The organism is Sphingopyxis macrogoltabida, assembly GCF_001307295.1.
Taxonomy (GTDB): Bacteria; Pseudomonadota; Alphaproteobacteria; order Sphingomonadales; family Sphingomonadaceae; genus Sphingopyxis; species Sphingopyxis macrogoltabida_B.
In genome coordinates this window covers 2,381,148-2,437,887 of the sequence record NZ_CP012700.1, presented here as the reverse complement: position 1 = coordinate 2,437,887, position 56,740 = coordinate 2,381,148, and the positions used below count along the sequence as shown (strand labels likewise).

Annotated in this window: 53 protein-coding genes, 1 pseudogene and 1 riboswitch (2 of these 55 only partly in view); of the genes and pseudogenes, 29 read left to right on the top strand and 25 right to left on the bottom strand. The window is 65.6% G+C overall.

All coding sequences use genetic code 11. The features are described from left to right. The 5 genes from AN936_RS11500 to AN936_RS11480 all read left to right on the top strand — a co-directional run. Positions 1 to 92, top strand: the end of a protein-coding gene (locus AN936_RS11500) for a cytochrome c-type biogenesis protein (protein ID WP_054588277.1). It extends 322 nt beyond the left edge of the window; only the last 92 of its 414 coding nucleotides appear in the window; its start codon lies off the left edge, out of view; its stop codon occupies positions 90 to 92. Beyond that, entirely contained in the window at positions 89 to 739 is a 651-nt protein-coding gene (locus AN936_RS11495; protein WP_054588276.1) for a tetratricopeptide repeat protein, read from the top strand. The genes AN936_RS11500 and AN936_RS11495 overlap by 4 nt, the downstream gene beginning before the upstream one ends. Positions 740 to 783: 44 nt before the next feature. Then, on the top strand, positions 784 to 2,745 hold the full coding sequence (locus AN936_RS11490) for a potassium transporter Kup (RefSeq protein ID WP_054588275.1): 1,962 nt from the start codon (positions 784 to 786) through the stop codon (positions 2,743 to 2,745). 212 nt (positions 2,746 to 2,957) lie between these two features. Continuing rightward, positions 2,958 to 3,707, top strand: a complete 750-nt coding sequence (locus AN936_RS25065; RefSeq protein WP_158500080.1) for a hypothetical protein — start codon at positions 2,958 to 2,960, stop codon at positions 3,705 to 3,707. Continuing rightward, positions 3,632 to 4,183: an AHH domain-containing protein gene (locus AN936_RS11480; protein ID WP_420496807.1), complete on the top strand. Its 552-nt coding sequence runs from the start codon at positions 3,632 to 3,634 to the stop codon at positions 4,181 to 4,183. Before AN936_RS25065 ends, AN936_RS11480 begins: the two co-directional genes overlap by 76 nt. Before the next feature lie 45 nt (positions 4,184 to 4,228). Here AN936_RS11480 and AN936_RS11475 read toward each other — a convergent pair whose 3' ends face one another. Further along, positions 4,229 to 4,723, bottom strand: coding sequence for a hypothetical protein (locus AN936_RS11475; RefSeq protein WP_054588272.1), 495 nt, complete (start codon positions 4,721 to 4,723; stop codon positions 4,229 to 4,231). A gap of 54 nt (positions 4,724 to 4,777) precedes the next feature. Further along, positions 4,778 to 5,605, bottom strand: a complete 828-nt coding sequence (locus tag AN936_RS11470; RefSeq protein WP_054590247.1) for an alpha/beta fold hydrolase — start codon at positions 5,603 to 5,605, stop codon at positions 4,778 to 4,780. Positions 5,606 to 5,736: 131 nt separating this feature from the next. On the opposite strand from AN936_RS11470, the gene AN936_RS11465 reads away from it, so the two are divergent. From AN936_RS11465 to AN936_RS11445, 5 genes and pseudogenes are all read left to right on the top strand, one after another. After that, positions 5,737 to 6,741 (top strand): GlxA family transcriptional regulator, encoded by a 1,005-nt coding sequence (locus tag AN936_RS11465; protein WP_054588271.1) that lies wholly within the window; start codon positions 5,737 to 5,739, stop codon positions 6,739 to 6,741. A gap of 92 nt (positions 6,742 to 6,833) precedes the next feature. Then, positions 6,834 to 7,184: pseudogene (locus tag AN936_RS11460) on the top strand (YciI family protein); the annotation flags it as partial. Positions 7,185 to 7,319: 135 nt separating this feature from the next. Then, a complete protein-coding gene (locus AN936_RS11455; RefSeq protein WP_054590246.1) occupies positions 7,320 to 8,591 on the top strand; it encodes an RNA polymerase sigma factor in 1,272 nt (423 codons plus the stop codon). Next, a complete protein-coding gene (locus AN936_RS11450; RefSeq protein ID WP_054588269.1) occupies positions 8,591 to 9,262 on the top strand; it encodes a DUF6445 family protein in 672 nt (223 codons plus the stop codon). The genes AN936_RS11455 and AN936_RS11450 overlap by 1 nt, the downstream gene beginning before the upstream one ends. A 157-nt stretch (positions 9,263 to 9,419) precedes the next feature. Then, positions 9,420 to 10,532: a choice-of-anchor A family protein gene (locus AN936_RS11445; RefSeq protein WP_054590245.1), complete on the top strand. Its 1,113-nt coding sequence runs from the start codon at positions 9,420 to 9,422 to the stop codon at positions 10,530 to 10,532. 59 nt (positions 10,533 to 10,591) lie between these two features. Here the strand turns inward: AN936_RS11445 and metE are convergent, their stop codons facing one another. From metE to AN936_RS11395, 10 genes are all read right to left on the bottom strand, one after another. Then, positions 10,592 to 12,916 carry a 5-methyltetrahydropteroyltriglutamate--homocysteine S-methyltransferase gene (gene metE, locus AN936_RS11440; protein WP_054588268.1) on the bottom strand — a complete coding sequence of 775 codons (2,325 nt, stop codon included), beginning with the start codon at positions 12,914 to 12,916 and terminating at the stop codon, positions 10,592 to 10,594. Between the two features lie 118 nt (positions 12,917 to 13,034). Continuing rightward, a riboswitch (cobalamin riboswitch) is annotated at positions 13,035 to 13,240 on the bottom strand. 60 nt (positions 13,241 to 13,300) lie between these two features. Further along, on the bottom strand, positions 13,301 to 13,867 hold the full coding sequence (locus tag AN936_RS11435) for a hypothetical protein (RefSeq protein ID WP_149037652.1): 567 nt from the start codon (positions 13,865 to 13,867) through the stop codon (positions 13,301 to 13,303). 209 nt (positions 13,868 to 14,076) lie between these two features. Then, positions 14,077 to 14,625 carry a GNAT family N-acetyltransferase gene (locus tag AN936_RS11430; protein WP_054588266.1) on the bottom strand — a complete coding sequence of 183 codons (549 nt, stop codon included), beginning with the start codon at positions 14,623 to 14,625 and terminating at the stop codon, positions 14,077 to 14,079. A gap of 99 nt (positions 14,626 to 14,724) precedes the next feature. Further along, positions 14,725 to 15,711, bottom strand: a complete 987-nt coding sequence (locus AN936_RS11425; protein WP_054588265.1) for a hypothetical protein — start codon at positions 15,709 to 15,711, stop codon at positions 14,725 to 14,727. Positions 15,712 to 15,788: 77 nt separating this feature from the next. After that, positions 15,789 to 16,097, bottom strand: a complete 309-nt coding sequence (locus AN936_RS11420) for a hypothetical protein (protein WP_054588264.1) — start codon at positions 16,095 to 16,097, stop codon at positions 15,789 to 15,791. A 753-nt stretch (positions 16,098 to 16,850) separates the two neighbouring features. Then, positions 16,851 to 18,020, bottom strand: a complete 1,170-nt coding sequence (locus AN936_RS25315) for a hypothetical protein (RefSeq protein WP_201782914.1) — start codon at positions 18,018 to 18,020, stop codon at positions 16,851 to 16,853. Between the two features lie 104 nt (positions 18,021 to 18,124). After that, positions 18,125 to 19,789, bottom strand: a complete 1,665-nt coding sequence (gene leuA / locus AN936_RS11410; RefSeq protein ID WP_084758293.1) for a 2-isopropylmalate synthase — start codon at positions 19,787 to 19,789, stop codon at positions 18,125 to 18,127. A 204-nt stretch (positions 19,790 to 19,993) separates the two neighbouring features. Beyond that, a complete protein-coding gene (locus tag AN936_RS11405; RefSeq protein WP_054588262.1) occupies positions 19,994 to 20,482 on the bottom strand; it encodes a rhodanese-like domain-containing protein in 489 nt (162 codons plus the stop codon). Positions 20,483 to 20,647: 165 nt separating this feature from the next. Continuing rightward, complete coding sequence (locus tag AN936_RS11400) at positions 20,648 to 21,283, bottom strand: YceI family protein (protein WP_054588261.1); 636 nt, start codon at positions 21,281 to 21,283, stop codon at positions 20,648 to 20,650. Between the two features lie 53 nt (positions 21,284 to 21,336). Further along, on the bottom strand, positions 21,337 to 21,762 hold the full coding sequence (locus AN936_RS11395; RefSeq protein WP_054590243.1) for a hypothetical protein: 426 nt from the start codon (positions 21,760 to 21,762) through the stop codon (positions 21,337 to 21,339). 517 nt (positions 21,763 to 22,279) lie between these two features. Here AN936_RS11395 and AN936_RS11390 point away from each other — a divergent pair. Genes AN936_RS11390 through AN936_RS11375 form a run of 4 tightly spaced genes read left to right on the top strand, consistent with a single transcriptional unit; the run spans position 22,280 to position 23,738 of the window. Continuing rightward, positions 22,280 to 22,921, top strand: coding sequence for a hypothetical protein (locus AN936_RS11390; RefSeq protein WP_054588260.1), 642 nt, complete (start codon positions 22,280 to 22,282; stop codon positions 22,919 to 22,921). Further along, positions 22,911 to 23,213: a DUF2384 domain-containing protein gene (locus tag AN936_RS11385; protein WP_054588259.1), complete on the top strand. Its 303-nt coding sequence runs from the start codon at positions 22,911 to 22,913 to the stop codon at positions 23,211 to 23,213. The genes AN936_RS11390 and AN936_RS11385 overlap by 11 nt, the downstream gene beginning before the upstream one ends. Continuing rightward, positions 23,203 to 23,436, top strand: coding sequence for a hypothetical protein (locus AN936_RS11380; protein ID WP_054588258.1), 234 nt, complete (start codon positions 23,203 to 23,205; stop codon positions 23,434 to 23,436). Before AN936_RS11385 ends, AN936_RS11380 begins: the two co-directional genes overlap by 11 nt. Positions 23,437 to 23,468: 32 nt before the next feature. Beyond that, entirely contained in the window at positions 23,469 to 23,738 is a 270-nt protein-coding gene (locus AN936_RS11375; RefSeq protein WP_054588257.1) for a hypothetical protein, read from the top strand. Positions 23,739 to 23,780: 42 nt separating this feature from the next. Here AN936_RS11375 and AN936_RS11370 read toward each other — a convergent pair whose 3' ends face one another. The 8 genes from AN936_RS11370 to miaA all read right to left on the bottom strand — a co-directional run bounded on the left by AN936_RS11370 (position 23,781) and on the right by miaA (position 32,006). Then, a complete protein-coding gene (locus AN936_RS11370; RefSeq protein ID WP_054590242.1) occupies positions 23,781 to 25,031 on the bottom strand; it encodes an adenosylmethionine--8-amino-7-oxononanoate transaminase in 1,251 nt (416 codons plus the stop codon). Positions 25,032 to 25,123: 92 nt separating this feature from the next. Then, positions 25,124 to 25,735 (bottom strand): dethiobiotin synthase, encoded by a 612-nt coding sequence (gene bioD / locus AN936_RS11365; RefSeq protein ID WP_054588256.1) that lies wholly within the window; start codon positions 25,733 to 25,735, stop codon positions 25,124 to 25,126. Next, a complete protein-coding gene (locus AN936_RS11360; RefSeq protein WP_054588255.1) occupies positions 25,732 to 26,868 on the bottom strand; it encodes an 8-amino-7-oxononanoate synthase in 1,137 nt (378 codons plus the stop codon). Before AN936_RS11360 ends, bioD begins: the two co-directional genes overlap by 4 nt. A gap of 16 nt (positions 26,869 to 26,884) precedes the next feature. Next, complete coding sequence (locus AN936_RS11355; RefSeq protein ID WP_054588254.1) at positions 26,885 to 27,487, bottom strand: DUF6151 family protein; 603 nt, start codon at positions 27,485 to 27,487, stop codon at positions 26,885 to 26,887. A 49-nt stretch (positions 27,488 to 27,536) separates the two neighbouring features. Continuing rightward, the gene (gene ilvC / locus AN936_RS11350) at positions 27,537 to 28,571 is read right to left on the bottom strand and encodes a ketol-acid reductoisomerase (RefSeq protein WP_054590241.1); all 1,035 of its coding nucleotides are present in this window, start codon (positions 28,569 to 28,571) and stop codon (positions 27,537 to 27,539) included. A 125-nt stretch (positions 28,572 to 28,696) separates the two neighbouring features. Beyond that, the gene (gene ilvN, locus AN936_RS11345; protein ID WP_054588253.1) at positions 28,697 to 29,212 is read right to left on the bottom strand and encodes an acetolactate synthase small subunit; all 516 of its coding nucleotides are present in this window, start codon (positions 29,210 to 29,212) and stop codon (positions 28,697 to 28,699) included. Between the two features lie 4 nt (positions 29,213 to 29,216). Then, on the bottom strand, positions 29,217 to 30,971 hold the full coding sequence (gene ilvB, locus AN936_RS11340) for a biosynthetic-type acetolactate synthase large subunit (RefSeq protein ID WP_054588252.1): 1,755 nt from the start codon (positions 30,969 to 30,971) through the stop codon (positions 29,217 to 29,219). Positions 30,972 to 31,046: 75 nt separating this feature from the next. Continuing rightward, positions 31,047 to 32,006, bottom strand: a complete 960-nt coding sequence (gene miaA / locus AN936_RS11335; RefSeq protein ID WP_054588251.1) for a tRNA (adenosine(37)-N6)-dimethylallyltransferase MiaA — start codon at positions 32,004 to 32,006, stop codon at positions 31,047 to 31,049. On the opposite strand from miaA, the gene serB reads away from it, so the two are divergent. Further along, on the top strand, positions 32,005 to 32,889 hold the full coding sequence (serB, locus tag AN936_RS11330; RefSeq protein WP_054588250.1) for a phosphoserine phosphatase SerB: 885 nt from the start codon (positions 32,005 to 32,007) through the stop codon (positions 32,887 to 32,889). The genes miaA and serB overlap by 2 nt on opposite strands. 482 nt (positions 32,890 to 33,371) lie before the next feature. On the opposite strand, the gene AN936_RS11320 is transcribed toward serB, so the two are convergent. Together AN936_RS11320 and AN936_RS11315 are read right to left on the bottom strand one after the other, a co-directional pair. Then, positions 33,372 to 33,623, bottom strand: coding sequence for a hypothetical protein (locus tag AN936_RS11320; protein WP_054588248.1), 252 nt, complete (start codon positions 33,621 to 33,623; stop codon positions 33,372 to 33,374). Between the two features lie 360 nt (positions 33,624 to 33,983). Next, positions 33,984 to 35,219 (bottom strand): histidine-type phosphatase, encoded by a 1,236-nt coding sequence (locus tag AN936_RS11315; protein WP_054588247.1) that lies wholly within the window; start codon positions 35,217 to 35,219, stop codon positions 33,984 to 33,986. A 238-nt stretch (positions 35,220 to 35,457) separates the two neighbouring features. On the opposite strand from AN936_RS11315, the gene AN936_RS11310 reads away from it, so the two are divergent. The 4 genes from AN936_RS11310 to AN936_RS11295 all read left to right on the top strand — a co-directional run bounded on the left by AN936_RS11310 (position 35,458) and on the right by AN936_RS11295 (position 40,476). Beyond that, entirely contained in the window at positions 35,458 to 35,778 is a 321-nt protein-coding gene (locus AN936_RS11310) for a PepSY domain-containing protein (RefSeq protein ID WP_054590240.1), read from the top strand. Then, positions 35,778 to 36,443, top strand: a complete 666-nt coding sequence (locus tag AN936_RS11305; RefSeq protein ID WP_054588246.1) for a response regulator transcription factor — start codon at positions 35,778 to 35,780, stop codon at positions 36,441 to 36,443. Before AN936_RS11310 ends, AN936_RS11305 begins: the two co-directional genes overlap by 1 nt. Continuing rightward, positions 36,440 to 37,777, top strand: coding sequence for a sensor histidine kinase (locus AN936_RS11300; protein ID WP_162491088.1), 1,338 nt, complete (start codon positions 36,440 to 36,442; stop codon positions 37,775 to 37,777). The genes AN936_RS11305 and AN936_RS11300 overlap by 4 nt, the downstream gene beginning before the upstream one ends. A gap of 170 nt (positions 37,778 to 37,947) precedes the next feature. Next, positions 37,948 to 40,476, top strand: coding sequence for a TonB-dependent receptor (locus AN936_RS11295; protein ID WP_054588245.1), 2,529 nt, complete (start codon positions 37,948 to 37,950; stop codon positions 40,474 to 40,476). Positions 40,477 to 40,798: 322 nt separating this feature from the next. Here the strand turns inward: AN936_RS11295 and iolG are convergent, their stop codons facing one another. Beyond that, on the bottom strand, positions 40,799 to 41,782 hold the full coding sequence (gene iolG, locus AN936_RS11290) for an inositol 2-dehydrogenase (RefSeq protein ID WP_054588244.1): 984 nt from the start codon (positions 41,780 to 41,782) through the stop codon (positions 40,799 to 40,801). A gap of 147 nt (positions 41,783 to 41,929) precedes the next feature. Between iolG and AN936_RS11285 the strand changes: the two genes are divergently transcribed. From AN936_RS11285 to AN936_RS11245, 9 genes are all read left to right on the top strand, one after another. Further along, positions 41,930 to 42,802, top strand: coding sequence for a MurR/RpiR family transcriptional regulator (locus AN936_RS11285; protein ID WP_201782913.1), 873 nt, complete (start codon positions 41,930 to 41,932; stop codon positions 42,800 to 42,802). A 98-nt stretch (positions 42,803 to 42,900) separates the two neighbouring features. After that, complete coding sequence (locus AN936_RS11280; RefSeq protein WP_054590238.1) at positions 42,901 to 44,841, top strand: bifunctional 5-dehydro-2-deoxygluconokinase/5-dehydro-2-deoxyphosphogluconate aldolase; 1,941 nt, start codon at positions 42,901 to 42,903, stop codon at positions 44,839 to 44,841. Further along, the gene (gene iolD, locus AN936_RS11275) at positions 44,838 to 46,673 is read left to right on the top strand and encodes a 3D-(3,5/4)-trihydroxycyclohexane-1,2-dione acylhydrolase (decyclizing) (protein WP_054588242.1); all 1,836 of its coding nucleotides are present in this window, start codon (positions 44,838 to 44,840) and stop codon (positions 46,671 to 46,673) included. Before AN936_RS11280 ends, iolD begins: the two co-directional genes overlap by 4 nt. After that, on the top strand, positions 46,670 to 47,563 hold the full coding sequence (gene iolE / locus AN936_RS11270; RefSeq protein WP_054588241.1) for a myo-inosose-2 dehydratase: 894 nt from the start codon (positions 46,670 to 46,672) through the stop codon (positions 47,561 to 47,563). The genes iolD and iolE overlap by 4 nt, the downstream gene beginning before the upstream one ends. Beyond that, positions 47,563 to 48,354 (top strand): 5-deoxy-glucuronate isomerase, encoded by a 792-nt coding sequence (iolB, locus tag AN936_RS11265; protein ID WP_054588240.1) that lies wholly within the window; start codon positions 47,563 to 47,565, stop codon positions 48,352 to 48,354. Before iolE ends, iolB begins: the two co-directional genes overlap by 1 nt. 26 nt (positions 48,355 to 48,380) lie before the next feature. Beyond that, positions 48,381 to 49,715, top strand: a complete 1,335-nt coding sequence (locus tag AN936_RS11260; RefSeq protein WP_054588239.1) for an MFS transporter — start codon at positions 48,381 to 48,383, stop codon at positions 49,713 to 49,715. Between the two features lie 24 nt (positions 49,716 to 49,739). Further along, positions 49,740 to 51,149 (top strand): alkaline phosphatase D family protein, encoded by a 1,410-nt coding sequence (locus tag AN936_RS11255; RefSeq protein WP_158500079.1) that lies wholly within the window; start codon positions 49,740 to 49,742, stop codon positions 51,147 to 51,149. A 3-nt stretch (positions 51,150 to 51,152) separates the two neighbouring features. Next, positions 51,153 to 51,353: a hypothetical protein gene (locus AN936_RS11250; RefSeq protein WP_054588237.1), complete on the top strand. Its 201-nt coding sequence runs from the start codon at positions 51,153 to 51,155 to the stop codon at positions 51,351 to 51,353. After that, positions 51,350 to 52,465 (top strand): Gfo/Idh/MocA family protein, encoded by a 1,116-nt coding sequence (locus AN936_RS11245; RefSeq protein WP_054588236.1) that lies wholly within the window; start codon positions 51,350 to 51,352, stop codon positions 52,463 to 52,465. The genes AN936_RS11250 and AN936_RS11245 overlap by 4 nt, the downstream gene beginning before the upstream one ends. A gap of 166 nt (positions 52,466 to 52,631) precedes the next feature. Here the strand turns inward: AN936_RS11245 and AN936_RS11240 are convergent, their stop codons facing one another. After that, on the bottom strand, positions 52,632 to 53,498 hold the full coding sequence (locus tag AN936_RS11240; RefSeq protein ID WP_201782912.1) for an inositol monophosphatase family protein: 867 nt from the start codon (positions 53,496 to 53,498) through the stop codon (positions 52,632 to 52,634). Between the two features lie 41 nt (positions 53,499 to 53,539). Between AN936_RS11240 and AN936_RS11235 the strand changes: the two genes are divergently transcribed. Further along, positions 53,540 to 55,552, top strand: a complete 2,013-nt coding sequence (locus tag AN936_RS11235; protein ID WP_054588234.1) for a phytase — start codon at positions 53,540 to 53,542, stop codon at positions 55,550 to 55,552. Between the two features lie 54 nt (positions 55,553 to 55,606). On the opposite strand, the gene AN936_RS11230 is transcribed toward AN936_RS11235, so the two are convergent. Beyond that, positions 55,607 to 56,740: the 3' portion of a short-chain fatty acyl-CoA regulator family protein gene (locus AN936_RS11230; protein WP_054588233.1), read on the bottom strand. It continues 267 nt past the right edge of the window; the window shows 1,134 of its 1,401 coding nt (coding positions 268-1,401); its start codon lies off the right edge, out of view — the gene reads right to left on this strand; it ends in the stop codon at positions 55,607 to 55,609.

The window sequence follows — 56,740 nt, the reverse complement described above, 5'->3', positions numbered from 1 at the left end:
GGCTCGGGCCGCTCGCCTTCCTCGCGCTCGGCGGCTGGCTCGCCTTCGGCCGCTTCCGCCGCGGCGAAAGCGAAGAAGAGGGCGGCGCATGATCTGGCTGTGGATCATGCTCGCCGCGGCGCTGACCATCGGCGGCATGCTGTGGCTCGGCAAGCTGCCCGCGGCGGCGCGGCCGCTTGCGGGCGCAGCGGTGATGCTTGGGCTCGCCGGCTATGCGCTCGAGGGAAGCCCGTCGCTCCCCGGCAAGCCGGTCGCGGCGGCGGAGGAGCCCGAGGGGTTCGGCGAGGCGATTACCGACCAGCGGCAGGGGATGGCCGACCGCTTCGGCCCGGCGGCGCAGTGGCTCGGCATGTCCGACGGTTTCGCTCGCACGGGCAAGACCGAGCTTGCGGCCAAGACGCTCGAAAAGGGGCTGGAGAAATATCCCGACAATGTCGACCTGTGGGTCGCGCTCGGCAACGCGCTCGCCGTGCATAGCGGCGGGATGATGTCGCCCGCCGCGGCGCTGGCGTTCGACGAGGCGGCGCGGCGCGATCCGTCGCACCCCGCGCCGCCCTTTTTCGCGGGACTCGCGCTCGCGCAGGGCGGCGACCTGAAAGGCGCCGAGGCGGTGTGGAGCCAGCTTCTCGCGCGCAGCCCCGCCGACGCGCCGTGGCGGCCGGATCTGGAAATGCGGCTGGCGCAGCTCCGGCAGGCGCTGGGACCGCAGCCTCCGCCGCCGGCGCCGGCCGAGCCGTGATTTGGGTGCTGTTCCATTGCCCCCGGCTCGTCTAAAGGCGCGCGATGACTGCTGAGTCGCAACAGGCAGCAGGCGGGGCCGAAAGCGCCGCCCCGGCTGCCGCCGATACGGGCCATCACGGCCACGGACATCAGGGTGATGGCAAGCTGAAGCTCGCCATCGGCGCGGTCGGCGTTGTGTTCGGCGACATCGGCACCAGCCCGCTCTACGCTTTTCGCGAGACCTTTGCGGGGCATCATTCGATCGATGCCGACCGGCTCCACATCTATGGCGTGCTGAGCCTCGTCTTCTGGTCGATGATGCTCGTCGTCACCTTCAAATATGTGCTGACGATCATGAAGGCCGACAACAAGGGCGAGGGCGGCAGTCTCGCGCTGCTGGCGCTAATCAGCCGCTCGTCGGGCGAGAAGCGCTGGACCTGGCCGATCATCCTGCTCGGGGTGTTCGCGACCGCGCTCTTCTACGGCGACAGCATGATCACCCCGGCGATGTCGGTGCTCTCGGCGACCGAGGGGCTGAGCTACATCAACAAGGGCTTCGACCCCTATATCGTGCCGATCGCGCTGACGATCCTGATCGGGCTGTTCGCGATCCAGTCGCGCGGGACGGCGAAGGTCGGGGCGCTCTTCGGCCCGATCATGCTCTGCTATTTCCTGATGCTCGCGGTGCTCGGCATCATGCATATCGTCGACCATCCGTCGATCATCCTTGCGACGCTCAATCCGCTCAATGCGCTGAAATTCTTCTATGTCGACGGCTTCACCGCTTTCATCGCGCTCGGCGCGGTCGTGCTCGCGGTCACTGGCGCCGAGGCGCTCTACGCCGACATGGGGCATTTCGGGCGCAAGCCGATCGGGCTGAGCTGGCTGTGTTTCGTCCTTCCTGCGCTGATGCTCAATTATATGGGACAGGGCGCGATGGTGCTCGAGGCCGAAATGGGCAACCGGCTCGGGCTGATCCAGGATCCCTTCTTCCTGATGATGCCCGACGCGTGGCGCGTGCCGATCGTCATCCTCGCGCTGCTCGCGACGATCATCGCCAGCCAAGCGGTGATCTCGGGCGCCTTTTCGCTGACCCAGCAGGCGATTCAACTCGGCTTCATCCCGCGCCTGCGCGTCGAACACACCAGCGCGTCGGCGGCGGGCCAGATCTACATCCCGATGGTCAACTGGGGCCTGATGGTGATGGTCATCCTTCTCGTCCTGTTCTTCGGCTCGTCGAGCAATCTCGCGGCCGCCTATGGCATCGCGGTGACCGGCGCGATGTTCATCGACACCTGCCTGATGAGCGTCGTGCTGTTCAGCCTGTGGCGCTGGCCGGCGTGGAAAGCGGTGCCGATCCTCGCGATCTTCTTCATCGTCGATATCGCCTATTTCGGCGCCAACCTGATCAAGGTGCCCGACGGTGGCTGGGTGCCGCTGGCGATCGGCCTGACCATCTTCACTCTGCTGACGACTTGGTCGCGCGGGCGCAAGCTCATGCAGAAGGAAATGGCCGAAGGCGCGATGCCGATCCCGGTCTTCGTCAAATCGGCCGCGAACAGCGCGACGCGGGTGCCGGGGACGGCGGTATTCATGACCTCGTCCGCCGACGGGGTGCCGCACGCGCTGCTCCATAATCTGAAGCACAACAAGGTGCTGCACGAACGGATCATCCTGCTGACGATCAAGATCGCCGACGTGCCCTTCGTGCGCGAGGAGAATCACTGCGCGCTCGACGATCTGGGGCAGGGATTTCACCGGCTGATCCTCAATTACGGCTTCATGCAGCCCGTCGACGTGCCCGAGGCGCTGAAACGCGTCACCGGCTGCGGCGCCGAATTCAAGATGATCGAGACGAGTTTCTTTCTGTCGCGGCAGACCCTTATCGCGGCAAGCACGCCCGGCATGCCGATCTGGCGCGAAAAATTGTTCGCATGGATGCTGCGCAATTCGGAAAGCGCGATGGAATATTTCCGCCTGCCGACCAACCGTGTGGTCGAACTGGGAAGCCAGGTCGCGATCTGAGGTCGCGCGCCTGCAACCGTTCCGGAACGGACGAATTAAGCCGCAGTGCCGCACAATAAGCGTTTGAACATTGCCGCAAGTCTTGCAATGCAAGCGGGGGTCTCGGGGCCCTGACCCCAAGTAGGTCGATGCGCACCATGGATACCGGCAAAAGCAATGCGCCCATCTTGCCGGTTCCGCCGGAACCCTTTGCGTTGATTATCGGACCATCGATGCGCGGCGCTTCGAATGTGTCGCTGGAAACCTCGCTCCGCCATATGGGGCTGCGGCCCGAGCGTGCGGACAGCGACCGCACCGACATGATCGAGCAGATCGCGCCGCCGGTGTTCCGTCTGCGTTTCGGGCGCGAATCGATGCTGGCCGGGCGGGCGGCGGATACGGCGCTCGCGCTGGTCGATCCGGCGGATCCGGCGACAAGCCTGCTTGCGGCGAGCCTGCCGCAGGATTGGCGCGAAAGCGGCCAGTGCTGGATGTTCGTGCCCGAGGACGACAGGCACGGCGCGCACGAGCAGACGATGCAGATGCGCGAGTTTTTCAAGATGATGGTGCTGTTGATCGACCTGTTCGACGCCAGCCACTTTTTCTGGTCCCCCGCACGGCTTTGGTCCGATGCGCCGCAGTTTCGGGCGTCGGTCGCCGAAATGCTGATCAGCGGCATGCCGCCCATATTGCATCTCGTCGCCTTTCGCCGGCACGAGGTCGACGGTGTCGATTTTGTCGGCACGCGCGGCCTGGCGCTGTTCGCCGAGCAAGAGCTTGAAGGGCGGATTCCCAACGGGTGGACCGTGGCAGAGATGGTCCGGCGGCTTGCGCGGCTGTCGCTCGACATGATGCTCAACGGCCCGGTTCGGGAAAGCCGCCGGATGCGCGGTCTCGATCCTGGCGAGTGGGTGCACCTGTCGCCGCCGCCCGATGTCGGGGGGGGCAGCCCCGTGCGGGTCGAATTTGGCGGCGATCTTTGAGGCAGCGGTTGGGATGGCAAGGGGCGCCGTTGCCGCGCGCGGGTTTCCAGCGCCATCACCTCATTCCGATCGCGCTGCTGCGGCGTCCGCAGATGGCGGCCATGTTCGACCAGTTGCAGTCCGAAGGTTTCGCGCTTCAGCATTTCTCTGTTAACGGCCTCATCCTGCCGGCATGCGAGCCCGCGGCGCTGCAACTCGGGCACGCGCTGCATCGCGGGCCGCATCATGGTTACAGCGATGTCGTTGCCGCCCGGGTCGAGCGGATCCGGGCGCATTTCGCATCGCAGATCACGATCGATCCCGGCACCGCACGGCGCACCGCATCGATGCGATTGCGGCTGTTGCAGGATGTGATGCGGCGGGCGCTCACCGATCGGCACCGGGCCGGCTTCTGGCTGAACCGGCGCGACCCGATGCGGCTGTTCGCCGACCGCCCCTATCTCGACGAAGCGATCGACCGGCTGTTCGGGGCATAAGACAAGGGCGGCCTCTACGGCCGCCCTAGCGCCGGACCCGGGATATCAGGCCGCAGCGCGGTGGCGCGTCGCCCTGACGGCGATGGCGCCGAACAGCGCCGCCGCGAGGACGAGGGCGCCTTGCGCGGCGAGGAACGGCGGTTCGGTTCCGGTCGGCGCGAGCGCGTTCAGCGCGGGGACTTTCAGGAACGACTGCACCACCAGCACGAACAGGTTGAGGTAGAGGGCGAGGGTGGCGGTCACCGCATAGACCGTGGCGGCGCGGCCGGCGAGCTTGCGACCGTAATAAGCGTGGAAGGCGAGAGCGAGGATCAGCGTCGAGAGGATGCCCACGCCGAGCGCCGGGGTGAAGGCGACGATTGGGAACAGGAAACCCGACAGGCTGGTTAGCAAGGTCGCCCAGAGGAAGATGCCGGTCGTGCGCGGCAGCGCGCGTCCGCGGGCAAAGGCAGGAAGCGCGACAAGGCCTGCGCCGATGCCGACGAGGCTGATCGCGACGTGGAGGGCGGTGAACTGCGGGATGGTGAGGCCGAGGATCATTGTCTTTACTCCCTGTTCGGGGGCGGCGGCCGCGCCGCCGCGCCCCTGTCCGGTTCAATTGTTGATGAAGTCGAGGAGGTCGGCGTTGAACCGGTCCTGTTCGGTTACGGTGAGGCCGTGGCTGCCGCCTTCATAGACCTTCAGCACCGCCTGCTTGACGATCTTGACCGTCGAGAGCGCCGAGGCGCCGATCGGGACGATCTGGTCGTCGTTGCCGTGGAGCACCAGCGTCGGGACATCGAACGTCTTCAGGTCTTCGTTGAAGTCGCTTTCCGAAAAGGCGCGGATGCTGTCGAGCAGGCCCTTGAGGCCGCCGTTCATGCCCTGCCGCACGAATTCGTCGCGGACCGCTTCCGACACCTCGGCGCCCTCGCGGTTATAGCCGTAGAAGGGGAGCGTCAGGTCCTTGAAGAACTGCGGCCGGTTGTCGAAGGTGCCCTTGCGGATGCCGTCGAAGACGTCGATCGGCAGGCCGCCGGGATTGGCTTCGGTCTTGAGCATCAGCGGCGGAACGGCGCCGATCAGGGCAACCTTCGCGACCCGGCGCGTGCCGTGACGGCCGATATAGCGGGTGACTTCGCCGCCGCCCGTCGAGTGGCCGACGAGGATGACGTCTTTCAGGTCGAGCTGTTCGATCAGTTCGCCGAGATCGTCGGCATATTGGTCCATATTGTTGCCCACCCACACCTGGTCCGAACGGCCATGGCTGCGGCGGTCGTGGGCGATGGTGCGGAAGCCCTGATTGGCAAAGAAGACCATCTGTGCGTCCCAGGCGTCGGCGCTGAGCGGCCAGCCGTGCGAGAAGACGATCGGCTGGCCGTCCTTCGGACCCCAGTCCTTGTAGAAGATGCGCGTACCGTCCTTGGTGGTGATCGTGGTCATGTCGTGGTTCCTTTCGTTGCGAGGGGGCGGGATGTCCGTCCGGTGAAACAGGAGATAGGCCGGCGGGGTCTTGCGCGGGATTGGCGGATACGACATTATGCGGGCCGATTGCGACAAAGGTGCTTCACGCTATGCGGCAACTTCGACAACATCCGGCCTCGCTCGTCGAAGTCGGTCTGATGCTCTACCCCGACTGCCAGACCGGCATGGTCCACGGCATCACCGACCTGTTCGACATCGCCGGCCGCTTTGCGGTCGACAACGGCCGGGCGCCGGTTCGCGTCAGCCATTGGCGATTGCAGGACGGCGGGGGCTTTGCGCGCTGCTACGACAGCCATCCGGGCGAACCGGCGGGCAATTCGCCCACAGTGCTGATCGCGCCCGGAAGCCTCCACAAGCTGCTGGAGGCGGATGAGGTCGCACCCTATGCGCGCTGGCTGCTCGACCGGCATGCACAGGGGGCGGTGCTGGCGTCGAATTGCGGCGGCGCCTTTGCGCTCGCCGCGACCGGGCTGCTCGCGGGGCGGCCCGCGACAACGCATTGGTATTTCGCCGAGGAGTTCAAGACGCGTTTTCCCGATGTGCGGCTGGAAGCCGACCGGATGGTGATCGACGACGGAGACATCGTCACCGCGGGCGGGCTGATGGCGTGGACCGACCTAGGCCTGCGCATTGTCGAGCGGTTGCTCGGGCCTTCGGTGATGATGGAGACCGCGCGCTTCCTCCTGATCGACCCCGCAGGACGCGAGCAGAGGAATTATGCGAGCTTTGCGCCCAAGCTGACGCATGGCGATGAGGCGATTCTGAAGGTTCAGCACTGGCTGCAATCGAAGGAAGGCCGGGTGAACGGCGTCGGCGAGATGGCGCGCGAGGCCGGGTTGGAGGAGCGGACCTTCCAGCGCCGGTTCAAGGCGGCTACCGCGATGACCCCGGTCGAATATGTCCAGCACATCCGCGTCGGCAAGGCGCGCGAACTGCTGGAATTCACCAGGCGTACCGTCGACCAGATCGCGTGGAGTGTCGGCTATGAGGATGCGGCGGCGTTCCGCAAGCTGTTCCACCGCATTACCGGGCTGTCGCCGAACGAATATCGCCAGCGTTTTGCGGTGCCGCAGCCGCTGGCCGAAGTTGCCTGAAAAAATATTTTCACCTGCGTGTCGATTTTGCGGCGGCTCGTTCGTCGTCCTGATACGAGGCCGATCATGGCCCGACAAAGAGGAGTTGAACGATGCGTGTGATGGTTTTCGTCAAGGCGACCGAGGACAGCGAAAAGGGCCTGCTGCCCACCGAGGACATGACCGAGATGTTCGAGGCGATGGGCAAGTTCAACGAGGAACTGGTGAACGCTGGCGTGATGGTCGACGGCGACGGGCTCAAGCCTTCGTCGGCGGGCAAGCGGATCGCCTTCGATGGCGCGAGCCGGACGGTGATCGACGGACCGTTCGCGGAAACGCGCGAACTGGTCGCGGGCTATTGGGTCTGGGAGGTCAAGGATATGGACGAGGCGGTCGCCTGGGCGAAGCGCTGCCCGAACCCGATGCCCGGGCCGAGCGAGCTCGAGATCCGTCCTTTCTACGAAATGGAGGATTTTGGCGACGCGATGACGCCCGAACTCGCGGAACGCGAACAGGCGTTGCGCGACAAGCTCGGCAGTCAATAATCGATGCCCGCCGCCGTGCTTGCCTCCCCGGCGCTCTTCGCCGAGAAGGCGGGCATGGCAGCTGGTGAAACCCATCGTGCGATCGAGGCCGTGTTCCGGATCGAGCGGGCGCGGCTGATCGCCGCGCTTGCCCGGATGACGAGGGACGTCGACCGTGCCGAGGAACTGGCGCAGGAGGCGCTGCTTGCCGCGCTGACCGAGTGGCCGAAATCGGGGGTTCCGGACAAGCCGGGCGCCTGGCTTACCGCAACCGCCAAGCGGCGCGCGATCGACGGCATCCGGCGTGGCGCGATGCAGGATCGGAAGCATGCCGAAATCGCCCATGACCTGGGCGGGGAGCGCGACATGAGCGCAGAAGCGGTCGAGGCGGCGCTGGACGATCCGCTCGGCGACGAACTGCTCGGCCTGATCTTTGCGGCCTGCCATCCGGTGATTTCCCCCGACGCACGCGCTGCGCTGACCCTGCGGCTTGTCGGCGGACTAACGGCCCTGGAGATTGCCCGCGCCTTCCTGTCGAACGAAGCGGCGATCGCGGCGCGGATCACCCGGGCCAAGAAAGCAATCGCCAAGGCGGGAGTCGCGTTCGAGGTGCCGCGCGGTGCCGAACTGACGTCGCGGCTGGGATCGGTGCTCGAGGTCATCTACCTGATCTTCAACGAGGGCTATGCGGCGACTTCGGGGCCGTCGCTGGTTCGCCCGCTTCTCTGCGCTGAGGCGCAGCGGCTGGGGCGCATAGTTGCCGGATTGATGCCCGATGAGCCCGAAGTTTGGGGATTGCTCGCGCTGATGGAGATTCAGGCGTCGCGGCTGACGGCGCGTGCCGGGCCCGATGGCGCTTTCGTACCGCTGACCGAGCAGAACCGGGCGCGCTGGGATCAATTGTTGATCCGCCGCGGGCTGAATGCACTCGCGCGCGCCGAAGCATTGGGAGGCGCCGAAGGGCCTTATGCCTTGCAGGCCGCGCTGGCGGCGTGTCATGCGCGGGCCCGGCGGGCGGAGGATACCGACTGGACGCGCATTGCTGCGCTCTATGACCTTTTGGGAAGGGTGATGCCTTCGCCGGTGGTCGAGCTCAATCGTGCGGTGGCGCATAGCATGGCGTTCGGACCCGAAGCAGGCTTACGGCTGGTTGATGGGATTGCCGATGCGGCGCTGCTCCGAAACTATGCGCCCCTTCCTGCCGCTAGGGGTGACTTCCTGCTCCGCGCCAGGCGATTCGAGGAAGCGAAGGCCCAGTTTGAGACCGCAGCCGAGCTTTCGGCGAACGAGCGCGAGCGTGCTTTCCTGCTCGCGCGGGCCACGGCCTGCGCGGCGGCCGACCGCTGATGCGGGCGACGGTCGAGACGATCGGTGCCGAAGCGCAGCCGCTTGTTATTCTCGACGATTTCGCAGCCGACCCCGATGCGTTGCGCGAACAGGCGCGGGTCGCCGCGTTTGCGCCCGCGCTGAATCACTATCCCGGAATCCGCGCCGCGCTGCCGGGCGATTATCTGTCGGCACAATTACCTGCGATCGAGGCCGCGGTGCGACAGGCTTTCGGTCGCATTGGACCGGTCAGCGTGATCGATGCGAGCTTTTCAATCGTTTCGACGCCGGTCGAGGCGCTGACCATCGCGCAGCGGCTGCCGCATATCGACGCTTTCACTGCCGACCGGATCGCGCTGATCCATTATCTTTCCCCGGTGGCGAGCGACGGTACCGCTTTTTTCCGTCACCGGGCGACGCGGTTTGAAACCATCGACGAACAGCGTCGCGATCTCTTCTTTCGTCACCTCGAGACCGAGTTGCGGCATGTAGGGCCGCCGCCGGCCGCCTACATCGCCGGCGACACGCCGCTATTCGAATGCGTGCACAGTGTCGAAGCCCGCTACAACCGCGCGCTGCTCTATCGCAGCACGAACCTCCACAGCGGCGCCATCGCAGCCGACGCGACCTTGTCGGAGGATCCATGCAGTGGACGCCTCACCGTCACAGCTTTCTTTTCGATCGGCGCATAGGGCACATTGCGGCGCCCGATTGCCACGCTCCATCGACACCAAATGCGGGCTGTTCCACAACGGGACAACGGTCTGTCGCACTGCGGTGTATAGCGAACGACAAAGCGCTTATGGGCGCCGGCGATTCCTCCTTCATCCATTTATGGACATGATTTACATGGCTTTATCCTCCCGTTCTCTGCTTCCCGTCGCGCTTGTCGCGGCGGTGCTTGCCGTTCCCGCCTTGGCGCAGAGCAGCCAGATCAGCGGCATCGATGCGCTCCGCGAATGGAACCTCGTCGTCCTTGGCGATCTCAACAGCTCGTCCGAGGTCGAGGGGCGCACTTTCGTCGGCGGCAACCTGTCGGGCAATTCGTCCAACTATGGCATTCGCGCGACGACGTCGGCGAACGGTCAGCCGGGGCTGACCGTCGTCGGCAACGTCACCGGCAGCCACAAGAATCTCAACAACGGATCGGGCGCCATCGTCGGCGGCAATGTGTCGAGCGGTTTCAACCTCAACGGCCCGAACCAGACGGTGAAGGTCGGCGGAACGATCAGCAACACCAACGTCAACCAGAATACGGTGCTGTCGAATATCAACGCCAGCAATCCAGCGTTCGGCGTCAATCTGCAACAGGACAAGACGCGGCTGTCCGGGAGCCTGAACAGCCTGTCCTACGAGATGGGGACGCTGAAAACGAACAGCCAACTGACCATCCAGGGCAACCGCGGTACCTTCACTGCGCAGCCCGATGCGAAGGGGCTGGCGGTGTTCAACATCAGCGCTGCCGACCTCGACAAGATCGGCGAGATTCAGTTCAATCTGAACGGCGCCGACACGGCGATCGTCAATGTCAGCGGGCGGACGATCAACCTCAATGACAATTTCCTCGGCGGCACCAACAACCTTGGCGAACATGTCATCTGGAATTTCCCAGAGGCCGAGAGCCTCAAACAGTCGACGGCATGGGGCGGGTCGGTGCTGGCGCCGCTCGCCGATGCCGAGATTCGCAATTACATCCAGGGATCGGCAGTGTTCGGTAACCTGACCCAGAATGGCGAAATGCATATCGGGACGTTCAAGGGCGGTTATGTCAGCCCGCCGAGCGGCGGCACTTCTTCGGGCGGCGGAACGACGTCCAGCGGTGGAACTTCGTCGGGCGGTAGCTCGGGCGGGGCGGTGCCGGTTCCTGAGCCCGGCATGTTCGGACTGTTCGCGCTCGGCGTCGGCGGGTTGCTCTACATGCGCCGCCGCCGTGCGAAGACGGACGCGGCAGGCGACGAGTAATCATCGCTCGGACCGGTGAAAAGCGGAGCTTTCCACCGGCCCAGCGCGGCACGATGCTTTCAGCCGACGGCATCGGCCTGGCGCACCGACGAGTTGGCGCGCATCGCCTGCGCTGCCGCGACCATCGCGATCAGCGCCGGGCGGACCTCTTCCCATTTCCGCGTCTTGAGCCCGCAGTCGGGGTTCACCCAGATTTGCTGCGACGGCACATGTTTGCCAGCGAGCGTGAGCAGGTCGGCCATCTCGCTAACCGCCGGGATGCGCGGCGAGTGGATGTCGTAAACGCCCGGTCCCACCTCGTTCGGATAGACATAGGTGGCGAAGGCGCCGAGTAATTCCATCTGCGATCTTGCGGTCTCGATCGAGATGACGTCGGCATCCATCGCCCCAATGGCGCGGATGATGTCGTTGAATTCCGAATAGCACATGTGGGTGTGGATCTGTGTGTCGTCGCGGACACCCGACGCGGCGATGCGGAAGCTTTCAACCGCCCAGTCGAGATAGTGCTGCCACTCGCCGCGGCGAAGCGGCAGGCCTTCGCGGAGCGCGGCTTCGTCGATCTGGATGATCGCGGCACCGGCGGTTTCGAGATCCTGCACTTCGTCGCGGATCGCCAGCGCGATCTGGCGGCAACTTTGCTCGCGTGGCTGGTCGTCGCGGACGAACGACCAGTTGAGGATGGTCACCGGGCCGGTGAGCATGCCTTTCATCGGCCGCTCGGTCTGTTCCTGCGCATAGCGCCACCAATCGACGGTCATCGGCGCGGGGCGCGAGACGTCACCATAGAGGATCGGCGGGCGGACGCAGCGCGAGCCATAGCTTTGGACCCAGCCGGCACGGGTGAAGGCAAAACCGGCAAGCTGCTCGCCGAAATATTGCACCATGTCGTTACGCTCGAACTCACCATGGACGAGGACGTCGAGGCCGATTTCCTCCTGCCAGCGGATCGCGGCGCGCGTTTCGGTGCGGAGATACCGGGCATAGGCCGCGTCGTCGATCTCGCCCTTGAGATGCGCGGCGCGGGCTTTCCGCACTTCGGGGGTCTGGGGGAAGGAGCCGATCGTCGTCGTCGGATAGGCCGGCAGGGAAAGGCGCGCTTGCTGGACTTCACGGCGGGCGGCGAAAGGCGAGGTGCGCCGCGCCGCGTTTTCGTCGAGCGCGGCGAGGCGCGCCGCGACCGCCGGGTCGTGGATCTTCGGCGATGTCTGCCGGGCGACCGCAGCGATCCGCGATGCCGAAAAGGCGGCGAAGCTGGCGTCTTCGCCCTCATTCAGCGCCTTGGCAAGCGCGGCCAGTTCCTCGATCTTCTGCACCGCGAAGCTCAGCCATTGGGCGATTTCGGGATCGAGCGCGGTTTCGAGTGCGAGGTCGACCGGAACGTGAAGCAGCGAGCAACTGGGCGCCAGAATGAGGTCGCGCCGGCCCGCCAGATCCTTGAGGCGCCAGTAGAGGTCGGGAAGATTGGCGCGCCAGACGTTGCGGCCGTCGATGACGCCGAGCGACAGCAGGACGTGCGGCGGCAGCTTCTGCAGCGCCGGTTCGAGCTGTCCGGGAGCCCGGACGAGGTCGAGATGGAGGCCGTGAACAGGAAGCCCTGCGACAAGGTCGAGGTTATCGCCGAGGCCGCCGAAATAGGTGGTGAGCATCAGTTTCGGCCCGCTGGTGGCGAGGCGGGCATAGGCACGCTCGAACGCCGTGCGCTGCTCGTCGGTCAGGTCGAGGACGAGGCAGGGTTCGTCGATCTGCACCCATTCGGCGCCGGCACCGGCAAGGCGACCAAGGATTTCGGCGTAGGTGTCGAGAAGCTGGGGGAGCAGCGCCAGCGGTTCGACCGCCTTGCCCTTGGCGAGCATCAGATAGCTGACCGGACCGAGAAGGACGGGGCGGGTCGGATAGCCGAGCGCTTTCGCTTCCTCATACTCGTCGAAAATCTTGGTCGAGGCGATGCGGAATGTCTGGCCGGCGGTGAGTTCGGGGACGAGGAAATGATAGTTGGTGTCGAACCATTTGGTCATTTCCATCGCCGTGGTGTCGGCGGCGGCGTGGGTGCAGCCGGCGTGGCCGGCATCGGCCTGCGAACCGCGGGCCATGGCGAAATAGAGGTCGGGATCGACGGTGTCGCCGTCCCAGTCGTAGCGGCGCGGCACAGCGCCGATCAGGGCGCTGGTGTCGAGGACATGGTCGTAGAGCGAGAAGTCGTTCGACGGCAGGATGTCGGCGCCGAGCGCCTTTTGTCGGGCCCAGGCCGAAGCGCGGAGGCCCGCGGCGGCGGCGCGGAGGTCGGCGAGCGAGGATTTGCCGGCCCAATAGCTTTCGAGGGCATGCTTGAGCTCGCGGCGGGGGCCGATGCGGGGAAAGCCGAGGGTAGCGACGCGGACAGTCATTGTTCAAACACCTTGCAAGGGGCAAGGCGCCGGTCAGACGGGCAGGCACGGAACAGCGCACCCCAAAGCAAGGCGGGGCCGGCACAGGCGTGCATGCGGCCTGACCGGGCACCCCGCCGGAGGACGTATCTGACGAGGCAGGTCTCCTGGCTCGCGGATCGCCGCGGCGGTCTGGCCTTCCCGGTCCCTTGCCGGACCAGTGACACGTAGCGACCGCCGCTCACCGCTTACAGTTGCGGGGGCAGCGCCGGTTTTGCACCGGCTTCCCGTCTTAGCTCCTTGCCCGCAAAGCGGACGCGGAGAACCTCGACAGGCTGAAGCATAGCCTGTCGCCCTCCTCTGTCAAGCATCATATAAAGATTTCTTTATATGATGTACCCGCTCCTACAATGCCACCGCCAGCGTCGCCCCGGTCGCCGCGACGATGGCGAGCAGGATCGCCGCTTTCGCGCCATATTCGGCGAGGAATCCCGCCGGCCGGGCGGCAAAGGGCGGTTCGTCGTCGAGCGTCGGCCAGAGGGTGTCGGCGCCCGCGTCGGGGTGCGCGGGCACCGCGGCGGCGGGGGCATGCGGGCGCGGCGGGCGTCCGGCGGGCGAGGCGATGCCGGGGCCGCTGATCCCGCTGGCGAGGACGAGCTTTTCGAACGCCACCGCCATCTTCTCGCGCCCCAGATATTCCTCGATCGCGGCGCGCGCCGGGTCGGGCGCGGCGGGGGCGGGCAGCGCGGCAACGGTGCGCTCGATCTCGCCGTCGAGGGCGTGGAGGCGGTCGATCGCCTCGATGATCCGTTGCCGGTCGCCGCTTTCCATCGCCAGTTCGAGGCGGGTGAGCGACAACATGCCGGCGCGGCAATATTGCAGGCCCCAGAACATCCCGGCCGCGTCCGGATTCGCCGGATCGACCGGCACGGCGGGGCGGGCGCCCGTGGCGGGGGGCGTAAATGCGTTCACGATGCTTACTCCATCAGCCAACCCCTGCCACCGCGCCTAACGCCAAAGCGGCGGCGGGCGATACGGCGATCCGGTCAGGCGTGGGCGCGCTGCGGCGGGCGGCGGGACGACTCACCTTTCCCCGCTTACCGTCATCCCGGCGAAGGCCGGGATCTCGCCCCTGCTAAAGGCCGCGCCCTTGAGATCCCCGCCTTCGCCGGGATGGCGAGTCAGGGGGTCAAATCCTTCCCCATGCGGATCATCGGCACCGCGACGCCATCGGCGCCCGGGGTGTCGACATGCTCGATCGGGGTATAGCCGCAGGCGCGGTACAGCGGCTCGCCCGACAGCGTCGCCATCATCTCGGCACGGCGAAAGCCCGCGGCGCGCGCGGCGTCCTCGCACAGCGTCATGATCATCCGCCCGACCCCGCGGCGGGTGAAATCGGGGTGGGTGTACATCGCGCGGATGCGCGCCGCGTCGACCGCGGGGTCGAGCGGCGCCGGATCGCGCAAATCCTTGCTGTGGTCGCCGCCATAGAGCGTCGCGCGATGCGACCAGCCGCCGCAGCCCGCGATCCTCACCCCGTCCGCACCCGCTTCCTCGATGACGAAGTAAGTGCCGTCGGCGATGAGCTGGGTATCGAGCCCCATCACCGCGCGGCTGGCGGCGATCTGCGCGGGGTCGAGAAAGCCCTGCTGCAACTCGGCGATGGCGCGCGCCATCACGTCGCGCAGCGCGTCGAGGTCGGCGGGGGTGGCAAGGCGGTGCGTCAGCATGGCGCCGGTATAAACCGCGGCGCGGCGGCGTCCAGCGGTCGCAAGCGCCAGAAATGCTGGGGGTTGGGGAAGCGGCGTGGCCGTGCACCACAGGGAGCATTAGCCGCCCGCATGTTTTGCGGCCTTTGCGGCCGGCGCCGGATCGTTGGCGGGTGTCGGCAGGCCGAAAAAGGCGCGGCGGGCGGCTTCGCCGGCGGCGCGCAGCGGGGCGATGGCTTCGGCGAAGGCGGCGTCGAGGGCGATTTCCTCGTCGACGTCGAGGGCGCGTTCATAGCCTTCGTCGCCGAACCGGCCTTCCTCGTCGCCGATGAAATCGTCGGGCGGCGGGAAATTGGTGCGCCATTCGCCGCTGTCCTCGTCGGGCCAGACGGTCATCGCGGCCGCCTCTTCCTCCGGGGTCGGTTCGGCGTCGGGTTCTTCGTCGCAATCGGCGGAAATCCGCGCAACTTCATTCGCGATTCCAGTGCCGCGCCAGAGGGCGGCGAGGGGCCCCGCGCGGTTGTCGCGGCCGGCGAGCCAGAGCGCGAGCGCGGCCGCCATGCCGGTTGCGGGGCTGGTTTCCGCTGCGCTGTCGGGCGCCGCGTCGGCCGATGCTTCGGCGGCGGCGGTACGCGCGGCCTCCGCGGCGTCGAACAGCGATAGGAATCCCGGCCAGTCGCCGGCAATGACCTGCGCCAGCATTTCCTCGCCCGCCCGCGCGCGCGTTTCGACCATCTTGTCGAGCCGCGCGAGCATCGCGAGGCCGAGGCGGCTGTCGATGCGGCGGCGCTTGTAGAGGCTGCGATCCTCCTCGCGCATCACGGTGGTCATCTCGTCATGCCCCCAGATCGCGCGGTCGAGCAGCTCGTCGACGAGCCGCCCGCGCGCGATCAGCAGCGCCGCGGCGCAGCCGAGCCGGAACGCCGCGCCCTCGGGCCGCTGCCTCAGCTGATAGACGGCGGCGGGCGACATGCAGACCTTCGCCGCCGAAATCTTTACCGACCCGTTGGTGGCGAAAGCTTCGAGAAAATCGCGCTGGAGCCGCGGCGTCCAGTGATAGCTGCCGGGGGCGGGGATATGCGCGGGATCGTGCGGGGAGTCGTCCATCGATTCGTCCTTTCGGTTGGGTGAAACCGACAGAATGAACCATATGGGTGAATTGTAGGAAAGGGGATTCTCTGGCGTTAAGCCGATTTGCCGCTAAAGACAGCTTCGTAGACATCGACGACGATGCCGACCATCGCACGGCAAATCTTCTCCCAATTGATGGTGTCCATTTCAATCTTATGCTGAGCGGGTCGATAGTGGACGATGGAATTTCTGAGCTTGTAAATAGCTTTTGATGCCCTGTTATTCAGCAGCTCAAATTCTTCGGGCAGGTCCAGATCGGAAAATTCCTCCAAAATCGCCTTAAGATCGACCGCCGATGAAAATTTCGTGAGGCGCGTTAAGCTATCTTCCTCACGCGGATGCCACCCCAGATTGTCCTCCAATGCTCGTGCAATCTCGTCCCAAGATGTTTTCAAATCTAGCGCGCTCGCTAAACTATGCGAACTCGAATAAGAATAGAGAGCTTCTAGGCATCGGTATAGAGCAAGAAAAAAGCTGCTCTTGTCGCTGTCGAATATTGATCGGCAAAGGACGCGATATGGAATACGATTTTGGTCAAGCCCACACATTGATCGCAAGGTGAAAGCAAGGTCGCTCTCGACCCAAGAGGCGCCTAACTCACACTCATCGACGCAAGCCTGAAAGAATACATTCCACGTTTCTTCATCGCCTTTTTCCTTCTAGTCCGTAGATACGAATTTTGGGAAAGAGAGATGCGACGCTCTCGTGATCGTGACCGAGATACTGTGGGTCAGTGGTCTTATCTGACCACTCAACAACCTCTCGGATTTCCGCCGGCGAAGCGGTGGGGCGCGGTTTTAATTCTGCCAAGGCAACAGTTGAAAATGCAGGGTCAAGGTCCAACTCGGCTTGGCTTAGAAATCCTTGGTTGCGCTCAAAGCCAATCGTGCAAAGGTAGGACTTTGACGATATATTCAGTCTTGCGAGCTTTCTGTGTGGACCGAAATGAACGCAATCACCGATGTCCGCATTTATCATAAAATGACGATCGGGACCTTTAGAAGAAATCCATCTTGGACTGCCTCCATTCTGCAAATTTAGTCCTCTGGCCGCGCAATATGTATCCAGAATCTGAAAAATTGACTGGTTAGCGCCGATCAGGTTTCTTGACACTTCTAGTTGGCTCGCCAGCAGGGCTCCATGTTTCTCAGTTCAAAATTTTCACTAATGAGAACTTGGAAACCTTCAAAATAGACACCACGCTCATAACGGCCAACTTGCCCGACGCGTCGATCAAGCGTTTCTGCGAGAACATCGAGCTTTAGGAAATCTCCCAACTCTTCCGCATTCATGGTTTCAAGTTTTGAGAGCAGCGCCAAAGCATTTTTCTCAAGCTGCGCCATTCGGGATTCACGGTCGGTTGATTCCCGATCCATGCCCGGTCGTCCCAATACGTGCTGAGCAGTTGCTACCGTGAAGCCAATTCTTGCAGGCTGACTGTCGAAAATGTTTCGACCTTTGGAAAATTTTGCATTCGTCCCATTGTCATATCGTGAGAATGATACATCCAACTTCGTTAATACGGAAAGCGTCGTGTAAAAATACTCTTGAAACGATTTATCGGACAAGTTTTCCACGAAATCCAGACGTGAAAACTCATCTGAAAGAGCTTCCTTGGTATCTACGTTCGTCTTGCGTAAGGAAAAAGCCAAGTACAACTCGACCAACGCATCGCTACTAAATTCTCCAGGATTTACGCGTCGACCGGGCTTGTCCGGCGTGAACATGCGGTTAATCTCAGGAACCTTGTCCTGAACTTCATTCAATAGCGGTGCAAACACGACCGAGAGCTGGCGTGCTAGCGTCCAAGGAACTTGGCCGGTATTGAGGACGAGCATGCGATACACCATCGTTCGCACATTCTTGGTCAGCCAGAACTCCACTCGCATTTGATTGTTTCTGACAGCAGAGTCTATCTCGACCGCTTCAAGGAGGGCGGAAGTCCGCTGCATCCCGTCAATGATGGATAGGTCTTTACGAACTTCATCGGGGAGAATGTCCGTCGGAGTCTTCGCCTTTGTGATAGGATATTCAGCAAATTTCGCTTCATCTACGACGGCACCAATAACGACAGGTGGCAAGATGGCGCCGCGCCTAAGATCGCCAACCATTCTGTCTCTTATTCGCTTGGCAGTCGTCGTTTTGAGAGTGTCACGCTGTCCGCTCAACGCGCCGCGAGCTGAGTGCGCCGTCTTGATTAAATCTATGTAGTCGCCGACAGACATAGTAGTTTGAACCGAATAACATTCGGTCCGCTTGTCGTGCAGCCAGTTCATCTCGCTCATACAGACTCCGTTTTGTTGATGAACGTATGGCGGCAGTTAGTCTCGCGATCCAGATAAAAGACTTGAGAGAACGCCAATTTAGCGGACTCTAGCGGCGCCAATGATCAAGCCCCATTAGCCGCCGACAAAATCGCCCGCACGCTCGCCGTCGCGACGTCCGTATCCAGCCCGCAGCCAAACAGGCTTTTCCCGTCCGCCGTGCGGCATTCGACATAGGCCGCGGCTTGCACATTGCTGCCCTGGCCGATCGCGTGCTCGCTATAGTCGACGATGTCCATCACCGGGCCGCCGCTTTCGCTGAGCGCGGCGATGACGCTCGACATCAGGCCGTTGCCGCGGCCGCTGACGCTGCGCGGGGTGCCGTCGATGGTGAGCTTGCCGGCGAAGATGCGGTCGGCGCCCGAGTGCGTCTCCGACCAGTCGACGAGCTGGAAGCGCTTGCCCGACGTGGTCAGATACTGGCCCTCGAAGGCGTGCCAGATGTCCTCGGCGCCGAGTTCGCGGCTCGTCTGGTCGGCGAGTGCCTGCACGACATGGCTGAAGCTCGCCTGCATTTTCTTGGGCAGTTTCAGGCCCTTGTCCTGTTCGAGCACCCAGGCGACGCCGCCCTTGCCCGACTGGCTGTTGACGCGGATCACCGCTTCATAGCTGCGGCCGAGGTCGGCGGGGTCGATGGGCAGATAGGGGACTTCCCAGCGTTCGTCATTCTGGCGCTCGCGCGCGGCGAAGCCTTTCTTGATCGCGTCCTGGTGGCTGCCCGAAAAGGCGGTGTAGACAAGCTCGCCGCCATAGGGGTGGCGCGGGTGGACGGGGAGCTGGTTGCAATATTCGACCGTCTGGATGACCTCGTCGATGTTCGAGAAGTCGAGCTGTGGGTCGACGCCCTGCGTGTACATGTTGAGCGCGATGGTGACGAGGCAGGTGTTGCCGGTGCGCTCGCCATTGCCGAACAGGCAGCCCTCGACGCGGTCGGCGCCCGCGAGCAGGCCGAGTTCGGCCGCCGCGACGCCGGTGCCGCGGTCGTTGTGCGTATGCAGGGAGATGATCGCGCGGTCGCGATTGGGCAAGTTCTTGCAGAAATATTCGATCTGGTCGGCGTAGATGTTCGCCGTCGATGCCTCGACCGTCGCGGGGAGGTTGAGGATGATCGGCTTGTCCGCGGTGGGCTGGAGAATGTCCATCACCGCCTCGCAGCAGGCGATGCTGAAATCGAGCTCGGCGGTCGAGAAGGTTTCGGGGCTATATTCGAAGCGCCAGTCGGTGCCGGGCAGGCGCGCGGCATTGTCGCGGAGCTGCTTCGCGCCCTCGATCGCGATCTGCTTGATGTCGGCCATGTCCATGCCGAAGACGATCTTGCGCCACGCGGGGCTGACCGCGTTATAGACGTGGACGATCGCGGTCTTTGCGCCCTCGAGGCTGTCGAAGCTGGTGCGGATGAGGTCGGCGCGGCTTTGCGTGAGTACCTGCGGCGTCACATCGTCGGGGATGCGGCCGTTCTTGACCAGCCCCGAGATGAAGTCGAACTCGGTCGCGCCGGCGCTGGGGAAGCCGACTTCGATCTCCTTGAACCCGCAGCGGACGAGCAGGTCGAAGAAGCGCGCCTTTTTCTCGGCATCCATCGGGTCGATCAGCGACTGGTTGCCGTCGCGCATGTCGGTGGAGAGCCAGATCGGCGCGCTGGTGGTGACGCGGCCGGGCCATTCGCGGTTCGCCAAGGGAACCTGCGGGAAGGCGCTATACTTGACCGAGGGGTCGCGGAGCATGGGCATGAATGTGGTCTTCTTCTGCTGTCGGTTGCGGTGCTTGTCGATCGGACCCTTGAGCGGGTGGCCGCGACTAGCGCGCAGCCAGTGTCACGCCCAAGGGCGTGTAAGTCGCAGAAGAAGAAGGGCGTCGGAGCGCATGGGCAGGCTATTGGTTCAAAATGTCGCGCTTGGCAAGCGGAGAGTGCGAAAATTGCGTCGGCGTGACGCTCAGCCCGTCACCCACTCGACCGCCGGATCGCCCATATCGATGACGTCGCCGAGCTCCCAGACGTTGGGATAGCCATAGCCGACGAGGTTGATGAAGGTCTGGATATTGAGCGCGAGGGCGCGCGACTTCATCGGCACCGGGGCGCGGTCGTTCGCGAAATTATTGTTGCAATAGATGAGGATCGGTCGGTCGGGATTGGCGCCGATCACCGCGGCGAGGCTGTCGGCGGTGAAATCGGTGAGCGGCAGGTTGACTGCGCCCGCGATATGCCCGGCGGCGAAGGCGTCCTTCGAGCGCGCGTCGAGGAGGAGGACATCGGGCTTTGCGGCCTCGGCCTTGAAGCGGTCGAAGGGGAGCAGGCGTTCGGCGCGTTGCGGCGCGACGCTGGCCGTGAGCTGCTGGAAGGCGGGGTAATCTATCTGCGGATTGGCTTGCGCCAGCGCGGGGGTGGGGGCGAGCGCGAGAGCGAGAAGCAGGGTGCGGCGCATGATGGTTCCTCCCGATAAAGACGGGGAGGTTAGGCGGGGTGCGATGGCTGGGGGATGAATATAGTCCACCGTCATTGCGAGCGGAGCGAAGCAATCCAGAGCGGTCTATGCCACTCTGGATTGCCGCGTCGCCTTTGGCTCCTCGCAATGACGAGCGAAGGGCCCTTACTGCTTCTCGAACGCCGCGTGGATTTCGAGTTCGACTTCGTCGCTGACCATCGGGATGCCGTAGGCGATGCCGAAGTCGCTGCGTTTGATCGTCGTTTCGGCCTGGAAACCGACGGTTTCCTTCTTGTTCATGCCGGTGCCGGCGCCGTGGAAATCGACGTCGAGCGTCACGGGCCTGGTCACGCCGTTGAGGGTGAGGTTGCCGGTGACCTTTGCGTCGTCGCCGTCGTCGTCGAGGACGACGCTGGTCGAGACGAATTTGGCGTCGGCGGGCGCGGCGCCGAAGAAATCGGGCTTGCCGCCGTCCTTGCCGGCGCGCAGCAGATGGGCCGTGAGGCCGGCGTTGGCGGTGGTGACCTTGGCGACCGGGATCGTCACATCGACCTTCGTCGCGGCGGGATTGGCGGGATCGAGGACGAGCGTGCCGGTCACGTCGCCGAAGATGCCGGTATATTTGCTGAAGCCCAGATGATCGACTTCCCAGACGACCATCGTGTGCGCGGAATCGGCCGCGTACGTGCCCGCCGCGACGCGTGTCTTGTCGGGCTGGCCCGGAACCTGCGGCGCATTCTGCGCGATGACGGGAACCGCGACGGCGGCAGCGAGAGCGACGAGGGGGAGAACAAAGCGCATGACGAACTCCTGATTGGGGGAGGCGTCAGGCTAGGCTGGCGGACGGCGCGGCGTCAATCCTTGCCCTGCTGCTGCGCATAGAGGCGCCGTTCCTCGAACCACTGGCGGATCGCCGCGGCGGTGCAGCCGGTGAAGCCATAGCTGCCCACCGCCGAGCAACTGTTCGGGCGCGTCGTGCGCGCGATGCTGTCATAGCCCTCGACCGCCGAGGCCCAACTGCCGCCCATCGGTGCGTCGTCTTCCTTCAGTTCCTCGCGCAGCGGCTTGGGGACGCGGTAGCGTTCGGTCTCGGGTTCCTGCGCGCAGACGACGATCTCGTCGCCCGACGATTCGGGGCACTGGTCGGCGCCATAGGTGATGAGGAAGGAGAATTTGTCGGGCGGCTCGGCCGATTGCGCGAGGCTGGGGTCGGCGTGCGCCGGGGCGGCGAACGCGAGGGTCGCGAGCAGGGGGAAGAGGAGGCGGGAAGGCATTTTCATCGTCGTCGTCATTCCCTCACTCCGTGCCCTGAGGATCACGCTAGCCCGGCCAGATGAACCTAAGCCGAACCTTCGCATGCGAACAGGGGTGCGGTGCGGTTTTGTAGAGATGGGGATTTATTGCGCGAAACCAAGGGGGTGGTGAAGGGCGCCCCCTCGCGGTGCTGAGGAATGCGCTGGACGAGGTGGGAGGTAACACCGTTGTAAGCGTGCCATGCGATGACCGCACCAGAATATAAGCGCAGGGGCAAGCTCCATCGTCGCATGAAAAGATAAGGCGGGCCCCGGGTCAAGCCCGGGGTGACGATGGGATCGTCATCGGCCGAAACTCGCTCCTCACAATGCGTCGAGCGAGGCCCCGATCGTATCCCGCACCTGCGTCAAAAAGCTGTGGGGCGACTTGGGGAGCCTCACCCTTGAAAAGAAGGGCTGCCGGTCCCATATCCTTTTCATCGCGGGCTTCTTTTTGCATGCCTGTGGCTGAGAGACATTCGCGCTCCCGCAAACGGGAGCAGACATGGATCTCAACCAACTTCTCTATCATCACCAGATGGCTTTGATGGCGGTAAGCCAGGCCCGGCGCGACGGTCATCTGCTGCCGAGTTTCGACCTGCCGCGCTATTATGCCAAGCGGATCAACGAATATCGCGAGCGGCGCGGGTTGGAGGACGGCTTTGCTGCGGTAGCCGAGCAGGCAGAGGGCGGTCCAAAGGCCGACCCGCCGGTTTCCGAGCCTGCGGCCAATTATCCGGTTTTCCTGGGCGACACGCTGATTGCCGAATTGCTCGTCAACGAGGCGCTTGCGATGACCGGGGAGCAACGGACGTCCTTCGGCCTCGACGACATCGTCGGCCGCCTTGCCAATGTTCAGGAGGATATCTGGATTATCGGACGCGACATTTACCGCGCGCTTGGCCTCGATGAGGAAAAGCTCGCCGCGCTCGCCGCCAAATTGCCTGCCGCGCCAGAACTGCATCGCGACGACGCCGTGCATCTCGAGCCATTCCGGTCGCAATTGGAAGCGGGCATCGTCCACACATATGCGGAACAGTTCCGCGTCGGACCATTTCGATATGCGACCATCGACGAGGCGCGCGCGGCGCTCCGGCGCCAGCATTCCGGTGGCGGAACGGAAGGAAATCAAGCCAATGACATCTGATCAGGACAAGCCCGGCCCCGCGCCGGCGCGCGCGCGAACCAGCCCGTTTCGGCGAAATCGCTGGATTATACCGCTTGCGCCGGAAGGGGCGCGGCGGCAGGGCGCGATCAGCGCGCTGGCATTCCGGTTGCTCGGCGGGCGCGATCCCGCGCTCGACTTCCTCAACACAGAAGACGCCGCTCTGGGTGGGCGTCCGATCGCTGTCGCGACCGAGAGCGAGGCGGGCTATGCGAACATCGAACGGGAAATCCATGCGCGATCCGTTTTCCCCGGCGCGACCCATGGAGGATGATCGCGGAGGTGCAGGCCATATCGTGCGATGCTGGTTCGAGTGGGAGATCGACGGCCTTGCGCGAAGGGTCATCCTTGTCGTCGAAACCGATCTCCCGATGCAGCCTGACGAAAATGGTTACGAAACGATCGCGCTCGACGCACTTCGCGCGGCGGCGATCGCCCGATCGCGCGCTTCCCCCAGCGCCATCGACCGGATCCGAATCGTGCCGGTTCGCTATTAGCCGTCCAGGACAAGACCATCGGACTTCTGCATATGGCCGATCATGAGATTATCGCCGTTCGCGAAGCCGCCAGTAACGGCCGGACGCACCACATTGCGGCCGTCAAGGTTGGCGAGAGCCTGTTCCTCGCGGATCAGATCGTCGACTGGATCACCGCCGGGACACACCGTTTCTGGGTGTGGTTTCAGAATGAAAAGGTCGATGTTGTCGCGAGAGAGCAAGGTTCGTCGCGACGCTATTATCTGACGATAGCGGGCGGTAGTTTTCCGCCCGTGGCCCTGCTGTCGCTCCCCCGGTTTTAACCTTCCGGCTTGCCAGCCGCCGAACGAGCAGCCTTTAATCGATTATAACGCGTCGAGCGAAGCCCCGATCGTGTCCCACACCTGCGCCAGCTCATCGGGCGCGATGCAATAGGGGGGCATCACATAGACGCTGTTGCCGAGCGGACGGAGGAGGACGCCGTGGTCGCGGGCGAAGGCGATCAGGCGCGGCGCGAAGGTCGAGAGATAGCCGTTGTCGGGGACCACGATGTCGACCGCGGCGATGCTGCCGAGGCGGCGGGGGCTGCGCGCGCGCGGATCGGCGGCGAGCAGCGCAAGGTGGGCGGCCTGCGCGTCGGCGAGCGCGTCGATGCGCGCCTGCACCGGTTCGTCGCGCCAGATTTCGAGATTGGCGTTGGCGGCGGCGCAAGCGATCGGGTTCGCGGTGTAGCTCGACGAATGATAGAAGGTCCGGGCGCGGTCGGTCGAATAATGGGCGTCGAAAATCGGATCGGTGCAGAGAGTGACGGCAAGCGGGATCGCGCCGCCGGTCAGCCCCTTCGACAGGCAGACGATGTCGGGGATGACCCCGGCCTGATCGCAGGCGAAGCGGGTGCCGGTGCGCCCCCAGCCGGTCATCACCTCGTCGGCGATGAACAGGACGTCGTGGCGGGCGCAGATGGCGCGCATTTCGGCCACCACCCATGCGGGGTAGATCAGCATGCCGCCGGCGCCGAGGATGAGCGGTTCGACGATGAAGGCGGCCGGTTTCTTTGAACAAGCCGCTTCGAGCGCGTCGAGCGTCGCCTGTTCCTGCCCCTCGTGCGGAAACGGGATGGTGTCGACGTCGAAGAGCAGCGGCTGCCAGGCGCGGTTGTAGACGCCGCGTTCGCCGACCGACATCGTGCCGATCGTATCGCCGTGATAGCTGTGTTCGAGGACGAGGATGCGGTGGCGCGGCTCGCCGATGTTATACCAGTAGCCGAGCGCCATTTTCAGCGCGACCTCGACGCTGGTCGAGCCCGAGTCCGAGAAGAAGACGCGGGTGAGCGGGGCGGGGGTGATGCGGATCAGTTCGGCGGCGAGCTCTTCGGCGGGTTCGTGCGTCCAGCCGGCGAAGATGAGCTGGTCGAGCTTTTCGGTCTGGGCGCGGATCGCGGCCATGATGCGCGGGTGGGCGTGGCCGTGGGTGGTGACCCACCAGCTCGATATCGCGTCGATCCAGCGATTGCCGGCGGCGTCGTAGAGGCACGCGCCCGCGGCGCGGTCGATGAGCGGGATCGGGTCGCCGAGACCGTGCTGGGTGAAGGGGTGCCAGACGGGGGATTGGTTCATCGTCATGTCTTTGGGTCCGTGCTCCCCGGCGAAAGCCGGGGTCCAGTGCAACAATTCCATGGGCCCCGGCTTACGCCGGGGAGCATGCAGGATCAGGCGAAATCTGTCGGGTCAAAGTTGGCGGTAAAAGCGGCGGCGAGACTTTCGGGCGTGAGCGGATCGACCACCGGCAAACGCCCGAGCCGCCGCACGCCGCCGATGTCGGCAATAATCGCTTCGCTGTCCTCGACCGCATCCCCGAGGAAAGCGACGCCGTGGATGGGTACACCGCGCGCTTTCAGCGCCTCGATTGTCATCAGGCTGTGGTTGATCGTGCCGAGGCTGGTGCGCGCGCAGACGATTACGGGGATTTGCCAGCGCGCGAACAGGTCGGCGTAAAGGATCGAGCGGGTGACCGGGACGAGCGCGCCGCCGGCGCCTTCGACGAGGAGGTCGCCGCCGGGCGGGGTCAGCCGGCCCACGTCGATAGTGACGCCGTCGATTTCGGCGGCAAGGTGCGGCGAGGCGGGGGTGACGAGGCGATACGCCTCGGGATGGACGGGCACGCGCGCGAGGCGGGCGACCGTCTCGCTGTCGGTCTCTTCCTCGAGGCCCGACTGGATCGGTTTCCAATAGGGCAGTCCCAGCGCCCCGGCGAGCGCGGCGGAAAAGACCGTCTTGCCGATCCCGGTGTCGGTGCCGGTAACGACGAAGCGGCGGGTCATGCCGTCGCCATGGCGGCGGCGAGAGTATCGAGCATTGCGTCGATCTCTGCCTCGCCGACATTGAGGGTGATTGCGATGCGGAGCCGCGCGGTGCCCTGCGGCACGGTGGGCGGGCGGATGCCGCGGACGTCGAAGCCCGCCTGCTGGAGCGCGCCGGCGATGCGCATCGTGCGCGCATTGTCGCCGATGACGACGGGCAGGACCTGGCTGCCGCTGGGCGGCAGGCCGAGTGCGGCGAGGCGGCTTTCGGCGTGGCGGACGAGCGACAGCAGGCGGGCCTGCCGTTCGGGCTCGGTCGCGACGATTTCGAGCGCTTGCCGGACGAGCCATGCCATCAGCGGCGATGGCGCGGTCGAGAAGATGAAGGGACGGCCGCGGTTGACGATGAAATCGCGGACGATGTTAGGGGCGCAGAGCAGCGCGCCTTCGACGCCGAGCGCCTTGCCGCAGGTGTGGAGGGTGACGAGATTGTCGCGGCGTATAAGGGCGTGCGCGAGCCCCTGTCCGGCCGGGCCGTAGACGCCGGTCGCATGCGCTTCGTCGACGACGAGGACGGCATCGTGGCGGTCGGCGACGGCCGCGAGCTCGGCGAGCGGGGCGCGGTCGCCGTCCATCGAATAGAGGCTTTCGACCGCGATCCATGGCGTCCCGGTTCCGCCCGCGGCGCGCCATGCGGCGATCGTATCGTCGAACGCCTGCGGATCGTTGTGCGCGGCGGCGACGCGCGCGGCGCGGCCGAGCTTCATCCCGTCGTGGGCGCTGGCGTGGATCAGCTCGTCGTGGACGATCAGGTCGCCGCGCTGCGGCAGCGTTGCAAAAAAGGCGGCGTTGGCGGCGAAGCCGGTCGGGAAGAACAGCGCCGCTTCGTGGCCGTAATGGCGCGCGGCATGCACTTCGAGCGCTTCATGTTCGTCATGATTGCCGCGGAGCAGGCGCGAGCCGCCCGATCCGGCGGGCAGGCCCTGCGCGATTCCGGCGGCGAGCGCGTCGCGGAGGACGGCTGAGCCCGCGAGGCCGAGATAGTCGTTCGAGGCGAAATCGACCCCGGCACGCGGCGCGAGGATGCGGCGGCGATTGTCGGCGGCAAGCCCGGCGAGGTCGGCGTGGTGCGCGGCGAAGGGCGGGGTGTTCATGCGGCTTTCTCTCTCGTCATCCGTCGCGTCCGGCCTGCCGCTCTGCGGCGGGCAGGCGGTGCGGCGGCGCAATCGGCGCGAGCGTGGCGGCGTCGAACAGGGCGCAGCGCCGGCGATCGCCGGAAATCACGTCGCGGACCATGCGCGGGAAGAAGCGGCGCATCAACCGGCCCATGCTCATCTTCGGCAGCGCGCTCGTGTCGCCGATGCCGTCCTGCGTGAAGAGGTGGCCGAGCGGCGGGCCGAGCAGCGCGGCGCGCGCGCTCGGGTCGCAGGCTGCGACCTGCGTCGTGATATAGGGAATGCGGCCGTTGGCGTAGCTGTTGAACAGCGGCATGCCGCAGCAGGACGCGTACCAGCGCAGCGTCGGCTTGTCGGTCATATGGATGCAGGCGAGGCGGTCGCGGCCGGTGTCGATCCGCATCCACGCGCACCGCGACTGGTAGAGCGACGTGCCGCCATGGTCGTCGAGCACGCGCCCGGCGTGGCCGAGATAATGCGTCAGATCCTGGCAGTCGGTGCGATGGCATATGACATGGTCGCCCTGATCTGGACCGGCGCCGAGCAGCGTTCCGGAAACCGTCCCGCAAGCGCAGGCAAAGGAAAGGTCGGCGGCCATGGCCCCTCCCTAATCCTTTACCCGCGATTGCGAAAGCGACCCGAACGCGTCAGTTGACGTTCTTGTCGACCAGCTTGTTCTTGGCGATCCACGGCATCATCGCGCGCAGTTCGGCGCCGGTCTTTTCGATCGGGTGCGCGGCGGCGGCCTTGCGGCTCGCCTTCAGCTCGGGCTGGCCGGCCTGATTGTCGAGCACGAAGTCCTTGACGAAGCGGCCCGAGGTGATGTCGGCGAGGACGCGCTTCATCTCGGCCTTGGTCTCGTCGGTGATGATGCGCGGGCCGGTCTTGATGTCGCCATATTCGGCGGTGTTCGAGATCGAGTAGCGCATGTTGGCGATGCCGCCTTCATAGAGCAAGTCGACGATCAGCTTGGTTTCGTGGAGGCATTCGAAATAGGCCATTTCGGGGGCATAGCCCGCCTCGACCAGCGTTTCGAAACCCGCCTGGATGAGGTGGGTGACGCCGCCGCAGAGCACGGCCTGTTCGCCGAACAGGTCGGTTTCGCACTCTTCCTTGAAGGTCGTCTCGATGATGCCGCTGCGGCCGCCGCCGACCGCCGAGGCATAGGAAAGGGCAAGCGCCTTGGCGTGGCCGTTGCCGCTGTTGCCGCTGGCTTCCTGCGCGACCGCGATCAGGCAGGGGACGCCGCCGCCCTTCTGATATTCGCTGCGCACGGTGTGGCCGGGGCCCTTCGGCGCGACCATGAAGACGTCGATGTCGGGGCGCGCCTCGATCAGCCCGAAGTGGATGTTGAGGCCGTGCGCGAAGGCAAGCGCGGCGCCGGGCTTCATGTTCGGGCCGAGGTCGTCGGCATAGATTTTCGCCTGATGTTCGTCGGGAGCCGCCACCATGATGACGTCGGCCCATTCGGCGGCTTCCTTGTTAGACAGCACCTTGAAGCCGGCGCCTTCGGCCTTTTTCGCGGTGGCGGAGCCGGGGCGGAGCGCGATCGCGACCTCCTTCACGCCGCTGTCGCGGAGATTCTGGGCGTGGGCGTGGCCCTGGCTGCCGTAACCGAGGATGGCGACCTTCTTGCCCTTGATCAGATCCTGGTCGGCGTCGCGATCGTAATAAACCTGCATTGGATAAACCCCTTCGTACATCTGCTGGATCGTCATCCCGGCGAAGGCCGGGATCTCGCCCTTGCGTCAGGCCGCCACGGTGAGATCCCGGCCTTCGCCGGGATGACGAAGGTTGGTGATAAACTCTAAAGCGCCTCGGCTCCCCGCGCGATGGCGACGACGCCGGTGCGGCCGACTTCGACCAGCCCGCATTCGCGCATCAGGGCGACGAAGCGGTCGACCTTTTCGCTGTTGCCGGTGATTTCGAAGATGAAGCTGCTGATCGTCGTGTCGACGACCTTGGCGCGGAACACGTCGGCAAGGCGCAGCGCCTCGATCCGTTTGTCGCCGGTGCCCGCGACCTTGACCAGCGCGATCTCGCGTTCGACGTGCGCGCCATTGTCGGTGAGGTCGGTGACCTTGTGCACCGGCACGAGGCGGTCGAGTTGTGCGATGATCTGGTCGATGATCGGCGGCGGGCCGTTGGTGACGATGGTGATGCGCGAGAGGGCATGGTCCGAACTGATGTCGGCCACGGTCAGGCTTTCGATGTTATAGCCGCGCGCGGTGAACAGCCCGGTGATCTTGGCGAGCACCCCGGCCTCGTTGTCGACGGTGATGGCGAGCACGTGGCGCTCGCCGGCTTCGGTCTTGATTTTCATGATGTTACACCAGTGCCTTGGCTTCGTCGTCCATCGTGCCGGTGACGTCGCTCGGCTGGAGGAGCATTTCGGTGTGCGCGGCGCCCGACGGGATCATCGGGAAGCAGTTGGCGAGCTTCGCGACGCGGCAGTCGACGATCACCGGGCCCGGCGTGTCGAGCATCGTCTGGATGCCCGCCTCGAGTTCTCCCAGCGTGTCGATGCGGAGGCCCGTCCAGCCATAGGCGTCGGCGAGCTTCACGAAATCGGGCAGGCTGTCCGAATAGCTGTTTGAATAACGGCTTTCGTAGGTCAGTTCCTGCCACTGGCGGACCATCCCCATCCATTCGTTGTTGAGGATGAAGATTTTCACCGGCAGGCGGTACTGCGCGACGGTGCCCATTTCCTGGATGTTCATCTGGAGCGAGGCTTCGCCCGCGATGCAGATGACGAGGCGGTCGGGGTTGGCGATCTGCGCGCCGACCGCGGCGGGGAAGCCATAACCCATCGTGCCGAGCCCGCCGCTGGTCAGCCAGCGGTTGGGTTCGGCAAAGCCGAAATGCTGCGCCGCCCACATCTGGTGCTGGCCGACTTCGGTGGTGACGATCGGGTCGCGGCCGCGCGTGGCGTCGAACAGCGCCTTGACCGCGCGCTGCGGCATGATTTCGGCGTCGGCTTCCTTCTTTTCGGGGAAGTCGAGGCAGCGCGTCGCGCGCCACCCGTCGACGCGGCGCCACCATTCGCCAAGGTCGCGCGCCTTGTGGCCCGCCGCCTGCCAGTCGGCGACGATCGCCGCGAGCGCGCGGCCGGCGTCGCCGACGATGGCGAGGTCGACGGGAACGATCTTGTTGATCGAGCTGCGGTCGATGTCGATGTGGATCTTCTTCGAGTCCGGCGAAAAAGCGTCGAGGCGGCCGGTGACGCGGTCGTCGAAGCGCGCGCCGACCGCGATGATCAGGTCGGCGCGGTTCATCGCCATATTGGCCTCGTACGTCCCGTGCATGCCGAGCATGCCGAGCCATTTTTCATCGTCGGACGGAAAGGCGCCGAGCCCCATCAGCGTCGAGGTCACGGGCGCGCCGGTGAGCGCGACGAGCTGGCGCAGCGCGGCGCTGGCGGCCGGACCGGCGTTGATCACGCCGCCGCCGGTGTAGAAGACCGGGCGTTCGGCGGCGGCGATCATCGCGACGGCGCGGGCGATCGCATCGCCATCGGGTTCGACCTGCGGGCGATAGCTGTTGTGCAGGATATTTTCGGGCACGACATATTCGCCGGTCGCGACCTGCACATTCTTCGGAATGTCGATCACCACCGGGCCGGGGCGGCCGTGGGTCGCGATATGGAACGCCTCGTGCAGGATCGGGCCGAGGCGTTCGGGGTCCATCACGAGATAATTATGCTTGGTGCAATGGCGCGTGATGCCGACCGTGTCGCATTCCTGGAAGGCGTCGGTGCCGATCAGCGCGGTAGACACCTGCCCGGTGAGCACGACCATAGGAATCGAGTCGAGCAGCGCGTCGGTGATGCCGGTGACCGCGTTGGTCGCGCCGGGGCCCGAGGTGACGAGCACGACGCCGGGCTTGCCCGTCGAGCGCGCATAACCTTCGGCCGCGTGGGTCGCCGCCTGTTCGTGGCGGACGAGGACATGCTTGATCGTCGGATGCTTGTAGAGTGCGTCGTAAATCGGAAGGACCGCGCCGCCCGGATAGCCGAACACCGTGTCGACCCCGAGGTCGACCAGCGCCTGAACCACCATGTCGGCACCACTCATTTCCGTCACGACGAAACTCCTTCCGATACAAAAAACGCAGCGCTTGTGCGCTGCAACAGGGTTGCGGGCAATAGGTGTATGATTCTATCCTGTCAACAGCTTTTCACGTAATATTATTGCTATTCCATTGACATTGTCGACCGATAATATCTCCTCATGACGTAGCCAGCTCGCCGGGGGCTGATGGCGGAACCACGTATATTGGCGCTTGGCATATTGGCGGGTCGCCGCCTGCGTCAGGTCGAGCGCTTCGGCTCGGGTGATTTCGCCCGCCAGATGGCGTGCGATCTGCGGTACTCCGATCGCGCGCATCGCGGGCAGGTCGGGGTCGAGATGGCGCGCCAGCAGCGCTTCGACCTCCTCGATCGCGCCGCGCGCGAACATGTCGACGAGGCGCGTGTCGCAGCGGGCGCGCAGCCAGTCGCGCGGTGGCAGCAGGACGAAGGGGGTGAGGGCGATGGCGCCCGCGATGCCGCCCTCGCGCGCCTGTTGCCAGTCGGCGAGGGTGCGGCCGGTCGAGCGGACGACCTCGAGCGCGCGCGCGACGCGGGTGCGGTCGGCGGCGCCCAGCCGCGCCGCCGCGGCGGGGTCGAGCGCAGCGAGCGCGGCGTGGGCGTCGGCAACCGGCAGCTCGCGCACCGCTTCGCGCACGGCGGGGTCGATTTCGGGCACCGGCGCGATGCCGTCGAGCAGGGTGCGCAGGTACAGGCCGGTGCCGCCGACGAGGATCGGAACCTTCCCCGCGGCGTGTGCGTGAGAGATGAGGTGGCGGGCCTCGTCGGCCCAGCGTGCGGCGTTATACGCCTCGGCGGCATCGACATGGCCGAAGAGATGGTGGGGCACGTCCGCCATCTCTTCGGCGGTCGGACGCGCCGAGAGGATGGCGAGGTCGGCATAGACCTGGCTGGCGTCGGCGTTGACGACGACCGCGCCGGGACAGGCTTTTGCCAGCATCACCGCCAATGCGCTCTTGCCGCTGGCGGTGGGTCCGGCGATAAGCGCGACAGGCGGCAGGTCGCCGCGAAAGAATGAAGGAGATGCCATGTTCGTCGCAACGCTGATAGCAGCCGGAAAGCTGACGGGCGAGGTGGTCCGCGAGGCAATCGACCGGCTCGATGCGACGGAACATGAGGTGGGGGCGCCGCACTGGCTCGACGAGGGCGACGCCGCCGATATCGTCTTTCAGGGCAGTCTGGTGAGCGCGCGCGCCGAACTGGCGAAAATGGATCATGGCGCGCTCGACGTCGTCGTCCAGCCGCTCGGCGACCGCACCAAGAAGCTGATCATCGCCGACATGGATTCGACGATGATCACCGTCGAATGCATCGACGAACTGGCCGATTATGCGGGGCTGAAGCCGCAGATCGCGGCGATCACCGAACGCGCGATGCGCGGCGAGATCGATTTTGCCGCCGCGCTGGCCGAACGCGTCGGGCTGCTCGGCGGGATGGCCGAATCGACTTTGGTCGATTGCCGGATGGAACGCGTGCGGCTGACCCGCGGCGCGCGGACATTGATCCAGACGATGAAGGCGCATGGCGCATATTCGATCCTGATCTCCGGCGGCTTCATGCCCTTTGCCGGCCCGGTCGGCGAGGCGATCGGTTTCGACAAGGTGATCGCGAACGAACTGGAGATCGCGAACGGCCGGCTGACCGGCAAGGTGCTGGAGCCGATCGTCGACAGCGCCGCGAAGCTGGAGACGCTGAAGGCCGAAGCGGCAAGGCACGGCCTGCCGCTCGCCGACACGCTGGCGGTCGGCGACGGTGCCAACGACATCCCGATGATCACCGCGGCGGGGCTCGGCATCGGCTATCACCCGCACCCGGCGGCGGGCGAAGCGGCAGCGGCGGCGATCCGGCATCATGATTTGACGGCGCTGCTGTGGGCGCAGGGCTATCCGCGGCGGTCGTGGGTGCTGGGGTAAGGGTTTCGTGAGTGGCGGGTTTGGGGTGGGAAGCGGACGTTGCCTAGTAAATCTTCGAAAGCTATTATCCGGGAATGACAAGCCCCAGTCGTCGACAAATTTTGGCAGTGCGTATTGGTATCGCTCACTTCGTCGGCCTGTTGACCGTCGGCTTCTACGGAACGATTGGAACCTCGGGTGGGTTTGGTGCGGGAGCATTTGTCGGCACGTTTGCGGGTGCGATATTATCGCTCCCCTGGATCGCGACTGTCCTCGCTATCGTTTGGTTTAGGCCGAACGCCCTAGACCGACACATCATACCGTTTTGTGTCTTAGGGCCTATCGTTGTCTGCGGTAGCTGGTGGGCGATTGACGGCACCAGCTTGCTTGACGCCGTTGCTTTATCCTCCGTCACGTCCACTGTATGCGTGCTCGCCCTAACGTTGGCCGAACGGCGGAAAATGCTCGTTGGCTAATTTCCGCAATCGGTCGTTTCGGGACAATCATCCCTGCTCGGGCAGGTGCACAATTATATCGGGGCCATCATATGATGAATCGCTGAGGCTTAGAAAGTCGGCAAAATGCTCATGGTCCCAAAGATCAAACTCGTGCGCTTCGCGAGCGCATTTCGCCAAAAATTCGGACAGCTTCAGCATTTCGGATACACTGAGGTATAGAGTCGCTTCGGCGAGACGTCCTACGCCGTCGTCGGTACGGAAGCGTCCGCTCCTGTCCGGTGTACCGAATAGCTCCATCGTTCCCTCGTCTCAATCGTGGCCTCTGGACATCCGATAGTACGGTTTGTCGAACAGATGTTTAACGTCCGCCTTCGGTCGATTGCAGACAGTCGTCACCCCGGACTTGATCCGGGGTCCATGACGCCGACGGCGCGTGGATGGACCCCGGATCAAGTCTAACGAGCCACGTGTCTCGTTAGAGGGTGACGAGGCAGTAGATATCCTCCCTGTCGCGTAGCGATGGGGAGGTGGCAGCGCGGAGCGCTGACGGAGGGGCTGATGGCGCCAGCGTCGGGGCCCCTCCACCACCGCTTCGCGGTGGTCCCCCTCCCCATGGCTGCGCCGCAGGGAGGATTGGTGCGATCGCCCCGCCTGTCCTTATCCTCGCGGTGCGGCGAGGCGGGTGAAGGCGGTCCAGGTGCAGGCGGTCGCTTCGGCCGAATTGCCGCAGCCGGGGATCGGGAGGTAGCGGCGGAAGAAGGTGTCGCCGCGGCCGAGCGGTTCGAGATTGCGCAGCTGGTCCATCGTCTGGCCGCGATAGAAGGCGCGGACATAGCGTTCGCCCTTGGCATCGCTCACCAGCTCGAAGCCGAGCGCGCTGCCCGGCGGTACCTCGTCGGCGGGATAGCTCGGCACCTGCCAGTGGAGGTCGAAGAAGCCGCCGAGGTCGGCGACATTGGTGTCGTGGCCGGCGAGCAGGGTCAGCCGCGCGGGGCTGGTATCGCCGAGCGCCGCGACGATTTCGCCGACGATCGGTGCAGCGGCCGCGGCGGCGATATAGCCGGGGCGGTTGGCATAGCGGAACTTCAGCGGGTGGAAGCGCAGCAACTGTTCGATCTCGGCGCGGCTGACGCGGCCCCAGCCGACCTGCTCCATCGGCATGCCTTCGAGATATTCGAGGAGCAAGGTCTGGCTGGCGGTCGAGCCGACGTCGAGCGGGCCTTCGAGGTCGGGGCGGTCGTGCGGCTGCGCGATCAGCCGGCTCGGCTCGGCGACGAGAGGGCAGGCGGGAAGGGCGCAGTTCAGCACTTTTGCCAGCAGGGTGAGTTCGCCGCGATGGCGTTCGGTGTCGGCGGCGAGCCCGCCCTCGGGCGCTTCGGCGAGCGAGGCGTCATAGGCGCGCTTGCCGTCGAACGACGGCGGCGCACCGTCGAGGCCGTGGAAGATCGCATCGTCGTCGGCGCCCGCCGGGTGCGACACATCGACGGCGCAGCCGGGCATGAAGCCAGCGGCCCAGTTGCGCGCGGTGTCGATCGTTCGCTGTTTGTAGCTGGCCTTGAGCACGATGGTCCCCGCGGCGGGGCAGCCGCCCGGAAACAGCCCGCGGTCGCCGAACCAGAGGCGGTCGCTTTCGCCGAGCAGCTTCACCCCGGCGCCGCCGCGCGGGGTGAGCAGGCCATAGTCGACCGGCCAGTCGGGCCAGCGCTCGTCCGAATAGCCGGCGGGAACGACAGAGGCCTTGGTCGGCGGGCGGATGCCGTGGCGCATCAGCATCACGACCTTTTCGAGCTTGAGCGGACCCGGCGCGGCGGCGGGGGATGCGGTCCCGGTGCCGGGGGCAGGCGCCGCGCAGGCGGCCAGCAGCGCGGTCGACAGGAGGAATATCCGCTTCACTTCGCTCTCCTATTAGAATAAATATATCGGTATGTCGTATAACAGAAAATATGTTTCATCAATGATTGGTTTGGTGAGCAGCTTTCTCCTGCTTCGTCATCCCGGACTTGATCCGGGATCCATTGCGACGTCCGTTGTCTGGATCCCGGATCAAGTCGGGGATGACGATGGAAGGGAATGCTTTAGGCCTGAATTGCATGTCAGCGCGATGTCAGGGCCGGTGTGGCAAAAGGGCAGCATGAAGAAGACCCTCCTCATCGCGGCCGCAGTTGCCGCCTTCGCCATTCCCGCTTCCGCCTCGTTCGCCTATGGCGACAAGGACGACCGGGCCGACCAGCAAGCCGCCAGCGCGGCGCTCGCGCGCGGGGAGATCCTGCCGATCGCCCGCGTCCTTGCGATCGCGACCGGGCGCGTCCCGGGCGACGTGCTGAAGGTCGAGCTCGAGCGCGAAAAATTCGGTTTCAAATATGAGGTGAAAATCCTCACCGGAAGCGGCAGGGTGCGCGAGGTCGAAATCGACGCCAAGACCGGCCGGGTAATCAAGATCGAGGATGATTGATGCGTGCATTGGTGGTCGAGGACGATCCGGCGGTCGCGTGCGAACTGGTGCGCGGGATGACCGCCGCCGGCTTCGTCGTCGATCTGGCGGGCGACGGGCAGCAGGCGTGGTTCAACGGCGATGTCGAGGAATATGACGTCGCGGTCGTCGACCTTGGCCTGCCGCGGCTCGACGGACTGTCGGTGATCAAGCGCTGGCGCGAGGCGGGGCGGAATTTTCCCGTTCTGATCCTGTCGGCGCGCGGCGAATGGACCGACAAGGTCGCCGGGATCGAGGTCGGCGCCGACGATTATATGGCGAAGCCATGGGCGATGGAGGAACTGGTCGCGCGGCTGCGCGGGCTGATCCGCCGCGCCGCCGGGCGGTCGAGCCCGATGCTGCAGGCGGGGCCGGTGCGGATCGACACGCACCGGATGACCGCGACGCTCGACGGCGCGCTGATCAAGCTGTCGCCGCTCGAATACCGGCTGCTCGACTATCTGGCGCATCATGCCGGGCGCGCGGTGCCGGCGACCGAATTGTCCGACCATCTTTATGGCGACGCCGACACCGAAAACACCAATGCGATCGAGGCGCTGATTGCGCGGCTGCGCCGCAAGCTGGGGGCGGGGACGATCGAGACGCGGCGCGGCTTCGGCTATCTGGTGCCGGCCGCCGCCGCGTGACCGGCGGTTCGCTCCGGCTGCGGCTGATCGCGGGGGCCGGGGTGGCGATCGCGGTTGCGCTCGTCGTCGCCTGGTTCGCGATGACCTGGCTGTTCAACGGCCATGTCGAGCGGCGCGTCGAGGACGAGCTGCTGGTGCAGGTGCGGCCGCTGCTCGCCGACCTCACCCTGTCGGGCGGGGTGCCGGTTGCGGGATCGGAGCCCGCCGATCCGCGCTTCGCGGTGCCTGCGGGTGGGCTCTACTGGCAGGCGTCGACCGGCGCCGGGACGATCCGCTCGGTGTCCTTGTGGGACAGCCGCCTGCCGCGCGCCGCGACGGCGCCCGCCGATACGTGGCGCCTGCGCCGCGCCGACGGCCCGTTCGGGCAAAGGTTGCTGCTGATGGAACGCGCGATCCGGCTGCAGCCACAGGAACCGCCGGTGATCGTTCAGCTCGGTTACGATCTTGCCAAACTGGCGCCGGCGCAGCGCGAGTTCGGGCGTGAAATGGCGCTGTTCATGGTGCTGCTGTGGGCGGTGCTGGCGCTCGCCGCCTGGGCGCAGGTTTCGCTGGGGCTGCGGCCGCTGGGCCGGGTGCGGCAGGAGATCGAGCAATTGAGCCGCGACGCCTCGGCGCGCCTCGGCGGTGCCTATCCGCGCGAACTCGCGCCGCTCACCACGTCGATCGATGCGCTCGCCGATGCGCGCGAGGCCGATCTGGTGCGGGCGCGGCGGCGCGCCGCCGATCTGGCGCACGGGCTGAAAACGCCGCTCGCGGCACTCGCGGCGCAGAGCGCGCGGATGCGCGAGGGTGGCGCCGCAGAAATCGCCGACGGGCTCGATTCGTCGATCGCCGCGATGCGCGCCGCGATCGACGGCGAACTGGCGCGGACGCGGATCAGCCTGGTCCACGAGGGGCGCAGCACCGTCGCGTTGCCGCTGATCGAGCGCATCGTCGCGGTGATCGAGCAGACCGAGGCGGGCGAGCGCGTCGCCTTTTCGCTCGCCTGCGCCGAGGATGCGACGCTGCCGCTGGCCAGCGACGACGCCGCCGAACTGCTCGGCCCGCTGCTCGAAAATGCGGCGCGCCACGCCCGCCGCCTCGTCCATGTCGCGGTCGAGGGCGATGGCGGCGCGCTGGCGCTGGTGGTCGGCGACGACGGCCCGGGGCTCGACAGCGCGCAACGCGGCGAAGCGATCCTGCGCGGCGCACGGCTCGACTCGGGGGAGGAGGGGCATGGCCTCGGCCTTGCCATCGCACGCGAGCTCGCCGAGGCGACGCGCGGCGAGCTGACGCTCTCCCGGTCATCGCTCGGCGGACTTGAAGTCCGCGTATCGTGGACGCTATCCGCCTGAACTTCCTGTCAGCGCCATGTCAGGACGGTGCCTCAGCGCCGCGTTCCCGTGCGGTTGGAATGTCCATTGTGCAAGATATATTCTATTTCTCTTGCAATATGGAATAATTGTGTCATTATTGTCATCAACGAGTGCGGCAGAGGAGCCGTGCCGGGGAGGAGAGGCAGTAGATGACACGGTTCGGACGGGCGCTTTTGCTCACGACATGTCTGGCGGTTCCGGTTGCGGGCGCCTGGGCACAGGATACGGCAGGCGACGACGATACGATCGTCGTCAGCGGCCGCCGCGCCGCCGATCGCGCGGCGCTGGAGACGAAGCGCAACACCGACACGCAGGTCGACGAAGTGCGCGCCGACGACGTCGGCCGGCTGCCCGACCAGAATGTCGCCGAAACGCTGCGCCGCCTGCCGGGCCTCAGCGTCGCCAACGATCAGGGCGAGGGGCGTTACCTGACCGTGCGCGGCGTCTCGCCCGACCTGCTCAACGTGACGCTGAACGGCCAGACCGCCGCCGCCCCCGAACCCGACTCGCGGCAGGTGAAGCTCGACGACATCCCGTCGGCGCTGATCGGCGCGATCACCGTGTCGAAGACGCTGACCCCCGACATGGACGCCAACGCGATCGCCGGCGCCGCGAATATCGAAACGGTGTCGGCCTTCGACCGTCCGGGCACCTTCGGCAGCCTGCGCGGCGCCTATGGCAAATACGACCTCAACGGCAAGCATCCCTATGAACTCGACGCGTCGATCGGGACGCGCTTTGGTCCCGACCGGCAGTTCGGCGTCGTGCTGGCGGTCAACTATTCGAACCGCGAGTTCGAGGCGCAGAACGTCCAGTCGGGCGGCAGCTGGGAAGAAGTGAACGGCCAGTTCATCCCGCTCGAACAGACGATCCGCGATTATCACACGCGGCGCCAACGCTATGGCGCGGTCGCCAATTTCGACTGGCGACCGACCGATGCGGTGAAGACCTATGCCCGCTTCCTCTATTCGAAGTACAAGGACAAGGAATCGCGGCCGGGCTTCACGATCGAGCTCGACGAGGACGAGATCACCAACCAGACCGCGGCCGGCGGCGATTTCGCCGAAGCCGATGTCGCTCGCGCGCTGCGCTCGCGGCAGGAGGATTCGGATACGCTGACCGGGTCGCTGGGCGGCGAGTTCGACCTCGGCCCGAGCTGGCTGCGCGTCGAGGGCAGCTATACCCGCGCCAACAAGCGCGACCCGCATCGCGACGAAATCTCGTTCGAGGGCGAGGGCGTGTCGGGGTCATACGACCTGTCGGATGGCATCCCGATCTTCCGCCCCGACGCCAGCGCGTTCGACCCCTCGATTTATGAATTCGACGAGACGAGCTACGAAAGCCGCCGGGCACGCGAAGATCTGTACCAGTTCCGCGCCGACTTCCGCACCCCGATCGCGATCGGCGACGACAGTTCGATCAAGGTCGGCGCCAAATATACCAGCCGCCGAAAGACGAATGATGCGAACGCGTCGGTCTATGACGGCTATGACGGCGACTTCACGCTCGATCAGGTCGAGGGCGGGTCGATCGGCAGCATCTTCAAGGGCCGTTATCCGTTCGGCGTGGTCATCAGCCGCCCGAGCGCCGACGATTTCTTCGATTCCAATTTCGACGATTTCGAACTCGACGAGGAAGGCACCGTCGGCGACAGCCTGGCCGGCGATTACCTGATCCGCGAGAAGATTTTTGCCGCCTATGCGATGGCGACGCTGAAGATCGGTCAGATCACTGCGATCCCGGGCGTCCGCATGGAGAAGACGAAGAGCAATTATGCCGCGAAGGCGGTGCTCGATTCCTCGACCGTCGACGATCTGGACAAGGATTACGACAGCTTCGGGTCGCAAAGCTACACCGACTGGTTCCCGGGGCTGAACCTGCGCTGGGACGCGACGCAGTCGCTGGTCTTCCGCGCCGCGGTGACGCGGGCGATCGGGCGGCCGAACTATGAGCAGCTCGCGCCGACGACGATCGTCAACACCGGCGACAACGAGGTCGAACAGGGCAATCCGGGCCTGCGGCCGCTGACCTCGGCCAACTATGACCTTGCCGGCGAATTCTATATCGGCCGCAAGGGCATCGTCAGCGTCGCCGGCTTCTACAAGACGATCGAGAACCCGATCTATTCGGCGACGACGGTGCAGAGCGGCACCTTTGCCGGGCAGGACCTGATCGATGCGCAGGTGACGATGCCGGTCAACGCCGACAGCGCCTTCGTCAAGGGCGTCGAGATCAACGCGCAGACCGAGCTCAGCTTCCTGCCGTCGCCGCTCGACGGGTTCAGCGTCGGGGGCAGCATCACCTTCGTCAAATCGCGCGCCAAGGGCATCCCCGGCCGCGGCGACGAGCGGCTGCCGCTCGCCAGCCAGTCGAACCGGGTGGCATCGGCGTTCCTGTCATACGAAAAGGGCGGGCTGTCGGCGCGGATCGCCTACACCTATCGCTCGGCCTACCTGCTCGAACCCGGCGAGGATCGCGACACCGACCTGTATGTCGGCGCCTTCAACCAGTGGGATGCGCGGATCGGCTACGACATCGTGAAGCATGTCACGATCTTCCTCGAAGGATCGAACCTCAACGACGAGCCGTACCGCGTCTTCCAGGGCATCCCGTCGCGGATCGACGAGGTCGAACGCTATGGCTATTCGGTGAAGACGGGGGTGCAGTTCAAATTCTGATTATTGCGGGGGACCACTGGAAAAGGGGTCGGGGAAACCCGGCCCCTTTTTTTGGTGGTGGTGGGTTGGGGGTGGACGTTACTTCGCCCATCTCGTCATCCCGGACTTGATCCGGGATCCATTAGCGCGTCCGTAACTGTGGACCCCGGATCAAGTCCGGGGTGACGAACAAGGAAAATCCTCCCCGTGGCGAAGCCATGGGGAGGTGGCAGCGCGGAGCGCTGACGGAGGGGCTAATGGCGCAAACGTCGCGGCCCCTCCACCACCCGCTTTGCGGGCGGTCCCCCTCCCCATGGCTACGCCACAGGGAGGATTTGATGTCTTAGAGCAGCACGCGCTCACCGGTTTTCGCCGATTGGGCGGCGGCTTCGGCGAGGGCGAGGGCGGCGACGCCGTCGCGGACGTCGACCAGCGGGGCGGCGCCGTCCAATATGTCGGCGAAATGTTCGGCCTCGCGGGCGTAGGCGACGGCATAGCGGTCGAGGAAGAAATTCTGGAAGCGGTCGGCGGCGGCGCCATTCTCGCCCCAGGTCTCGACCGTCGTTTCGAGCTGGTTCTGGGCGCGAATCATCCCCGCCGATCCGAAGGCCTCGATCCGCTGGTCGTAGCCATAACCGCTGCGGCGGCTCGACGAGATGACGCACAGGCGGCCCGACGCGGTGCGCAGGATCGTCTTGGCGGTGTCGGCGTCGCCCGCTTCGCCGATCGCCGGATCGACGAGCACCGAGGCGCTGGCGAAAACCTCGCTGACCTCTTCGCCGAGCAGCCAGCGCGCCATGTCGAAATCGTGGATCACCATGTCCTTGAAGATGCCGCCCGACACCTTGACGTAATCGACCGGCGGCGGCGCGGGATCGTGGCTGATGATGTGCAGCGTTTCGAGATTGCCGACCGCGCCGCCGGTGAGGCGCGCCTGCAGCGCCGCGAAATTGGGGTCGAAGCGGCGGTTGAAGGCGAGGAACAGGCGTGCGTCGAGCGCGGCGAAGCGCGCCGCCGATTCGCGGGCGCGGCCGAGGTCCTGATCGAGCGGCTTTTCGCAGAAGACCGCTTTGCCCGCCTCGGCAGCGGCGAGGCTGTAGGGCAGGTGGGTGTCGGTCGAGCTGGCGACGACGACGCCGGCGATCGCGGGATCGGCGAGCGCTTCGTCGATCGTCGAGACGCGCGCGTCATATTGGGCAGCGACCGCTGAGGCGGCGTCGGGGAAGGGGTCGACGACGCGCGCCAGCCGCAGGCGCGGGTTGGCGGCAAGGTTAGCCGCGTGGATTTTGCCGATCCTGCCGGCGCCGATCAGGGCAATGTCGTGCATGAAAGCCTCTCTGGTTGAAACCTTGTTCCATGTTGTTAATGACTGGAACATATATTCTATAGCGTGGAAAATACGGCAGGGCGATAGTTGCGTTACAAGTTTTGAACAGATATTCCGTTTTTTCCGGATCAGCGGGGGAGAATGATTTTGAACGACGTCCCGAACGCCCCCGCCTCGGCGGAAGAATTGCGCGCCGAGATCGTGAGCCGATACGAGACGCTGAGCAAGCGGCTCAAACAGATCGCGCGCTACATCCTCGACGAACCCAACGATATCGCGCTCGAAACGCTTGCGGTGATCGCCGATCGCTGTGGTGTCCAGCCCTCGGCGATCGTGCGCTTTGCCAAGAGTTTCGGGTTCGAGGGGGCGAGCCAGATGCAGCGGCTGTTCCGCGACGGGCTGCTCAGCAATAATGCCGCGCTCGGCTATTCGGAGCGCGTCCGCCAGCTCGATGAGGCGACGAGCGCGCAGGACGCCGAGCCCGCGAACCTGCTGTCCGAATTCGTCGAGGGCAACAGCCTGGCGATCCAGAACCTGCTGCAGACGGTGAGCGGGGCCGACATGCGCGCGGCGGTCGACCTGCTGATGGCGGCCGATACGGTGCACGTCACCGGGTTTCGCCGGTCGTTCCCGGTCGCGTCCTATATCGCCTATTCGCTGCTCCAGGCGGGCAAGCGCACCGTCTTCGTCGACGGGGTCGGCGGGCTCGGGGTGCAGCAGGCGCATGCCATCGGGCCCGGCGACCTGCTCGTCGCGATCAGCTTTCACCCCTATTCCGAGGAAACGGTCGCGGTGGTCAACGCGGCGAGGGCCAATGGCGGCAAGGTGCTCGCGATAAGCGACAGCCTGGTCAGCCCGGTCGCCAAGCCCGCCGAGCATGTGCTGCAGATTCGCGAGGCCGAGGTGCGCAAGTTCCGTTCGCTGTCGGCATCGATGTGCCTGGCGCAGGCGCTGGTGATCAATTTCGCCTTCGAGGCGACGCGCACCGACGGCAAGGCGCGCGATAATGTCGGTACGTGAACGGGCATTCCATTTTCACGCCATCCTGAAACATATGTTGCAAAGATTCTAAAAGTGGAATATGCGTTACAGATCAGGGAAGGATGGTCTGGAAAGCGATGGCGCAACAAGGGCATGAGGCGGGCGGGGAATGCCGGTTGGATATCGTCACGCTGGGGCGGGCGGGGATCGATCTTTATGGTGAGCAGATCGGCGGCCGGCTGGAAGATATGGCGAGTTTCGCCAAATATATCGGCGGCAGCCCGACGAATACCGCGATCGGCGCGTCGCGGCTGGGGCTGAAGGCGGGGCTGATCACCCGCGTCGGCGCCGACCATTTCGGCCGCTTCATCGTCGAGGAACTGGAACGCGAAGGCGTGTCGACGCGCGGCGTCCTGTCCGACCCCGACCGGCTGACCGCGCTGGTGTTCCTCGGCATCCGCGACCCCGATACCTTTCCGCTGATCTTCTACCGCGAGAATTGCGCCGACATGGCGCTCGTCGCCGACGATATCGACCCCGATCTCATCGCCTCGGCCGGCGCGCTGCTGATCAACGGCACGCATCTGTCGCAGCCCGGCGTGTTCGCGGCGAGCCTGAGGGCGGCGACGCTGATGAAGGCGGCGGGCGGACGCGTCGTTTTCGACATCGATTATCGCCCGGTGCTGTGGGGTCTCGCGGGTAAAGACAATGGCGAGGACCGCTTTGTCGCCGATCGCGGGGTAACCGAAGCGCTGCAGCGCGTCCTGCCGCTGTGCGACCTGATCGTCGGCACCGAGGAGGAAATCCATATTCTCGGCGGCTCGATCGACACGCTGGCGGCGTTGCGCGAGATCCGGGAAAAGAGTGAAGCGCTGCTCGTCTGCAAGCGCGGCGCCGACGGCTGCGTCGCCTTTCCGGGCGCGATTCCGCTGTCGCTCGACGACGGGGTGGTCGGGCGCGGCTTTCCGATCGAGGTGTTCAACGTGCTGGGCGCGGGCGACGCCTTCATGGCGGGCTTTCTGCGCGGCTGGTTGAAGGACATGCCGCTGGAGAAATGCTGCGAGATCGCCAATGCCTGCGGCGCGCTCGTCGTGTCGCGGCACGGCTGCGCCCCGGCGATGGCGTCGTGGGAGGAATTGCAGCATTTCCTCAGCCGCCAGTGGCCGCACCGGCTGCGCGAGAGCGCCGAGCTGGAGCAATTGCACTGGTCGACCAACCGGCAGGGCGAGCGCGACGAGCTGACCGTGCTGGCGATCGACCATCGCAGCCAGTTCGACGACCTGCTCGCCGAACTGGGCGAAGTCGACGAGGCGCGCGTCCATCATTTCAAGAATCTGGCGCTCGAGGCGCTGCACCGGCTGGCGGCGGGCGATCCCTGCTATGGGGTGTTGCTCGACGGCCGCTTCGGCGCGCGCGCGCTCGAGGCGGCGGCGGATCATCCTTACTGGATCGGGCGGCCGATCGAGGTTCCGGGATCGCGCCCGCTGCGCTTCGAGGGATCGCCCGATGTCGGCATGACCTTGCGCGACTGGCCGACGAACCATGTCGTCAAATGCCTCGTCTTCTATCACCCCGACGACGATGCCGAGATGCGCGCGGCGCAGGACCGGCAGATATTGCGGCTGTTCGACGCCTGCCGGCGGACGCGGCACGAGTTCCTGCTCGAAATCATCGCCTCGAAACATGGGCCGGTGAACAGCGGGACGATCGCCTCGGTCATCGACCATGTCTATTCGCTGGGCATCTATCCCGACTGGTGGAAGCTCGAACCGACGACCGACGCCGCCGCCTGGGCGGCGAGCGAGGCGGCGATCCTGCGCCACGATCCGCTGTGCCGCGGTATCGTGCTGCTCGGCCTGTCGGCACCGCAGGACGAGGTGCTGGCGGGGATCGTCGCCGCGGCGCCCTTTACGCTGGTCAAGGGATTTGCGGTCGGGCGCACGATCTTTCAGGATGTCGCGCAGCAGTGGCTGGCGGGCGCGATCGACGATGAGGCGGCGATCGGGGCGCTGAGCGAAAATCTGCGCGTCCTCGCCGACGGCTGGCGCGAGGCGCGCCGGGCGCGGGAGGCAGCATGAGCGATATGGTGCGATTGACGATGGCACAGGCGCTGTCGCGCTGGCTCGCGGCGCAGCGGGTCGAGATCGATGGTATAGAGCTGCCCTATTTTGCGGGCATGTGGGCGATCTTCGGCCATGGTAACGTCGCAGGCATGGGCGAGGCGCTGGCGGGGATGGAAGCGGCGCTGCCGACTTGGCGCGCCCATAACGAGCAGGGCATGGCGCACGCGGCGATCGCCTTTGCCAAGGCGAGCCGGCGGCAGCGCGCGATGGCGTGCACGACCTCGATCGGCCCCGGCGCGACGAACATGGTCACCGCGGCGGCGCTGGCGCACGTCAACCGGCTACCGGTGCTGTTCCTGCCCGGCGACGTCTATGCGAGCCGCCGCCCCGACCCGGTGCTCCAGCAGATCGAGGATTTTGGCGACGGGGTGGTGAGCGCGAACGACTGTTTCCGCCCCGTGTCGCGCTATTTCGACCGGATCACGCGGCCCGAGCAGATAATTGATGCGCTGCCGCGCGCGATGGGGGTGCTGACCGATCCGGCGCTGTGCGGGCCGGTGACGCTGGCGCTGTGTCAGGATGTGCAGGCCGAGGCCTACGACTATCCCGAAAGCTTCTTTGCGCCGCGGGTGTGGCGTCAGCGCCGGCCACGCCCCGACCGCGCCGAACTCGACGCGCTCGTCGCAGCGGTTCGGGGCGCGAAAGCGCCGCTGATCGTCGCGGGCGGCGGGGTGCTGTATGCAGGCGCCGAGACGGTGCTGGCCGAGCTTGCCACCGCGACCGGCATTCCGGTTGCCGAGACGCAGGCGGGGAAGGGCGCGCTGGCGTGGGACCATCCCCAAGCGCTCGGCAGTATCGGGGTGACGGGGACGAGCGCGGCCAACGCCGCCGCCGAGGCCGCCGACCTGATCGTCGGGATCGGGACGCGGTTGCAGGATTTCACCACCGGTTCGCGGACCCTGTTCGCGGGCAAGCGACTGGTCCAGATCAATGTCGCGGCGCCCGATGCGATCAAGCAGGGGGCCGAGGCGGTCGTCGGCGACGCGCGCGAAGTGCTTGAAGCGTTGGCAGGGGCGCTGGGCGATTGGCAGGTCGCAGCCGGCTGGCGCGAGGCGAACCGGAACGCGGTCGCCGAATGGAATAACGCATGGGACGCCGCGACCACGCCGTCTTCGGCGCTGCCCTCCGACGCGCAGGTGATCGGCGCGGTGTGGCGGCAGGCGGGGGATGATGCGACCGTCGTCTGCGCCGCGGGCGGGCTGCCCGGCGAGTTGCACAAGCTGTGGCGCAGCCATCGCCCGGGCGGCTATCATGTCGAATATGGCTTTTCGTGCATGGGGTACGAGGTCGCCGGCGGCCTCGGGGTCAAAATGGCCGACCCGGCGCGCGACGTCTATGTGATGGTCGGCGACGGCAGCTATCTGATGCTCAATTCCGAACTCGCGACGTCGGTGATGCTGGGGCAGAAAATCACCGTCATCCTGCTCGACAACCGCGGTTACGGCTGCATCAACCGGTTGCAGCAGGGGACCGGCGGGCGCCCGTTCAACAATCTGCTCGCCGACGCGGCGCACCGGGTGCTGCCCGAGATCGATTTCGCGGCGCATGCGCGCAGCCTTGGCGCAGCGGCCGAAAAGGTCGACGGGATTGCCGGGCTGGAAAGTGCGCTGGGGCGGGCGAAGGCGTCGGACAAAAGCTATGTGATCGTCATCGATACCGATCCGATGATCACGACCGAAGCGGGCGGTCACTGGTGGGACGTCGCGGTGCCCGAAGTGTCGGGTCGCACCGAAGTGCAGGCGGCGCGCCGCGCCTATGACGACAAGATCAAGGGAGAAAGGACATGACGATCCGCTGGGGCGTGAGCCCGATTGCGTGGTGCAACGACGATATGCGCGAACTGGGCGGCGACACGACGCTCGACGAACTGCTGACCGATGTGCGCGATATCGGGTTCGAAGGGGTCGAGCTGGGCAATAAATTCCCGCGCGATCCCGAAGCGCTGGCGCCGATCATGGCGGGTTACGGCCTCGACATCGTCAGCGGCTGGTATTCGTCGAACCTGCTGGTGCGCGATGCCGATGCCGAGATCGACGCGCTGGCGAAGCATCTGGCGCTGCTCGAATATATGGATTCGAGCGTCTTCATCCTCGCCGAAACGTCGAACGCGGTGCACGGCGACCGCTATGGCAGCCGGCTCGACACGCACCCGGTGCTGCCCGCCGCCGACTGGAAGCAGTTCGGCGAGCGGCTGAACACCGTGGCGCGCTTCATCAACGACCGCGGGCTGCGTTTCGCCTATCACCATCATCTCGGCACGATCGTCGAGACGAAGGACGAACTCGAACGCTTCTTCGATGCGACCGGCGACCATGTCGGGCTGGTGCTCGATACGGGCCACGCGCTGTTCGGCGGAATCGAGCCGATCGACGTGATCAAGGCGCGCCCCGAGCGTGTCACCCACGTCCATTGCAAGGACGTCCGCAATGCCAAATATGACGAGTTTCTCGCGAACGGCACCAGCTTCCTCAACGGCGTCGTCGGCGGCATGTTCACCGCGCCGGGCGACGGCGATTATGATTATGCCCCCTTCATGCGCGCGCTCGCCGACATGAACTATTCGGGCTGGATCGTGATCGAGGCCGAACAGGACCCGGCGATCGCCAATCCGCGCGAGTACAGCCAACTCGGGCTCGATACGCTGAAGCGGCTGGCGCGCGAAGAGGCGCTGGTCTGATGTCGCTGCTCGTCCGCCCGCATGCGCCCGACGACGATGGTACGCTGCTCGACATCACGCCCGAAAGCGCGGGGTGGAAATATGTCGGCTTCCGCGTCGTCAGGCTGGCGGCAGGGGCGCGCTACAACCACGTCGAAGACGGGCGCGAGGCGTGCCTCGTCGTGCTGACGGGCACGGTGTCGGTCGACGCGGGCGGCGAGCGGTTCGAGGGGATCGGCGGGCGCGCGACGGTGTTCGACGGTGCCGCGACCTCGGTCTATGTCCCCGCGGGGCATCGTTATACGATCGAGGCGGGATCGGATGCTGAAATCGCGATCTGCACCGCACCGGGGAGCGGCGCGGGGGCAGTGCGGCTGATCCGGTCCGAGGCGGTCGAGGTGCGCGGCAAGGGCACCAACACGCGGCATGTGCGCAACATCCTGTCCGACGCCGACGAGGCCGAAAGCCTGCTCGTCGTCGAGGTGATCACGCCCGGCGGCCACTGGTCGAGCTATCCGCCGCACAAGCATGATCGCGACGCGTTCCCCGAGGAAACCTTCCTCGAGGAGACCTATTACCACCGGCTGTCGCCGCCGCAGGGCTTTGCCTTTCAGCGCGTCTATACCGACGAACGCGACATCGACGAGACGATGGCGGTCGAGGACGGCGACGTCGTGATGGTGCCGCGTGGCTATCATCCGGTCGGGGCGCCGCACGGCTATGACCTTTATTATCTGAACGTGATGGCGGGGCCCCGGCGCAACTGGGTGTTCCGTAACGATCCCGCGCACGACTGGATCGTGCGCCAATAGAAAAACAGGTCGAGGGGAGAGGATCGATGCTGAAGTTTTTCGCGGCTGGGCCCGAGGTTCCGGTCGATACGGGCAGCGATATCGACGGCCGGTTCCGTCATTACCGGATGCGGATCATCGCCGCGATCACGCTCGCTTACGCGATCAGCTATATGTGCCGGCTGGCGATCAACATCGTCAAGAAGCCGCTAATCGACCAAGGCATCTTCACCCCGCTCGAGCTCGGCATGATCGGGTCGGCGCTCTTCTATACCTATGCCGCGGGCAAGCTGGTCAACGGCTTCGTCGCCGATCACAGCAATGTGAAGCGGCTGTTCGCGGCGGGACTGGTGCTGTCGGCGCTGTGCAATATCGCGATGGGCTTTTCGACCGTCTTCTGGGTCACGGTGATGATCTGGGGATTGAACGGCTGGTTCCAGAGCTATGGCGCGCCGTCGTGCGTCGTCGCGCTGGCGAGCTGGTTTTCGAACCGCGAGCGCGGGCGTTATTACGGCATCTGGTCGACCGCGCATTCGATCGGCGAGGGGCTGACCTTTGCGCTGGTCACCGCGCTGGTCGCGGTGGGCGGCTGGCACTGGGGTTTCTGGGGACCGGGGATTGCGACGCTGATCGCCGCGGTTGCAGCCTTTTATGCGATGGCCGACCGGCCGCGGACGCTGGGTCTGCCGACGGTCGCCGACTGGCGGAACGACCATTATGCGCCGCCCGCCGAAGGGATGCCCGAACGCGGCGTGTTCGCTACGCAGCTTTCGATCCTTGCGATTCCGGCGGTGTGGGTGCTCGCGCTGGCGAGCGCCGCCAATTATGTGACGCGCTATGCGATCAACAGTTGGGGCATCCTGTATCTGCAGGAATCACGCGGCTTTTCGCTGGGCGAGGCAGGAGTGATGCTGACCGCGAGCACATTTGCGGGGGTCGCCGGGGCGCTCGCTTTCGGTTTCATATCCGACAAATTCTTCGGCGCGCGCCGGCCGCCGGCCAACCTGCTGTTCGGGGTGGTCGAGATCGTCGGCCTGCTGATCTTCTTTTATGGTCCCGAGGGGCATGGCTGGGTGCTGCTCGGCGCGGTCCTGTTCGGGCTCGGCATGACCGGGCTCGTCACCTCGCTCGGCGGGCTGTTCGCGATCGACATCTGTCCGAAGCGCGTCGCGGGCGCGGCGCTCGGGATGGTCGGGGTATTCAGCTATCTCGGCGCGGCGATGCAGGAACAGGTGTCGGGGGCGCTGATCGACGCCAACATGCATGTCACGGGAAATACGCGCATCTATGATTTCGAGCCGGTGATCTGGTTCTGGATCGGCTGCTCGGTGGTCGCGACCCTGCTCGCGACGACATTGTGGAACACGAAGCTGCGCGATTGAGGCAGCACGACTGGGAATAGGATGATGATGGAACGACGCAAGCTCCTTTGGGGAACGGGAACGCTCGCCTTGCTCGCGGCGCTGCCGCGCCGGCTCTATGCCGCCGCGATCGGCTATCCGCGGCTGCTCGACGGGCCGATGATCGGGGCGACGAGCCCGGGCAGCTTCACCGTCTGGTCGCGCGCCAGCGGGGCGTTCGGGGTCGCGGTCGAATATGCGACGCGGCGCGACTTTGCCGATGCGAAGACGACAGCGGTCGTCGAGGCGATGCAGGAGAACGACCTCTGCACCGCGATCGAGGTGACCGGGCTCCGGCCCGACACCGAATATCATTACCGGGTCAAGACCGACGGGATCGACGACCGGCACCAGCCGCTGCCGTTCCGCACCCGCACCGCGCCCGACAAGCCGCGGCCGATCCGCATCGCCTTCGGGTCGTGCGCGCGGGTGCAGCTTTACCCCGAACAGCCGGTGTTCGAGGCGGTCGCGGCGATGGAGCCCGACCTGTTCCTGTGGCTGGGCGACAATATCTATGCCGACAGCGACAGTGAGAGCGCTTACTCGGCGCTCTATTCGCGCCAGCGCAATGTTTCGGCGCTGGTGCCGCTGCTGCGGTCGGTGCCGCAACTCGCGATCTGGGACGACCATGATTTCGGCTATAACAACTCCGACCGTTACAATGCGGTGAAGGAGATGACGCACCGGCTGTTCCGGCGCTGGTGGGCGAACCCGCCCGGCGGGACCGCCGATACGCCGGGGATTTTCTTTCGCCACAGCTTTGGCCCTGTCGACATCTTCATGCTCGACGGGCGCTATCACCGCGACCCGCCCGACCACCCCGACGGCCCCGAGAAGACGATGCTCGGCGCAGGGCAGAAGGCGTGGCTGAAGCGCGAGCTCAAGGCGTCGAAGGCGGCGTTCAAGGTGCTGGCGTCGGGCACCGGCTGGACCCTCGCGGAAAAGGATGGCGATAGCTGGGCCAATTATCTCCACGAGCGGAACGAGATCCTCGACTTCATCCGCGACGAGAAGATCGCCGGCTGTCTCGGCATTTCGGGCGACGTCCATCAGGGCGAGGTCAATTGCGTGCCCTGGTCCGACAAGGGCGGCTATGATTTCTATGACCTCGTCAGTTCGGGGCTGGCGCAATATCTGGCGCCAAAGTTCGTCGACCAGCATCCCGAAGTGCGACTGCGTGCACCCTTCGTGCGCAGCGCCAATTTCGGGCTGCTCGAATTCCATTTCGATCCCGAACCGCGCGTCGAACTCAGCATCCGCGACGTGATCGGCGCGCCGGCGTCGGGCAAGCCGGTCGTGCTGCGCGCGAGCGATCTGGTCAACGGCAAGCAGAGCTGGCGCGCGGCGATCGACAAGGATGAACTCGAACGGCGCGAGCGCGCCCTGCGCGGCGGCAGCTATTATGGAGGTGAGTGAGCGATGCGGTTCGAGATGGTGACGATTGCGCGCGACGAGTTCGAGGCGATGCGGGCAAGCCTGCCGTGCGCGACGCGCGAAGGGCTGTTCGAGACGTACCGGATCAGCCAGAACAGCTGGTACAAGCTGCGCGACGGCCAGCCGGTGAAGCGGCAGACGCTCGACCGGCTGCGCGAGCGCTATCGCGAGGTGACCGGGGCATGACGAGGCCGGTGCTCAACATCGCCCTGATCGGCAGCGGCTTCATGGGGCGGGCGCATGCGCTGGCCTTTGCGGCGGCGGATCGCACCTTCGACCTGCCGCTGTCGCCGCGCGTGACGGTGCTCGCCGACCGCGATTTGTCCACGGCAACGGCCGCTGCGGCGTCGCTCGGGATTCCGAACGCGAGCGGCGACTGGCGCGAGGCGATTGCCGATGCGTCGATCGACATGGTGGCGGTGGCGACGCCGAACCTGCTGCACGCGCCGATCGCGATCGCGGCGCTGGAAGCGGGGAAGGCGGTCTATTGCGAAAAGCCGCTGGCGACGACGATCGCGGAGTCCGAGGCGATGACCGCAGCCGCGGCGGCGTCAGGACGGCCGACCGCGGTCGGCTTCACCTATCTCTACAACCCGATGATTGCGCTGGCGCGCGAACTGGTCGCCGACGGCGAGATCGGCGAGGTGACGGCGTTTCGCGGTATCCACGCGGAGGATTTCATGGCCTCGGCCGACGCGCCGTTCAACTGGCGCTGCGAGCCCGAGCAGGCGGGCGGCGCGCTCGCCGACATCGGCAGCCACATCATCGCGATGGCGCAGCATCTGGTCGGCGATATCGCGTCGGTATCGGGGCGGCTCCACACCGCTTACCCGACGCGCCGCGACGCTGAGGGGAACGACCGGGCGGTGACGGTCGACGACCAGATGGATGCGGTGGTCGCCTTTGCGAATGGCGCGACGGGGACGCTGGCGGCGAGCTGGATCGCGAGCGGGCGCAAGATGGGGCTGGCGTTCGAGATCAGCGGCACGAAGGGATCGATCGGCTTCACGCAGGAGCAGTTCAACGAGCTGAAGCTCTTTCGGTCGGGGCCGGGGCGGACCAACGGCTTCACGACGATCTGCGCCGGGCCCGAGCATGGCGATTACGGTGCCTTCTGTCCCGCATCGGGGCATCAGATCGGCTATAACGACCTGAAGACGATCGAGGTCAAGGCGGCGGTTGAAGCGGCGGCGGGGCTGTCGTCGGCGGCGAAGAGCTTTGCCGATGCGCTGGCGGTCGAGAAGGTCGCCGATGCGATCCGGCGCTCGCACCGCGAGGGGGGATGGACGAAGCCCTGAGGAGGAAGGCGGCCGACGGTTGGTAGCTGCCTCATCCATCATCGTCACCCCGGACTTGATCCGGGGTCCATGACTTCAGCGTAGCGATGGATCCCGGATCAAGTCCGGGATGACGAATGAGGGCAAACGAACGGCCGCTTCACGCCAAAGCAGTCTTTCTTCCGGACTAAACCCGCGCCAGCGCCGTCAGCAACTCCGCATGAATCGCCGGCGTCGACGCCAGCACGGTCCCGTTCATCAGATCGAGTCCGCCTCCGCGCGTGTCGGTGACGATCCCACCCGCCTCGCGAACAATCGCGACCCCCGCGGCCATGTCCCACGCGCTGACGCTCTGTTCCCAATAGGCGTCGTGGCGGCCGCAGGCGACCCATGCCATGTCGATGGCGCCGGCGCCGAGGCGGCGGATGCCGGTGACGCGCGGGGTCAGTCGTTCCATCTCGGCGTAAAACTGGTCGTGGTCGGGCTTGGTTGCGAACGGGATACCGACTCCGAGCACCGATTCCTCGATCGTCGTGCGCGGTGAAATTTCGATGCGTTTTTCGCCGAGCCAAGCGCCGTTTCCGGTTTCGGCCCAGAAAAGTTCATTCATCGCAGGAATATAGGTGACGCCGGCGACGACATCGCCCTGCCGCGCCAGCGCGATATTGACCGCGAAGAGTGGGGATCCTGTCAGGAAGTTGGTTGTACCGTCCAACGGATCGACCACCCACACATGGTCGGCGTCGCGGCCGGGCGTCAGCCCGCCTTCTTCTCCGAGGAAGCCGTAATCGGGAGCATGGGCCAGCAAGTGTTCGCGCACGGTGGCCTCGGCCCGAAGATCGGCCTCGGTGAACATGTCGGCGGCGCCGGCCTTGCTGTGGATCGTGAGCGTCGCAATGCGCTCGCGGTCGGCGATCAGTCCTTCGCCTGCGGCGTGAGCGGCGGCGATCATGGCGGAAATAAGGGGTGACATCGTCATGGAATGAATATACGTTCTGTTTTTAGATAAAGATAGAAAAATTATTCTGAAATGACATTCGGAGTGCGCCGTCACGCGGTGAGGGCGCAATAATCGACAACAGAGGGAGGGTTTGAGTGAAAACGAGCTTGTTCGCAATCGCCGCCGTGCTCGCGGGCGTGTCGGCCGCAGGCGCCGCCGCACAGGAAGCCGCACCGGTCCGCACCGTCGCCGCATCGGCAGAGACACAAGCGACGCAGGGATCGGGTGCCGATGGCGCGGTTGTCGTCGCCGATCCGGGCGATCCGTCGCGTTCGCTGATTCTCGCCGGCGCCGAATCGGCGGGCGTCGACGTCTTCGACCTGAAAGGGCAGCGCGTCGCAACGCACAAGGTGGGCAATATCCGCGGGCTCGACCTGCGCGCCGGTGCCGCGGCGGGCGGCGCGCCGCTGCTCGCGGCGCTCGACGGCAAGGATAATGCGCCGAAATTCTTCCGCGTCGGGGCCGGCGGCGTGCCGGCGCCGCTGACGCTCGCCGGGATCAAGCCCGAGATGACGATAGCGAGCCTCTGTTTCTCGCGCAGCCACCGCGACGGGACGCTCTATCTGTTCCTCGCCGGCGACAAGGGCGAGGTCGAGCAATGGGGCCTGTCGGCCGATGCGTCGGGGACGATGAACGGACGGATCGCGCGGCGCTGGTCGCTCGGCTCCGAAATCAAATATTGCGCCGCCGACGACCGCGGCTCGGTCTATTTCTCGCAGGAAGCGGTCGGCGTGTGGCGCTTTGCCGCCGAGCCCGAGGCCGAGATCACGCCCGAGATCGTCGATATCGTCCGCCTCGGCCATATCACCGAGGAAGCGAAGGGGGTCGCTGTTGCGCTCGACGGCCGGCTGCTCGTGTCGGACGCCTCGGCGAACCGGCTGAACATCTATGACCCCGCCGACGATTATGCCTATCTCGGCTCGGTCGCGCTGGCGGCCGGGAACGATGCGGTCGAGGATGCGGGGAGCGTCACCGTCGCGGGGCCGGTGGTCGTCGTCGCCGACGACGACAATTCGCCCGAACTACCCAATTTCAAGATCGCGAGCTGGTCCGCGCTGCTCGCCGCGGCGGGGATAGCCGAACGGCCGGCGATGGCGGCGCCCGAAACGATGCCGCTCGCGCTCGCGACGGTCGAGACCGACCCGGTCGAGACCGGCGGCGATGCGGCCGACGACCCGGCGATCTGGATCAACCCCGTCGACCCGGCGCTGAGCGTGATCATCGGGACGCAGAAGCAGTCGGGGCTCTATGTCTATGGCCTCGACGGCAAGCAGATCCAGTTCCTGCCCGACGGGCGGATGAACAATGTCGACCTGCGTAGCGGTTTCCGCCTCGGCGGGCGCGAGGTGTCGCTGGTGACCGCGAGCAACCGGACGACCAAGGGCATCTCCATCTATACGATCGACCCCGCGACGCGGATGCTGACCGATGTCGCCGACGGGCTGCAGGATACCGGGTTCGACGATCCCTATGGCCTGTGCATGTATCGCAGCGCGAAGTCGAAGAAGACCTATGTCTTCGTCAACCAGGGCGACGGCAAGATGCGCCAGTGGGAACTGGTCGCGACCCCGGCGGGCAAGGTCCGCGCCAAGCTGATGCGCGACCTGCCGTTCGGAACGCAGGTCGAAGGCTGCGTCGCCGACGACGAGACGGGGATGCTCTATACCGGCGAGGAAGATGTCGGCGTCTGGCGCGAAGGGGCCGAACCGCGCGGCGGACCGGCGCGGACGATGCTGGCGAAGGTCACCGACAATCCTGCGCTCAAAGACGATATGGAAGGCATCGGGCTGTACGCGCAGGCGGACGGCAAGGGCTATCTGGTCGTGTCGAGCCAGGGCAACGACAGCTATGCGGTGTTCCGGCGCGAGGGGAACAACGACTATGTCGGATCGTTCCGGATCGGCGCCGACATGGCGGCGGGCATCGATGGCGTGTCGGAAACCGACGGGCTCGACGTCACCAGCATGGCGGCAGGACCGGCGTTCCCGAACGGCCTGATGGTCGCGCAGGACGGACGCAACGTGTCGCCGCCCGAGCATCAGAATTTCAAGCTGGTGCCGTGGGAACGGATCGCCAAGGCGCTCGGCATCGACGCCGCGCCGCGCTGATTTTCTCCTGCTGCCGCTGCGTTCCGGTTCCCCTTGGAGCGCAGCGGCAGTTCCTTAAGCGACCGGGTAGGGTGCCAGCGTACTGCGGTTGTGGTCGACCGCAACCGCGCGGCCGATCGGCGGGAAGGCGCGCTGGGCGCAGCCGGTGCGTTCGCATATCTTGCAGCCGGCGCCAATCGGCGTCGCCGCCGCCGGGTCGGCGAGGTCGAGCCCGCGCGAATAGACGAGCCGGCCGGCGTGGCGAATGTCGCAGCCGAGCCCGACCGCGAAGCTCTTGCCCGGTTCGCCATAGCCGCCGCTCGGCGTGCCGACGGTGCGGGCAATCCACAAATAGGTGCGCCCGTCGGGCATCTGCGCGATCTGGGTCAATAGCTTGCCCGGCTGCGCAAAGGCTTCGTGGACGTTCCACAGCGGGCAGCTGCCGCCGACACGCGAGAAATGGAAGTCAGTCGCCGACTGTCGTTTCGAGATATTGCCGGCGCGATCGACGCGGACGAAGAAGAAGGGGACGCCGCGTGCTTCGGGGCGCTGGAGCGTCGACAGCCGGTGGCAGATGGTTTCGAAGCCGACCCCGAAGCGCCGCGCCAGCCGCTCGATATCATAGGCCTCGGCCTCGGCGGCTTCGAGGAACGCGCCATAGGGCAGGAGCAGCGCGCCGGCGAAATAATTGGCGAGCCCGACGCGCGCGAGCTGGCGCGCTTCCTCGCCCTGGAGGATGCGGTCGTCGGCGAGTCGGTCGATCGGTTCGGCAAGCTCGAGGAAGGCGAGCTGGGTCGCCATCTGGAATGCCTGCTGCCCCGAGGTGAGGTCGGCGGCGATGTGGAGGACGCGCGTCGCGGGGTCGAAGCGGCGCTGGGTGCCGTTGCCGTCGGCGAAGATCGTCTGGATCGCGTGGCGGTCGCGCAGCCACGCCTGCAACCCGGCGTGCACGCCGTGCGGGCTGAGCCCGGCCGCCGCGTAAAGCCGCTCGGCCGCCTGGTCGAGCGGTTCGACGTGATTGTGGCGCGCGTAGAAGAAGTCGCGCACCTGCTCGAACGGCATCCGCGCGGGGCCGCCCGCGAGCCATTCGTCGCCAAGCTGCGCCGCCATCGCTTCGCTGCGCTCGGCCGCCTCGCGGTAGCGGCGGTGCAGCGCGACGAGCGTCCGTCCGACGGCGGGCATGTTCATCGCGACTTCGCGGACCTCGGC

Coding starts and splice junctions, on each gene's coding strand:
- AN936_RS11495 (WP_054588276.1), top strand. CDS start 89: ATGATCTGGCTGTGGATCATGCTCGCCGCGGCGCTGACCATCGGCGGC.
- AN936_RS11250 (WP_054588237.1), top strand. CDS start 51,153: ATGCGGTTCGAGATGGTGACGATTGCGCGCGACGAGTTCGAGGCGATG.
- AN936_RS11400 (WP_054588261.1), bottom strand. CDS start 21,283: ATGCGCTTTGTTCTCCCCCTCGTCGCTCTCGCTGCCGCCGTCGCGGTT.
- AN936_RS11425 (WP_054588265.1), bottom strand. CDS start 15,711: ATGGACGACTCCCCGCACGATCCCGCGCATATCCCCGCCCCCGGCAGC.
- AN936_RS11295 (WP_054588245.1), top strand. CDS start 37,948: ATGACACGGTTCGGACGGGCGCTTTTGCTCACGACATGTCTGGCGGTT.
- AN936_RS11490 (WP_054588275.1), top strand. CDS start 784: ATGACTGCTGAGTCGCAACAGGCAGCAGGCGGGGCCGAAAGCGCCGCC.
- AN936_RS11475 (WP_054588272.1), bottom strand. CDS start 4,723: ATGATCCTCGGCCTCACCATCCCGCAGTTCACCGCCCTCCACGTCGCG.
- AN936_RS11385 (WP_054588259.1), top strand. CDS start 22,911: ATGACATCTGATCAGGACAAGCCCGGCCCCGCGCCGGCGCGCGCGCGA.
- AN936_RS11450 (WP_054588269.1), top strand. CDS start 8,591: ATGCGGGCGACGGTCGAGACGATCGGTGCCGAAGCGCAGCCGCTTGTT.
- AN936_RS25315 (WP_201782914.1), bottom strand. CDS start 18,020: ATGAGCGAGATGAACTGGCTGCACGACAAGCGGACCGAATGTTATTCG.
- bioD (WP_054588256.1), bottom strand. CDS start 25,735: ATGACCCGCCGCTTCGTCGTTACCGGCACCGACACCGGGATCGGCAAG.
- ilvC (WP_054590241.1), bottom strand. CDS start 28,571: ATGCAGGTTTATTACGATCGCGACGCCGACCAGGATCTGATCAAGGGC.
- iolG (WP_054588244.1), bottom strand. CDS start 41,782: ATGCACGACATTGCCCTGATCGGCGCCGGCAGGATCGGCAAAATCCAC.
- AN936_RS11255 (WP_158500079.1), top strand. CDS start 49,740: ATGATGGAACGACGCAAGCTCCTTTGGGGAACGGGAACGCTCGCCTTG.
- AN936_RS11310 (WP_054590240.1), top strand. CDS start 35,458: ATGAAGAAGACCCTCCTCATCGCGGCCGCAGTTGCCGCCTTCGCCATT.
- AN936_RS11360 (WP_054588255.1), bottom strand. CDS start 26,868: ATGAACACCCCGCCCTTCGCCGCGCACCACGCCGACCTCGCCGGGCTT.
- AN936_RS11355 (WP_054588254.1), bottom strand. CDS start 27,487: ATGGCCGCCGACCTTTCCTTTGCCTGCGCTTGCGGGACGGTTTCCGGA.
- AN936_RS11390 (WP_054588260.1), top strand. CDS start 22,280: ATGGATCTCAACCAACTTCTCTATCATCACCAGATGGCTTTGATGGCG.
- AN936_RS11465 (WP_054588271.1), top strand. CDS start 5,737: ATGCGGCAACTTCGACAACATCCGGCCTCGCTCGTCGAAGTCGGTCTG.
- AN936_RS11470 (WP_054590247.1), bottom strand. CDS start 5,605: ATGACCACGATCACCACCAAGGACGGTACGCGCATCTTCTACAAGGAC.
- miaA (WP_054588251.1), bottom strand. CDS start 32,006: ATGGCATCTCCTTCATTCTTTCGCGGCGACCTGCCGCCTGTCGCGCTT.
- AN936_RS11320 (WP_054588248.1), bottom strand. CDS start 33,623: ATGGAGCTATTCGGTACACCGGACAGGAGCGGACGCTTCCGTACCGAC.
- ilvN (WP_054588253.1), bottom strand. CDS start 29,212: ATGAAAATCAAGACCGAAGCCGGCGAGCGCCACGTGCTCGCCATCACC.
- AN936_RS11380 (WP_054588258.1), top strand. CDS start 23,203: ATGGAGGATGATCGCGGAGGTGCAGGCCATATCGTGCGATGCTGGTTC.
- iolD (WP_054588242.1), top strand. CDS start 44,838: ATGAGCGATATGGTGCGATTGACGATGGCACAGGCGCTGTCGCGCTGG.
- AN936_RS25065 (WP_158500080.1), top strand. CDS start 2,958: ATGCGCGGCGCTTCGAATGTGTCGCTGGAAACCTCGCTCCGCCATATG.
- AN936_RS11375 (WP_054588257.1), top strand. CDS start 23,469: ATGGCCGATCATGAGATTATCGCCGTTCGCGAAGCCGCCAGTAACGGC.
- AN936_RS11260 (WP_054588239.1), top strand. CDS start 48,381: ATGCTGAAGTTTTTCGCGGCTGGGCCCGAGGTTCCGGTCGATACGGGC.
- AN936_RS11445 (WP_054590245.1), top strand. CDS start 9,420: ATGGCTTTATCCTCCCGTTCTCTGCTTCCCGTCGCGCTTGTCGCGGCG.
- AN936_RS11430 (WP_054588266.1), bottom strand. CDS start 14,625: ATGCTGACGCACCGCCTTGCCACCCCCGCCGACCTCGACGCGCTGCGC.
- iolB (WP_054588240.1), top strand. CDS start 47,563: ATGTCGCTGCTCGTCCGCCCGCATGCGCCCGACGACGATGGTACGCTG.
- AN936_RS11305 (WP_054588246.1), top strand. CDS start 35,778: ATGCGTGCATTGGTGGTCGAGGACGATCCGGCGGTCGCGTGCGAACTG.
- iolE (WP_054588241.1), top strand. CDS start 46,670: ATGACGATCCGCTGGGGCGTGAGCCCGATTGCGTGGTGCAACGACGAT.
- AN936_RS11370 (WP_054590242.1), bottom strand. CDS start 25,031: ATGAACCAATCCCCCGTCTGGCACCCCTTCACCCAGCACGGTCTCGGC.
- AN936_RS11245 (WP_054588236.1), top strand. CDS start 51,350: ATGACGAGGCCGGTGCTCAACATCGCCCTGATCGGCAGCGGCTTCATG.
- AN936_RS11405 (WP_054588262.1), bottom strand. CDS start 20,482: ATGCGCCGCACCCTGCTTCTCGCTCTCGCGCTCGCCCCCACCCCCGCG.
- leuA (WP_084758293.1), bottom strand. CDS start 19,789: ATGCCCATGCTCCGCGACCCCTCGGTCAAGTATAGCGCCTTCCCGCAG.
- AN936_RS11395 (WP_054590243.1), bottom strand. CDS start 21,762: ATGAAAATGCCTTCCCGCCTCCTCTTCCCCCTGCTCGCGACCCTCGCG.
- AN936_RS11455 (WP_054590246.1), top strand. CDS start 7,320: ATGGCAGCTGGTGAAACCCATCGTGCGATCGAGGCCGTGTTCCGGATC.
- AN936_RS11280 (WP_054590238.1), top strand. CDS start 42,901: ATGGCGCAACAAGGGCATGAGGCGGGCGGGGAATGCCGGTTGGATATC.
- serB (WP_054588250.1), top strand. CDS start 32,005: ATGTTCGTCGCAACGCTGATAGCAGCCGGAAAGCTGACGGGCGAGGTG.
- metE (WP_054588268.1), bottom strand. CDS start 12,916: ATGACTGTCCGCGTCGCTACCCTCGGCTTTCCCCGCATCGGCCCCCGC.